Annotated in this window: 28 protein-coding genes (1 of these 28 cut by a window edge); 18 read left to right on the top strand and 10 right to left on the bottom strand. The window is 70.8% G+C overall.

The features are described 5' to 3' along the window. Nucleotides 1-29 precede the first annotated feature (29 nt). On the top strand, nucleotides 30-557 hold the full coding sequence (locus WMF33_RS18970; RefSeq protein ID WP_437338446.1) for a hypothetical protein: 528 nt from the start codon (nucleotides 30-32) through the stop codon (nucleotides 555-557). 440 nt (nucleotides 558-997) lie between these two features. Then, the gene (locus WMF33_RS18965; protein ID WP_437338445.1) at nucleotides 998-2,800 is read left to right on the top strand and encodes a tyrosine-type recombinase/integrase; all 1,803 of its coding nucleotides are present in this window, start codon (nucleotides 998-1,000) and stop codon (nucleotides 2,798-2,800) included. On the opposite strand, the gene WMF33_RS18960 is transcribed toward WMF33_RS18965, so the two are convergent. From WMF33_RS18960 to WMF33_RS18940, 5 genes are all read right to left on the bottom strand, one after another. Beyond that, nucleotides 2,765-4,048, bottom strand: coding sequence for a hypothetical protein (locus WMF33_RS18960; RefSeq protein ID WP_437338444.1), 1,284 nt, complete (start codon nucleotides 4,046-4,048; stop codon nucleotides 2,765-2,767). The genes WMF33_RS18965 and WMF33_RS18960 overlap by 36 nt on opposite strands. A 2-nt stretch (nucleotides 4,049-4,050) precedes the next feature. Then, entirely contained in the window at nucleotides 4,051-5,451 is a 1,401-nt protein-coding gene (locus WMF33_RS18955) for a hypothetical protein (protein ID WP_437338443.1), read from the bottom strand. Nucleotides 5,452-5,978: 527 nt separating this feature from the next. Further along, on the bottom strand, nucleotides 5,979-6,695 hold the full coding sequence (locus WMF33_RS18950) for a WG repeat-containing protein (RefSeq protein WP_437338442.1): 717 nt from the start codon (nucleotides 6,693-6,695) through the stop codon (nucleotides 5,979-5,981). Beyond that, complete coding sequence (locus tag WMF33_RS18945) at nucleotides 6,692-9,040, bottom strand: glycosyltransferase (RefSeq protein ID WP_437338441.1); 2,349 nt, start codon at nucleotides 9,038-9,040, stop codon at nucleotides 6,692-6,694. The genes WMF33_RS18950 and WMF33_RS18945 overlap by 4 nt, the downstream gene beginning before the upstream one ends. Further along, on the bottom strand, nucleotides 9,037-11,835 hold the full coding sequence (locus tag WMF33_RS18940; RefSeq protein WP_437338440.1) for an AAA family ATPase: 2,799 nt from the start codon (nucleotides 11,833-11,835) through the stop codon (nucleotides 9,037-9,039). The genes WMF33_RS18945 and WMF33_RS18940 overlap by 4 nt, the downstream gene beginning before the upstream one ends. 222 nt (nucleotides 11,836-12,057) lie before the next feature. Here WMF33_RS18940 and WMF33_RS18935 point away from each other — a divergent pair, with 222 nt between their 5' ends. From WMF33_RS18935 to WMF33_RS18870, 14 genes are all read left to right on the top strand, one after another. Beyond that, nucleotides 12,058-12,807, top strand: a complete 750-nt coding sequence (locus tag WMF33_RS18935; protein ID WP_437338439.1) for a hypothetical protein — start codon at nucleotides 12,058-12,060, stop codon at nucleotides 12,805-12,807. Beyond that, nucleotides 12,807-17,135 (top strand): BREX system serine/threonine kinase PglW, encoded by a 4,329-nt coding sequence (gene pglW, locus WMF33_RS18930; protein ID WP_437338438.1) that lies wholly within the window; start codon nucleotides 12,807-12,809, stop codon nucleotides 17,133-17,135. Before WMF33_RS18935 ends, pglW begins: the two co-directional genes overlap by 1 nt. A 3-nt stretch (nucleotides 17,136-17,138) precedes the next feature. Further along, nucleotides 17,139-20,729, top strand: coding sequence for a BREX-2 system adenine-specific DNA-methyltransferase PglX (pglX, locus tag WMF33_RS18925; protein WP_437338437.1), 3,591 nt, complete (start codon nucleotides 17,139-17,141; stop codon nucleotides 20,727-20,729). 18 nt (nucleotides 20,730-20,747) lie between these two features. Beyond that, on the top strand, nucleotides 20,748-21,947 hold the full coding sequence (locus WMF33_RS18920; RefSeq protein WP_437338436.1) for an AAA family ATPase: 1,200 nt from the start codon (nucleotides 20,748-20,750) through the stop codon (nucleotides 21,945-21,947). Beyond that, nucleotides 21,944-22,702, top strand: a complete 759-nt coding sequence (locus tag WMF33_RS18915; RefSeq protein WP_437338435.1) for a hypothetical protein — start codon at nucleotides 21,944-21,946, stop codon at nucleotides 22,700-22,702. Before WMF33_RS18920 ends, WMF33_RS18915 begins: the two co-directional genes overlap by 4 nt. Before the next feature lie 2 nt (nucleotides 22,703-22,704). Continuing rightward, nucleotides 22,705-25,485 (top strand): type VI secretion system tip protein TssI/VgrG, encoded by a 2,781-nt coding sequence (gene tssI / locus WMF33_RS18910; RefSeq protein WP_437338434.1) that lies wholly within the window; start codon nucleotides 22,705-22,707, stop codon nucleotides 25,483-25,485. Then, nucleotides 25,469-27,409, top strand: coding sequence for a hypothetical protein (locus WMF33_RS18905; protein WP_437338433.1), 1,941 nt, complete (start codon nucleotides 25,469-25,471; stop codon nucleotides 27,407-27,409). The genes tssI and WMF33_RS18905 overlap by 17 nt, the downstream gene beginning before the upstream one ends. A gap of 10 nt (nucleotides 27,410-27,419) precedes the next feature. Continuing rightward, complete coding sequence (locus tag WMF33_RS18900; RefSeq protein ID WP_437338432.1) at nucleotides 27,420-28,400, top strand: hypothetical protein; 981 nt, start codon at nucleotides 27,420-27,422, stop codon at nucleotides 28,398-28,400. Nucleotides 28,401-28,533: 133 nt separating this feature from the next. Beyond that, on the top strand, nucleotides 28,534-30,684 hold the full coding sequence (locus WMF33_RS18895; protein ID WP_437338431.1) for an AAA family ATPase: 2,151 nt from the start codon (nucleotides 28,534-28,536) through the stop codon (nucleotides 30,682-30,684). Next, on the top strand, nucleotides 30,677-31,750 hold the full coding sequence (locus tag WMF33_RS18890) for a ComEC/Rec2 family competence protein (protein WP_437338430.1): 1,074 nt from the start codon (nucleotides 30,677-30,679) through the stop codon (nucleotides 31,748-31,750). Before WMF33_RS18895 ends, WMF33_RS18890 begins: the two co-directional genes overlap by 8 nt. A 26-nt stretch (nucleotides 31,751-31,776) precedes the next feature. Next, on the top strand, nucleotides 31,777-35,412 hold the full coding sequence (locus tag WMF33_RS18885) for a hypothetical protein (RefSeq protein WP_437338429.1): 3,636 nt from the start codon (nucleotides 31,777-31,779) through the stop codon (nucleotides 35,410-35,412). After that, nucleotides 35,409-38,219, top strand: coding sequence for a BREX-2 system phosphatase PglZ (gene pglZ / locus WMF33_RS18880; RefSeq protein WP_437338428.1), 2,811 nt, complete (start codon nucleotides 35,409-35,411; stop codon nucleotides 38,217-38,219). Before WMF33_RS18885 ends, pglZ begins: the two co-directional genes overlap by 4 nt. Next, entirely contained in the window at nucleotides 38,219-39,562 is a 1,344-nt protein-coding gene (gene brxD, locus WMF33_RS18875) for a BREX system ATP-binding protein BrxD (RefSeq protein WP_437338427.1), read from the top strand. The genes pglZ and brxD overlap by 1 nt, the downstream gene beginning before the upstream one ends. Next, nucleotides 39,559-41,664 (top strand): DEAD/DEAH box helicase, encoded by a 2,106-nt coding sequence (locus WMF33_RS18870; RefSeq protein ID WP_437338426.1) that lies wholly within the window; start codon nucleotides 39,559-39,561, stop codon nucleotides 41,662-41,664. Before brxD ends, WMF33_RS18870 begins: the two co-directional genes overlap by 4 nt. 385 nt (nucleotides 41,665-42,049) lie before the next feature. Here the strand turns inward: WMF33_RS18870 and WMF33_RS18865 are convergent, their stop codons facing one another. Further along, nucleotides 42,050-42,919 (bottom strand): hypothetical protein, encoded by an 870-nt coding sequence (locus WMF33_RS18865; RefSeq protein ID WP_437338425.1) that lies wholly within the window; start codon nucleotides 42,917-42,919, stop codon nucleotides 42,050-42,052. A gap of 505 nt (nucleotides 42,920-43,424) precedes the next feature. Here WMF33_RS18865 and WMF33_RS18860 point away from each other — a divergent pair. Then, nucleotides 43,425-44,066 (top strand): helix-turn-helix domain-containing protein, encoded by a 642-nt coding sequence (locus WMF33_RS18860; protein WP_437338424.1) that lies wholly within the window; start codon nucleotides 43,425-43,427, stop codon nucleotides 44,064-44,066. 228 nt (nucleotides 44,067-44,294) lie between these two features. Here WMF33_RS18860 and WMF33_RS18855 read toward each other — a convergent pair whose 3' ends face one another. The 3 genes from WMF33_RS18855 to WMF33_RS18845 form a co-directional block, all read right to left on the bottom strand. After that, nucleotides 44,295-46,847, bottom strand: a complete 2,553-nt coding sequence (locus WMF33_RS18855; RefSeq protein WP_437338423.1) for a HEAT repeat domain-containing protein — start codon at nucleotides 46,845-46,847, stop codon at nucleotides 44,295-44,297. 12 nt (nucleotides 46,848-46,859) lie between these two features. Beyond that, a complete protein-coding gene (locus tag WMF33_RS18850) occupies nucleotides 46,860-50,738 on the bottom strand; it encodes an RHS repeat-associated core domain-containing protein (RefSeq protein ID WP_437338422.1) in 3,879 nt (1,292 codons plus the stop codon). Nucleotides 50,739-51,119: 381 nt separating this feature from the next. Further along, on the bottom strand, nucleotides 51,120-54,158 hold the full coding sequence (locus WMF33_RS18845; protein WP_437338421.1) for a hypothetical protein: 3,039 nt from the start codon (nucleotides 54,156-54,158) through the stop codon (nucleotides 51,120-51,122). A gap of 1,295 nt (nucleotides 54,159-55,453) precedes the next feature. Between WMF33_RS18845 and WMF33_RS18840 the strand changes: the two genes are divergently transcribed. Continuing rightward, entirely contained in the window at nucleotides 55,454-56,245 is a 792-nt protein-coding gene (locus WMF33_RS18840; protein ID WP_437338420.1) for a hypothetical protein, read from the top strand. 322 nt (nucleotides 56,246-56,567) lie between these two features. Here WMF33_RS18840 and WMF33_RS18835 read toward each other — a convergent pair whose 3' ends face one another. Beyond that, on the bottom strand, nucleotides 56,568-57,671 hold the 3' portion of the coding sequence (locus tag WMF33_RS18835; protein ID WP_437338419.1) for a hypothetical protein. Its footprint extends 438 nt past the window's final position; 1,104 of the gene's 1,542 nt are visible here — the last part of the coding sequence; its start codon lies off the right edge, out of view; its stop codon occupies nucleotides 56,568-56,570.

Genomic DNA, 57,671 nt, shown 5'->3' with positions numbered 1-57,671 from the left:
CGCAAACCCAACATCGATGGAGGTATGGCATGGCACGAGCGGATCTCGCCCGTGTATCGGCGCCCCTTGCTCTTCGTCAGGCAGACAACATCACGCGAGCGGTCGAGAGGAAGTGGCCGGAGGCGCCCGCCGGTGGATCGTTCAGCCCCAGGGGGCTCGACCAGTCCGCGACTACGACAGCAACGGCGACGCTCGCGATCCCGCTGGACGGGCTCACAATCACAGCGCCGCCTCCGGAGATGCTCTCGCAGAAGAACGTCGAGGCGGTCACCGGCATCCCGGCGCGCGTCTTTCTCGACACCATCCGCGCGCCGGGCTTCCCCCTGCCGGTCACGAAGCTCGGCAAGCTGCGCCTGGTCCAGCGCGAGGCGTTCGTTGCGTACCTGCGAGCGCTGGCCAGCGAGCCAGCGTCGCGCCGCGACGCAGACGCGGATGAGCGCGCGCGGGTTGCCGCTGTACTGGCCGCTGCCGGCCTCGAATCTGTCCCGCGCGCACGCGTGGACCGAGCGAGCGCTCCTCCCACCGGCGCTGGCCGTGGTAGGCTGCCGCCGAAGTAGAGCGGGCCCGCTCGACGCTACCAACGCCGGACGGGCCCTTGATCGACCCCCGCGCGAACGGAGACCGATCCATGACCGACGTACCCCAGCGGCGGGCGCGTGCCAAGCGCTCCCCTGCCCTCCCTTCATCGTCCCTTCCCGCATCCACGTCGACCGACCGACGTACGCGCGCGAGCCGCTCCGGCGGGCTCTCCTCGCCGGCGGCGGATGTAGCTGCGCCCGACGCGAGCCCGCCGGCCTCGGTCAGCACGATGGCGCGCCCGAAGCCGACCGTCCGTAGCGCCGGCAGGTCCGCAGGAGAGAAGCGAGCCAACGGCTCCGGCTCCGTCCGGCTGCGCGGGAAGACGTGGACCGCACGCCTCAGCCTCGGCGAGGCCGGTCGCCGCACGTTCAACCTTCCGACGTGCCGCACGGAGCAAGAAGCACACGCGCGGCTAGAGGTGCTGTCCGAGCTGGCAGGGCGACTGCTCGCCGCCGGTCAGATCGTGCTCGGCCTGCCGCTGCTGGAGCAGGCTGCCGCGCGCGAGGGAACCGCGCTCCGTGACGTCCGGCTCGCGATCGACCACCTGTGCAGGGGCGAAGCGCGCGCCCGCGCCTCCGGGGAAACCACCTTCGCCGAATTCGCCGAGCGGGTTGTTTCGGGAAAGCTGGCCGAGCAGTATCCGGATCATGTGAAGGCGATTCGTCGCCCGGATCTTTATCGAGGAAAGCTAAAATATCTGCTCGACGTACTCGGCCCTGTTCCTCTCGCGCGCCTCACGCTCGACCATGCGGACCGTGCGATGTCCCTGCTGCCAAGGCATCTGGGGACTGGATCGCGTCGAAATATTGCAGGTTTCATTCACCGCATCCTGGCGCTGGCAGCATACCCGGCGCGCGTCATTGGCAGTAACCCCTTGCCACGCGGCTGGGCCCCTAAGGCAGACGCCGACAAAGCAAAAGGATACTTGTACCCTGACGAGGATCAGCTCCTCATGGAGAGTACGTCGGTCCCGTTATGCTTCCGGATCTATTACGGCTTCCTCATCCGCGAGGGAATGCGAGCCGAAGAGGCCGGACAGCTGGAATGGTCGGACGTAGATCTCGAGCGCGGCGCAGTGGTTCTCGACGAGAACAAGACCGACGATCCCCGGGCTTGGGCGCTCTCACCAGACGTCGTGCGCGCGCTCCGGAAGTGGCGCGAGGTCTGCCCTGACAAGGTACGCGTCTTCGTAGGAAAGTGGGGCAGCAACTCTTTGCCGGGGCAGAACGGAGCGGCGCGCTTCAGAGACCACCTTCGACGCGCGGGAATTACTCGGCCTGAGCTGTTCGAGACCACGGATTCAAGGCTGAACATCCGCCTGCACGATACGCGTGCCACCTTCATCACGATCAAGCTCGCGAACGGCCGCACGGAGACGTGGATCTCCGACCGAACCGGGCATAGGTCGAGCGGCCAGATCCACCACTACAAGCGCGCCGCTCGCAAGGTCGCGGAGCTCGGCTTGGGCGACTTTGCCCCCTTGGATGAGGCGATCCCGGAATTGAGAGGCGACGAAGGCTCGGTAGGGGCAGGCGGCCCCGTGGGCGCAGCACCGGAAGCACGAGCGGCGAACGAAGCTGCCTCTGCGCTGCCCAGCCAGGCGCCGGCCGCGCGCGACGTTGCCGGGCCCCTCGAGGCGGACCTTGAAGCGCCCGAAAGCGGCCGGTTGGGCCCGCGTTGGGCCATACCGGAAGCCAGCGCAGTCGAGCATCGACCCGAAACGATTGAAATCATTGACCTTCATGCCGATCGCTCCGCGGCACCAGGGAAGTCTTGGAGGCACGTCCACCGGGAGATGGGTGCCACCCATCTTTCGCTGGAGGCACGTCCACCGGGAGACGGGTGCCACCCATCTCCCGGGTGGACGAGCCAGCTCACCGGGACGGGTTCACGGCGTGTCGCCCGCCCCGAACGGGGGCGCCGAGACGGCTTCCGGCTTCCTGGCGGGGGCTTTCCGGCGGGATCTCCCGAGGTCGTCGACCATCTCGACGCAGGGCGCCAGCAGGAACGCGGCGAGCGCCCCGCTCCCCGGGATCTCCGGGTCGGCGTGGCTCTCGATCTTCTGGATCATGCTTCGCGACGTCCTCGTGGGAGAAGGTGCGGCGAAAAGGTCTTCGGTCCGAAACCGAGCCGTCGCGACGACCAACCCGGTCACGTCGCCACCGCTGTGCCCCTGGCACCTCCCTTACTCCTCACACCCGCAGACGCCGCCGTGACGTGAGCAGCAGCCACGGTAAGACGAGCGGGCGCACAGGCAGCTCGGCGAGAGCGTGCCATCGCAGCATTGCACCCGGAGGCTCGCCTGTCGCCTCTCCTCGGCAGCCTCCCTCATCTGCTGCAGTCTCTCCTCGGCAGCCTCTCTCATCTGCCGCTGCTTCTCCTCCGCAGCCTCTCTGAGCTCCCGTCGCCGCCGTTCCTCTTCTTCCCGTCGTTGCCGGATCTGCTCCACCCGCGCGTCGACATCCGGCCGCAGTCGCGCGACCTGCGCGACGAGCGCAGCGCAGCGCTCCGACTGCCACACGTCGGTTCCCCGGAGCTCGTCCAGCGCGAGCTCCGCTTGGCTCAACGCGATCTCGGCGTCTTCCCACCGCCGCTGCGTTGCCCTGGCGGAGGCGACCTGCAGGTGACGCGCGATCGCCGGGGCGACGTCCTTGAACCGCGCGACGGCTCTCTGCTCCCTCTCCGCCCGCTCCCGCTCCTGCTCGGCGCGCTCCCGCTCTCTGCGGGCGGCTTCCTCCTCGGCCCGCCGCTGGACGGTCTCGCGCTCCTTCGTGTCGACGTCCGCCTCCGCGCGCGCGACGTCCTGCAGCGCCGCCCCCTCGACACAGGTGCGCCGTGCCTCCTGGAGATGCGACCGGGCTCGGTCGAAGCTCGACGCGTCCAGCGCCTCGTTCGCGCTGCGGCGCGCCTCCTCACAGGCGGCGAGCGCCGCCACACGGGCGCGCTCGTCGGCGCTATGCTTCGTGACGAAGCCCGCGAGGCCCACGCCGAGCAGGCCGGCTACAGCCGGGTAGGTCACCCACGGCGCCCGGCGCGACACCCGTGCAGCAGTCCCAAAGGGCTGCGGAGCCCCCGTGGCGCTGGCGCCGATCGCGATCGCCAGGCTGGCGATGACGCCTGCCCCGAGCACAACGAGCGCCACGGGCTCGCAGATCGAGCCGAGCACATAGAGCAACAACAGCGTGTAGACCTGCGTCCCGGCCCACCCGAGACCGACGCCGAGCCTGCCTCTGGCCTCACCGGTGTACCGGCCCTCCGATCGAGAGATCTCGCGGAGCACGAGCCGCCCAAGCAGGATCGCAGGCACGCCGGAGAGAGGTCCGAGCACCATGGCCGCAGCGCCCAGCCAGAAGAGCGTCTCGCTCGACGGATGGGGCCGAGGGAAGATTCCCTCCAGGCTGGGCACCGGGCTGGCGCTGAGGGGCGCGGCGGGCGCGGGCGGCGTGCTGGGCAGATCCTGGTCTACCATCGTCACTCCTCCAGCGCCGCGAGCGCCTCGTCGAGCCATCGGATCTGCTGCGCCTGCAGCTCGTCCGGGATCTCGTCGGCTCGGAGGGCCTCGAGCGCGGCGAGCAGGTGGCGACGTTTCGCTGCTGCGGTCTTGAGCCCATCCACCTTCTCCAGGACGGCATCGACCTCGATCCGGGAGGCTTCCAGAAGGAGTTGATCGCGCAGCTCCGGGAGTGTGATCCGATCCAGGCCGGCCCGCACGGCGCTCCTCCGTCCGGCCGGACCCTTCGCGGCGTCAAGCTTCGTGAGCGCCTGCTCGAGCATCTCCTGTTCCCGGGCCCGCAGCGCCCGCTCGCGGCGCGCCTGCTCCTCGACGCGGATCGCCTGCTGGCGCGCCTCCTCCTCGATCCTCTGCGCCTCCTCCTGCCTCCTCCGCGCTTCTTCCTCGCGTCGACGCTCCTGCTTGATCTCTGCCCGCAGCGCCTCGAGGCGCTCGGCCGCGTCCTCATGGCCGCCCTGAGCGACCAGCGTCTTGTACTCCCGCAGCGCGGCGGAGCGGGACTCGTGTTCTTCCAGCAACCGTGCCAGCTTGTAGCGCAGTCTGTGCGACAGCTCGGGGGCACAGCTCGGCGCATCCGTCGCTTGCCTGAGCGCCGTCGTTGCCTGCTCGATCTCGCCCAACGCGATGTGCGCATCGGCCAGCACGCACATGCCTAGGGGATAGGCGGGCTCCGAGGTGGAGAGCTCGAGTACATCGAGCGCCTTGCGCGGATCCCCGGCGAGCACCCGCATCTGGGCGAGTGCAACCGCGACGCTACCGGCTCCCCCGCCCTCCGGGCGGAACGACAGCGGCGCCGGCAGCCCGGGGAAGGCCAGTGCCATGCCCGACGAAAGCCGACCGATGCTCGAGGCGCGAGCATCGGCACGTTCCAGGGCCGCGAGTGCGTCCTGGTGTCGTGCCCGGCTTGCGGCGTCGGCGGCGACGAGCAGCCACGCGTCGGCCTCGTGCCTTCCACGGTGCTCGAGTGCCCGGAGCAGCGCCGCGGCTTGACCGTTCGAGGCGTGGAGGGCCGCGACGGTGTCGAAGAACAGCACTTTCAGGCGCTCGCGCCAGATCAGCCGGACGACTCGGTAGATCGCATAGACGACGCCCCCGACCCCGAGGAAGAGCCAGACGGACGGGATCATGAGAATCGTCACGATCGCGAACAGGACCAGCGCAATAACGCCGGCCAGCGCGACGATTACCGCGAGCACCACGAGGGGGTGCCCGCGCTTGCCCCTCGATTCCCCCTGCGTGGACGGCGCGAGACGCAGGCGGTAAACGGCATAGCCTACCCCGACGAGCCCCAGCGCGATCCACGGGTACGGCGTCGCGAGCGCCGCGCCGATCGCGGACAGGATCGCCGCGAGCACGTACAAGCCCAACCCGATCGCTGCCAGAATCGCCAGCGCTCCGGCCGCTCCGCCACGCCGCCGGCCTGTCCGTGGAACGCGCACGCGAGGGAAGAGCCGAGGGCTACGACGTCCCATTCGCCACGGTCAGCTTCGGCGGTGACGCCCCTGCTTGTCAACACGCCCTTGCAAGACGGTGAGACAGCATCGCTCCTGATCCGACGGGGCGGTACATGCCCACCATGTCGCGCCGCCGGCTCGGAGGCAGCGATCTCTGTGCGCTCCGCGCCGGTCTTCAGGCCAGCCGACCTGAAGGTCAGCGATGAGGCGGGCCGTCTCACTCTGGAGACGCGACGAGCAGATGCGGCAGCACCGGTGTCGTATTCACACGCTCCAGCCACAGACCCGCGCTAGTGAGCAGCCGTACAAACTCCTGTCGTATCCGCTCCCGGCCGCCTGTCACCGTCAAGAGGGGCACCGAGCTCCACCGCTGCTGCCAGGGTCTCGGTCTTCCAGACACCCACCAGGTCTGCTGAAAGTACCGCGAACTCGCTTCATGATGCGGCCCGCAGCACGGTCACCGTGCATCCACCCTCATCGATGACCTCCAGCGACCGATCAAAGCGCTCCACGCGCGCCTGGCCGTTGTAGAACGGCTCCACCATCGCGAACCGCTGCGCATACGCGGGCTGCCCGCGGCCATCCACGTGCATCCACCCCCGCTCATCGCGCGCGCGTGCGAAGCCCTTGTGGAATACATCCAGGTCGAGGTAACGGTGACCGTGGACGAGCTCGCCGCGTGCATCGATGTGTGTGGAACGGCCATCCTCGCCCTGTGCGACCGCTACGCCGTCGCGGTAATCGCCCGCGTAGCGCCACCGCGCTGAGGACACGGGGCGTCCGGCCTGATCGATGTGACCGTACAGTCCCTCGCTGTCGCGGACCACGCACCGGCCGTCCTGGTAGTTGCCGCACCAGGAGTACCGCTCTGGATAGAGCTCGGCGCCATCCGGCAGGATGTGATGCCAGCCCTCGGAACTCGAGACGGCAGCGCGACCTTCGTAGAACCCGAAGGTCCTCTGGAACCTCCGCGGGTAGGCGGGGTCACCGCGACCATCGATGTGCCAGGCCGCGCTGCCACGCCGCACGGGCGCCAGGCCCGGGGCGTGGAACGCGAGCACCTCATCGAAGCGTGCCGCGTACAGCGGCTCGCCGTCCAGAAGGTGGTGCGTCCGCTCCGGGGCGACCCGGGCACGTCGCCAGTCATTCATGGCTCACCCGCCGGCCGCCGCATGTTGCACCCCAGGCAGAGCGCACGGGTCCGGTAGGTCTTGAGCATCCGCTGGTACGATTCGCCGTTCCAGATCTCCATCAGCTCCGCGTCGTGGAGATTGCCGAAATCGCCGAGCGTCCTGCGCTGCGCGTCCGGGGCGCAGCACGGGTCGAAGCGCCCCTCGGCGCTAATCCACACCTCCTGGCCAAGAAACGGGCAGCGGCCTCCCGAGGCCAGGTCCTCGGGCGCGGACTCGTCGAGCAGAAAGATGTTCTCGAGCAGCACGTGCTTGCCGTTCGGCAGCACCCGCTCCAACGCCGCCTCTCGCGCGGCCAGCACGGCGTCATTCCAGCGCCGGATCGCCCCGGCATCGCGGCGCATGGAGAGCGGCTTAATCTCCTCGAAGTGAGCCCACAGGTGGTGCCCCTTGACGCGGTCCACGCCTAGGCGGACGGCGAGCCGCACGATGTCGGCGAGCTCGGCGACATTCGCCTCCATGAACGTGAGCTGGAACGTAACCCGGCAACGGTTCCCGCCGGCGGCGGCATGCGCGTCACGGACGGCGATGAACGCCTGCACGTTCTCGATCACGGCCTCCCAGCGGGACCCGAGCATGATCAGCTCGTGCGTCTGCCGGGTAGCCCCGTTCCAGGAGATCTTCACGTCGGAGGTAATCGGCACGAGCCGTTCGGCCCACTCCCGGGCACCCCGTCGCGGGAAGGTGCCGTTCGTGGTCAGGTTGAGCTTGACCCCGTGCTCCCGGCACAGGTCGACGATATCATCGAAATGGTCATACAGGAGCGGCTCGCCCATGGTCGAAGGGATCACCTCGCGGAGACCGTGGCCGGCCGCCTGCGCGAGGACGCGACGCACAAGCTCGATCGGCATCAGGCGGCGCGGCTTTCCAGCGGCCTTCCGTGCCTCCTGGAGAGGGCTGTGCGGCGAGTGCTCCTCGCACATGATGCAGCGGAGGTTGCAGGTGTCCGGGTTCGTGTCGAACGTGATGCGCCATGGCCCCCGGCCGGGCTCGATCCGAGCGGCGTCGCGGCGGGCGATGACCTCGGCGTAGATGTGCTCCATCGCGTCGACGTGGCCCGCGAGGTCGGGCACGTGCCCCGACGCGCACTGCGCGTATCCGCGCTGGCCGAGGCGGCGGGCGAGCGCGGGATCGTCGGCGAGGCGCTGCATCTGGCGCGCCATCGAGGCAGGATCGCGGTGCTCGAAGAGGAGGCCGTTGGCCTCGTGGTGCACGTACTCGGCCATGCCGCCGGCGTTCGCGGTGATCACCGGCACGCGCGCCTCCAGCGCCTCGTGAATGACGAGCGGCGAGTTCTCGACCCAGATCGAGGGCACGACGATGCAATCGACCCTGTCGAAGACGTCGCGCACGATGTCCTCGTTGCGGTACTCGGGCAGCCACTCGACGCGTGCGGCCGCGTCCCCCGGCAGCCGCTGCGCGATCGCGCGGAGCGCCTCGGTGTCCTGCCCGCGCGGTCGGCCCCAGATGCGGAGCCGAGCGTCTCCCCTCACCTGGCCGAAGGCCTCGAGGAGCTGATGGATCCCTTTCGCGGGGATGTGCGTCCCGATGTACCCGAACGTGAACGGTTCCCCGGGGGTTCGCGCACGCCCGCCGAGGCGGGAGAGATCGAAGCCATAGTCCAGGTAGACCAGCTTGCGCTCCGGCAGACCGAACGCCTGCCGGTATCGGCGCTCCAGGTAGCGCGCTGGTGCGATGAACAGGTCTACGAGATCGGTCATCTCGCGCACGTGGCGCATCCGGCGCGCGACCCAGCCGGTCCAGTAGGCGACGTCTTCCTCGCGCTCGTCCGGCGCGCCCGAGAAGAAGCGCGCGTAGCAACGCTCGGCGCACTTCCGGTCCTCCTGGCCGTCGCACGCCGCCCACAGATCGTCGGGGTCCGCCGGGTGCGTCTGCATGAACTGCCCGCGCGGGCACATCACCCAGTAATCGTGCAGCGTGTACACGACGGGGATCCCTCGCCCCGCGGCCTCGGCGACGAGCGACGTCGAGAGGTGGTTGAGGTGTCCGATGTGGACCACGTCGGGCCGGAGCCGATCGCAGAGCTCTGCGAAGCGCTGGTCGACGCCCGCGTGCCGGTAGCCGTCCCGGACGCGCGGCGTGTTGACGAGGTGGAGCGAGATGCGCGGATCGCCGCTGTCCTTCTCGTGGCGGACCGCATAATCCGGCGCGAACGGGTCCTCCTCGCGCGTGAAGACGTGGACCTCGTGGCGCGCGGCGAGGCCGCGACAGAGCGTCTGCGTGTAGACCTCCGAGCCCGCGTTGTAGCGCATCGGGTAGCCGTGGATGACCTGTAGGATCTTCATGTGTTCTCCTCGACACGGTCACAGGCTTCCAGCTCGCGCCAGAAATCGCACCTCTTGAGCCCCATCGCAATAGCTTCCTGACGGGCCAGCTCCGCCAGTCGGCAGGCGCCGGCGTGATCGCCCTGCGCCCCGCGGAGCCGCGCACGGAGGAGGAAGAGCCAGGGGACACGGACGTGGTAACAGGTCTTGCGGAGGAGCACCTCGGCGGCGTCGAGCTGTTCGGCCGCCTCGTCCAGGACGTCCTGGACGAGCGCCACACGGGCCGTGGTAAGCGCCGCATGTGCCTCCACGAGACGGAAACCACGCCCTTCATAGATCCGCCGGGCCTCGTCGAGGTGTCTCCGAGCCCGGAGGACGTCCCGGTGTGCCCAGAACGAAGCGCAATCGATGTGACAAGGCGCGAGGTGGTCAATCCGCCCGGATTGCTGGACGAGCGCCACGGCCTCATCGAACTGCAGGATCGCGTCGTCCGGCCGACTCAGCGCGTCGAGCGTCCGGGCGAGCGCGCGCGCGGCCATGCCGCGGCTGAGCAGCGACCTGGCGTCGGGATCGTCGCCGCGACTCAGCTCGACGCCCCGCGCCGCGCGGTCATGGGCGAGCTCCACCTCACCGAGATCGAGCAGCAGTACGGCGTGGCTCGCGAAGGAGTGATGCGCCACCCCCAGGTGTCCCTCGCTCTCCCGTTCGCCGATCTGCTCGACCTCCTCGAAGGCGGCGCGAGCCTCGCGCAACCGGCCCAGCCGGTGCATGAGGTGGGCACGAAAATCGCGCGCGACGAGGCGAGGACGCAGCTCCCCGGAAGCGTCAGCGTGACGCACGGCGCTCTCCGCGTGCTCGAGCGCCTTCATGATGTCGCCCTCCAGCGAAAACACCGACGCCAGGTTGCGCGCGGACTCCGCTGCTTCTCCGGTCAGCCCTGCGTTGATCGCTGTCGTCACGGCGCTCTCCAGGAGACGCACGGCGCCGCGAACGTCCCCATGCGCGCGCAGGAGCACCCCCGCGCTGTTCTCGAGCCAGTGCCGCTGCCACGGAGCGAGCTCCCCCGGGAGATGAAAGCTGCTCCGGTCGAAGAAGGCGAGAAAGGCGCACTGGTCCTCGGCCACGGCGCCGTGCCGCTTGAGGCTGGTGTGGCGCTCTCCCTGGCGGATACGGTCATATAAGACCTCGAACGACTCGGCCCACCGCTCGGCCCGAACGCCGTGCGCGACCGCTGCGTAGAGCGGATCGAGGTCCTCGCGGCGGCCCGCTCCCGCGCCGGCGGTGAGAGGCTGGTCGCGGAACCGCTCGAACAGAACCTCGTGTGCGGCGCGGACCCCCGCGGGATCGACCGCCTCGAGGCGGCGTCGCCAGTAGCCGCGCACGAGGGGGTGCTGATCCCAGGCGCCCGTGTCCGTCGTCAGGAGCAGCGCGGTCTTCGCCAGGCGCGCGCAGGTCCGCCGGAGCTCCTCGCGCGAAGCGTCGCCGATGGACGCCGCGAAGCCGGTGGCGCGTGGATGGGCGCCGACCGCGGCGAGCGTGGCGAGATCCACGGGCCGCTCGCAGAGCGCGACGACGCCGAGCACCGCGTGGGCCTCGGGTTTCAAGCGCGCTTCGTAGAAGGAGAGGATACGCTGGATCCGGCCGCCCTCGTCGAGTTTCTCGGCACCAAAATCAAGATGATCGGCCGCGAGGACGTCGCCCCCGTGCGCCTCGCTCAAGTAGTCGGCCACGAGGGCGAGGGAGAGGGCGTGGCGGCGTAGGCGGCCGGCCAGGCGCCCGAGCTGCTCCTCGGACCCACACACTTTTCGGCTCCGCAGCACCTGGATGGCGGACGCCACGTCGACGGGGCCGAGCTCGATCCTGCGAACGCCGGTCCCCTCGAGATCGAAGGGTGGCCGCGTGGTGATCACGCATAGCCCGCTGTACATCTGAGATGCCAGATTGCGAACCAGCATCCGGATGGGTCTGTCGATGAGCTCTCCTCGATCGTCCTGCAGCGGCTCCAACCCGTCGAGGACCACGAGCGTGCGGCGCTCACGTATGCGCCGGACCAGACGGCTCACGCTCTCCAGCGGATCTTGAGACGGACTCTCGCCGAGCGCGTCGAGCAACACGGACACGGCGGCGGAGCCGTAAGGGCCTCCGCCGCGGTCCTGATCCTCGATGGAACAGGAGATCACGGCGTCGACTCCGCCGTAGGCCGGTTGCAGGCCGTCGAGCCACGTCCGGACGAGCTGCGTCTTGCCGGCGCCGCCTTCCCCGATCACCACGACGACATGGACAGCGTCATTGTCGAGCGCGTCGTCCAGCAACTTCTTCTCCTGCTCACGGCCCACGATCCCTCGCCCAGGCGATGGAAGGCCGCCAAGCGCAACACCACACCTCGGCCCGAGCCGGGCCGCCCGCAGCGCATTGCCGACGCGGCGCGCGGCCGCGTCGAGGGCTGCGGCGCGATCGGCGGCGCTCGCCACCGGCACGGAATCCTGCACCGACCTGAATCGACGCAGCACCTCGTCGGCGTCGTCGATGCACGCTTCCCATCGCACGAGCGAGACTTCGGCCCGCCTCCGGGACATCAGGGCAGGACGGGCGACACGGGTCCACTCGGTCCAGTCGAGCAGCCGGGCGGAGACGAGGATGACCACGTGTGTGGCGGCACGGAGGCGCTTCTCGAGCTCGCGCTCCACGTGCTCGCCGGCCGCGATCCAGCCGTCCAAGAGCTCGACCCCGTCCTTGCGGCACACCTGCTCGAGGTAAGGGCGAAGCGCCTTTGCGCTGTCGTCGTCGGCCGGACAGTGGAGCAGGAGGAGCTGCATCCCGAGGAGAGGATCGCACGAAAGCACACGGCAGGGCAGCGGCGTGGCCCTTGATGGTCGCGGGGGCAGGAGCGCCGCTCCATGGAGCAGCCCGCTTGGCCGCAGGTCCACGACGATGCATGACGGTCGCCGCGCCGGCAGCTGTGGGAGGGGGTGCGCGGGCACAGGAGCCCCCCCGTGAGCTTGACCCTCGCGCCCCTCGGCGACGATTATCCCTGATCCATGCGCACCCCGTCGGACGCAGCCATCGACAGCTACTACCGCGCCGCTGCGCTCGGTCTCCGCCTGCTCGAAGCCCGCGAGGCGCGGGGCCGCCGCTTCGGCGAGGCGGCCGCCGCGACGTGGCGCGCCCTCGGCGGTGAGCTCGAAGACCGCGATCGCCTCGACTTGCTCCTGCGCGACGCCGCCGTCAGCAATCCCCTGGCCTTCTCGGCCCGCGGCGTCTTCGACCTCGCCTGGCTCACGGACGACGAGCCCTTCGGCCCCTCCTTCCCGCAGGCCCCCGCGGGCCTCGCGGCCGCCCTGCTGCGCGAGGCGGCTTCCCCGCTCGCCGCCACCGACACGCCGGCCGTTCTCGACGCTGCCGCCGCTGCCTGGAAGCTCGCTCCCCTCGCCCCGGAGCCCCCGCTCGCGGATCGCCTCCAGCGCGTCGCCCCTGCCACGCGGGTCATCGCCTCGGGTGCCCGAGCGGTCGCCATGCTCGCCGCGCACGCGAACGCGCGCGGCGACCTCGACCTCGGCGAGCAGGTGCTGCTCGTCACCGACGCCCCCGCCGAGCGCCAGATGTTCGGCTTCGCGCTCCTGCTCACGGGCAGCCGCGGCCGCCCGCGCGTCATCCCGACCGCGCAGGCATCTGCCGCCCGGGCCGGCGCGCTCGGCTTCACGCGGTGCGACGTGTCGCTCCTCTCGCAAGACGCCGCCGCGCCGGCGCGTGAGGCGGCCGCGGCGCTCGCCAAGGAGCTCGCCAGCTGATGCTCTCGCCGGAACGCGTCGCGCTCCAGGGCCTCACGCCGCACCCGCACGAGCAGGACGCGATCGAGTTCGTCAAGAAGGAGCTGCCCGACAACCACCCGTACCGCGTCTGGGCCCTCTTCGACCTCGTCGACCTCTCCGGCCGCCGCTACGAGATCGACCTGCTCCTCCTCGGGTACGACGCGCTCTACCACGTCGAGATGAAGGGCCACCCGGGGCGGGTCTCCGGCGACGTTGTCGACTGGAAGTTCAACTTTCCCGACGGCGGCGTCTCGGTCCGGGAGAACCCGCTCCGCCTCGCGTCGCAGAAATCGCGCGTCCTCGCGAGCCTGCTCGAACGGCAGATGGGCGCAGCGCGCCCGTACGTCGAGACGCTCGTCTTCCTGACCCACCCCGAGGTGAAGGTCGACCTCCAGGGCGCCGCCCGGTCGAACGTGGTCACGCGGCGCGACCTCCTTCGCGCCGTGCAGTACGGCGACTTTCCCGGCGCCACCCCGAACCGGAAGCGCGCGGCGATCGACAAGCCCACCGCGCGCGCGATCGCCGACGCGCTCAAGGCCATCGGCGTCCGCCCCAGCGCGGGCTCGCTCAAGCTCGGGTCCCTGGTGCTCGGCGGCCTGACCGAGGAGGGCCCCGGCTACCAGGATCGCGTCGCCAGGGACGAGCGCATCCCCGAGATCCGCCGCCGGGTGCGCAGCTACCTCGTCCCGCAGTCGCCCACCGCGGAGCGGCGCGAGCAGCTCCGGCGCGCGGCCGAGCGCGAGGCCAAGCTGCTCACGGTGCTCGGCGATCATCCGGGCATCCTCAAGCTCACGCAGTACGAGGCCGAGGGGCCCACGGGCGGCCCGTGCCTCGTCTTCGAGCACTTCGACGATGCGCGCCCGCTCGACGCCTTCCTGCGCCAGCGCCCGGAGCTCGCCTTCGAGCAGAAGCTCCAGATCCTCGAGCAGGTGAGCGACGCGCTCGCGTACTGCCATCGCAAGAAGGTGCTCCACCGCGGCCTCTGCCCCGGCGCGGTGCTCGTGCGCGAGCGGCCCGACGGCAAGGGGCTCGAGACGAAGCTCTACAACTTCCAGCTCGCCACCCGGAGCGACGGCAGCCAGGGCACCGTCCACCTCTCGCAGCTCGGTCCGGAGCGCGCGCTCGTCTACCGCGCCCCGGAGGTCGTCGACGATCCCGTCCGCGCGCGCGAGGAGAGCGACATCTTCTCCCTCGGCGCGCTCGCGTACTTCGTCCTCACGGGCCGGCCGCCGGGCGCCACGCTCCAGGAGCGCCAGGCCCTCTTCGACGCCGGCGGGGGCCGCCTCTCCATCGCCGCGGCCTCCGACGCGCTCGCGCCCGGCGCGGTGCCCGCCGACGGCATCGCGGCCGGACAGCGCCGCAGCCTGGACGAGGCGGTGGGCTTCGCCACCTACCAGAACTACCTCAACCGCCCGGACAGCGCCGTCGACTGGATGGCGCTCGTCCTCAATGCCGCCACCGCGCCCGAGGCGCCGCCCCCCGCCGCCGAGCCGCAGGTCGACCCGCTGGAGGTGCGGCCGCAGCAGATCCTCCCGGGCGGCATCGAGGTCGTGAAGCACCTCGGCACGGGCTCCACGGCGCGCGTGCTCCGCGTGCGGCGCGACGGCTCGGAGTACGCGCTCAAGGTGAGCCGCGCGCCCGAGCTCGACGAGCGCCTCCGCGCCGAGGCGCGGGCGCTCGAGGCGCTCCGCGGCGATCGCATCGTCGGCTTCAAGGGCACGCTCGCCATCGGCGATCGCCTCTGCCTGCTGCTCGAGGACGCGGGCGAGACGCTCGCCGACATCCTCGCCAAGGAGGGGCCGCAGAGCCTCGACTACGCGCGCCGCTGGGGCGAGGACCTGCTCCTCGCCCTGCGCGAGCTCGAGAGCCGCCACGTCCTGCACCGCGACATCAAGCCGGCGAACCTCGGCGTGCCGTCGAGCGCGGCCAAGCGCACGCGCAACCTCTTCCTCTTCGACTTCTCGCTCGCCGGTCTGGATCCGCGCGAGATCGCCGTGGGCACGCCCGCGTACCGCGACCCCTTCCTCGTCACCCGCAAGCAGTGGGACGAGGCGGCGGACCGCTACTCGGCCGCGGTGACGCTCTACGAGATGCTCACGGGCTCGCGCCCGGCCTGGAGCAGCGGCGACGTGCCGGCGACCGCGGGCGACGCCGAGATGATCATCGAGGCCGAGCGCTTCGACGCCTCGGTGCGCGACCGGCTGCTCGCGTTCTTCCGGAGGTGCTTCGCGCGCGACGCGGCCCAGCGGCACGACAGCGCCGAGGCCATGCGCGCCGAGTGGCTCGCCTGCTTCCTCGCGCCCGCGGAGGCGAGGGCCGCCGCGCAGCCCGCCGCCGCCGCCGCGGTCGACTACGCCGCGCTCGCGGACAGCACGCCCATCCAGGCCCTGCCGCTCTCGGCCCGGGCCCTCAACGCGCTCGATCGCTCCGGCGTGATCACGGTCCGCGACGTCCTCGGCCTGCCCACCAACCAGCTCTCCGCCATCCGCGGCGTCGGCCGGGACACGGCGCGGGAGATCCTCGCGCTCCTCCAGGCCCTGCACGAGAGCCGCAAGGCGCCGCCCCCCCGCGAGCCGGAGTTCTATCCCGAGTACCGCGGCGAGGACGTCCCCGTGGCGCGCCTCGACGGCGTGCCTGCGGCCGTCACCGCGCTGCTCGAGGGCGCGGGTTTCGCCACCGCCGCCGAGGTCGCGCAGGCCTCCGAGGGGCGCATCGCGCGCGTCCTCACCCGCGCCACCGAGGGCGTCGCGCTGGTCCGGGCCGCGCTCGCGAAGCAGCGGCCCCCGCCCGGCGAAGCCCCGCCCACCTCGCTGGAGGACTTCCTCGACCGGTTCCTGCCGAGCAGCAACAAGCGCGGGCACGCGCCGTTCAAGACCGCGCGCGAGCTGTTCGGGCTCGATCCGTTGCCCGGCGGCGGCTTCGCCTCGTCCGCCGGCGAGCTCGCGCGGAAGCGAGGCAGCCGCCAGGCCATCTCGCTCGCCCTCGGCCGCGCGCGCGAGCACTGGCGCGCCGAGCCGGGCTGGCCCGCGCTCGCGGCGCTCGTGGACGGCGCGCTCGCGACGTCCGGCGGCGCCGCCTCGACCGAGCGCCTCGGCGCCGCCCTGCTCGACGCCCTGCCCCACCAGGCGCAGCTCGGGGACGTCGCCCGGCGCGCCGCGGTGGCCCTCGTGCGGGTCGTCGCCGAGGCGCGCCCGGAGCTCGCCTCGGCGCGCTTCGGGCGCGGGCTCTGGCTCGGCGTCACGCCGGAGCACCTCGGGCTCGCCCGCGCGCTCGGCCAGCGCGCCGACGCGCTCGCCGGCCAGGAGCCGCTGCCGTCCTTCGAGCAGGTGCGCGAGGCGCTCGGCGAGATCGTCAAGGACTCGCCGCTCGCCGCGCTCGGCGCCGACCGGCTCGTGCCCATGGCCGCCGAGGCCAGCAAGGACGCCGCCGCCAGCGCCCGGCTGGAGCTCTACCCGCGCGGCCTCGACGCCGAGCGCGCCCTGCGCCTCTCCGCCGGCGCGCTCCCGGCCGCGCGGATCTCTCCCGAGCAGGTCCGCCGGACCGTCGCGGTCCGCTATCCCGAGGCCGCGGCGCTGCCGGACGACGGCGCGCTCGCCGACCTCCTCGCGCCGCTCGGCCTGGAGCTGCGCGACGGGTTCTTCGAGCGCCCCTCGGCCTTCGCGGCGTCCACGGCGCACACGGAGCGCCTGTCCACGCGCGACCCCACGCTGCAGCGCCCGCTGCGGCCCACCACCGACCCGAAGCAGCAGGAGAAGCGCGAGTTCCACGAGCGCATCCGCTCGGCCGCCCGGCGTCGCGCCTTCCGCGTGCTCGAGGTGGCCGCGGCCCACGCCGGCAAGGCCGCCGAGGAGCTCTCGCGCGTGCTCGGCAGCGAGCCGATCTCGCTGGAGCGGGAGATCCTCCGCACCTTCTTCGACGAGGTGGTGCGCGAGCACGAGATCGAGGACCCGAGCGTCATCGTCGACACCGACCGCAAGGGCCCGGACGGCTCCGCCGACTGGGCGATGCTCACCGATCTGGTCGAGGAGAGCGCGAGCCGCGTCGTCGGCCGGCTCGTGACGCGCAAGGACACGCTGCTGCTCACGCAGCCCGGCCTGCTCGCGCGGTACAGGCTCGACCGCCCGCTGCACGCCTTGCTCCAGGCCACGCAGCGCGACGACGGGCCGGGCATCTTTCTCCTGGTGCCGTCGTACTCGGAGCCCAGCGCCGCGCCCGTCATCGACGCGCCCACCGGGCCGCTCCCGATTCCGCTCTCGTCGCCCGCGCAACGCCTCCGCATTCCCGACGCCTGGATCCCGAACGACTAGCGCATGGCCGCCCGCAAAACAAAAGCACCCCGAAAAACGAAGACTGTCGAACGCAACCTGACCCGAGAGCTCTCGGCGCTCCTCGCGAAGACGCTGCTGCCCGACCTGAAGGAGCGCGCCCGGCCGGAGAACGTGCGGGAGGCGCTGCGGGAGCGGTGGGCGCAGGAGAGGAAGGAGCACCGCACGGCGGACGACTTCGACGACTGGATCCCGCGGACGCTGGAGCAGATCGGGGTCGCGTGGATCCTGTCCTGCGTGTTCGTGCGGACGCTGGAGGACCGGGGGTATCTGACGCACGCGCGGATCGCTGGCGAGGGCGCGGCGGACGCGGAGGAGCTCTTCTTCCGGCTCTTTCCCTCGCTGTCCGTGCGGGACTACCTGCTGGCGGTGTTCCGCGAGCTGTCGCACGCGCCCGGCGGGGACGACGTGCTCGGGCCGCGGCACAACCCGGCATGGCAGCTCGCGCCGGGGGTGGACGCGACGCGGCAGCTGCTGGAGTTCTTTCGGGAGACGGACGCGAGCGGCGAGCTCGTGTGGAAGTTCGGGGGGACGGATACGCGGTTCCTCGGGGATCTGTACCAGGACGTGTCGGAGGGGGTGCGGGAGCGGTTCGCGCTGCTCCAGACGCCGGAGTTCGTGGAGGAGTTCATCCTCGATCTGACGCTCGAGCCGGCGATCAAGGAATACGGGCTGACCGAGGTGCGGCTCATCGATCCCACGTGCGGGTCGGGGCACTTCCTGCTGGGGGCGTTTAAGAGGATCTTCGAGGCGCGGCAGCGGAAGGCGCCGGGGCTCCCGCCGAAGGAGCACGCGGGGGCGGCGCTGGCGCAGGTGTACGGGGTGGATCTGAACCCGTATGCCGTGGCGATCGCGCGGTTCCGGCTGGTGCTGGCGTACCTGGAAGCGGCGGGGATCGGGAAGCTCAAGGATGCGCCGCGGGTGCCGGTGAACCTCGTGGTGGCGGACTCGCTGCTGCACGGGGCGAAGGACGCGAACCGCGGGCTGTGGGAGGTGAAGGGAGACGCGGCGGCCTGGGGGGAGGATGCGTTCCAGCTCGAGGATCCGGAGGGGGCGGAGAGGATCCTGGGGCAGAGGTATCATGCGGTGGTGGGGAATCCGCCGTACATTACGTGCAAGGATTCGGAGCTGCGTGATCTCTACAGGTCGCGATATCGATCCTGTTATCGCGAATATGCGCTGGCGGCCCCCTTCACGGAGCGATTCTTCCAGCTCGCAACAGATGGCGGTTATACCGGACTAATCAACGCCAACAGCTTCATGAAGCGAGAGTTCGGCAAGAAACTCATCGAAGATGTCTTGCCGGAGGTCGAGCTGAGCCGAGTAGTCGATACTTCGGGCGCGTACATTCCCGGACATGGAACGCCGACAGTGTTGCTCTTCGGCCGCAACAGGAAGGCGATAGCCGCCACCGTGCGTGCGGTACTTGGCAAGCGCGGCGAGCCATCGACACCTACCGAACCGAAAAAGGGGCTTGTTTGGAGCAGCATCGAATCGGATTTCGATAACATTACGTTCGAAAACGAATTCGTCTCCGTGGCTGATGTACCCCGAGAGACGTTCGACAAACACCCGTGGAGCCTGGGTGGGGGAGGAGCAGCCGGTCTCAAAGGCGTCATTGAGACCCGCGCAACGACGCGTCTCGAAGATCTAGGCGCGGAAATCGGATTTGGAGCGGTCACGCGGGAAGACGAGGTCTACCTGGTGGGAGAAGGCGCGCTCGATCGAGCGCGAATCCCCGTTGGCCAGCGAAGGCGCCTCGTGGCCGGCGAGGATGTTCGCGACTGGTCCATGGGCAACCCAACCCTCGCACTGTGGCCCTACGATCCGACGACGCTGCGCGCTGTTGGAGATGACACAACGACCGTTATTCGGCTGCTCTGGCCATATCGACGGCAACTCAGCGAACGTGTCGCATATGGGCAATCTCAAATAAAGCGAGGTCTCGCCTGGTTTGAGTATTCGATGTTCTTCGCAGATCGCTTCAAAACACCATACCGTATCACCTTCGCTTTCGTGGCCACCCACAATCATTTTGTCCTCGACCGCGGCAGCAATGCCTTCAAACAGTCGGCCCCAATCATTAAGCTACCAGAGAACGCGACGGAGGAGGACCACCTCGCGCTGCTAGCCTACCTAAACAGCTCCACGGCATGCTTCTGGATGAAGCAGGTATCTCACAATAAGGGTTCCGGAGCAGACGCAGGCAATCGCCAGCCGGAACGAGCGAAGTTCCGGTTCGAGTTTTCCGCCACTCAGATCGCGGGGATGCCACTGCCCGATCTGTCGACAGCAAAGAGTACTCTTGCACAACTGGCGCAAGAGGCCGAGACGATTGCTGCCCGACGAGCCGAGTGCGCTTGGGCTGACGATATCCTTGAGCGGCATCGGAGCACGGACACGACTCATATCTTAGAACGCATCGGTCATGCCGAAACAGAGCACGAAACGCGTTTACAGAAACTAATCTTCCTCCAGGAATATATGGACTGGACCGCGTACGCATCGTTTGGACTTGCTCCCATAGGCATAGTGGATCAGTTCCGCAACGTGCAGGCGGACGGACTCCCGCGTGTTCCTCTAGGGGCGCGACCGTTCGAGTGCTTGCTCGCGAGGCGGGGAAGCAAGGTCGGCATCGACGGACAAACACTCGTCGCAGAGCTCCCCACCTCCTGGCCCTCGCCGATGAAGCGCTTATGGGAAGAGTGCATCAAGCACATAATTTCGAGCCCTCATCTGGCTCTCATCGAAGGGCCAGAGCACAAGCGAAGGTGGGTTGTAACACCCAAGGACGGAGGGGGCGATGTACTCACGTTCGCGGACCAGAGCAAGGCGTCGTTCCGAAAACTCGCCCTTGATAGGTTGGAGCGGTTCGCACGCTTAAACGCTGCACCGAAGGTGGAGAGCGGCAGAAAGATTGGTGCAATGGTCGCAGCGGATCCGAGCGCCAATTCCGCGATAGAGGTCCATAGCAAGCTCTTGGGGGGCGAGGCGCAACTCGTCATCGGGTCTCTTATCGAGTCTGAAGCCGTCCCCTACCTCGCCGCCCTCCGCTACACCGAAGCCGGCCTTGAAAAGCGCGTCGCCTGGGAGCACACCTGGGCCCTCCAGCGCCGTGAGGACGCCGGCGAGAAGGACCTCCAGATCCCCGTCCCCCCGAAGTACGACAGCAAAGACTTCCGCGACCCCACCTTCTGGCGCCTCCGCGGCAAGCTCGACGTCCCCAAGGAGCGCTTCATCTCCTATCCCGGCGCCGAGAAAGACGACGACCCCAGCCCCCTCTTCGGCTGGGCCGGCTGGGACCACCTCGAGCAGGCGACCGCGCTCGCCGCGCTCTACCTCGAGCGCAAGCAGGAGGACGGCTGGCCGGCGGACCGGCTCGTGCCGCTGCTCGCCGGCCTGCTCGAGCTCGTGCCCTGGCTGAAGCAGTGGCACAACGAGCCCCGCGAGGACTTCGGCGGCGAGCGGCTCGGCGACTACTACGAGCGGTACGTGGAGGCCGAGGCCCGGGCCCTGGGGAAAACGCTGGACGACCTGCGGGCGTGGCGGCCGGCCGGGAGGCGGGGGCGCAAATAAAGTCGAGGGGAACCAACGATGATCCGCACCCTCTGGATCGAGTCCTTCAAGGCGTTCTCGGACGACCCAGGCCGCACCGCGCCCGGGATCCGGCTTCAGCCAATGACGGTCCTGGTCGGTCCGAACGGGTCGGGCAAGTCGACCATCCTCCAGGCGATCGACGCGCTCGGCTGGCTGTCGGCAGGCACCATCAAAGAGATGCTCGACGCCCACCACTGGGAGTACGCCGACCTCGCGCACCTGCGCGCCGAGCGCGCGCAGACCGCCCTGCAGGCCGAGATCGATCTGCCGGACGCCGCCCGCGCGCGGTGGCGGCTGACCTTGGGCTCACGGCGCTCACCCGGCGTCGCGTCGGAGTCGATCGAGAAAGCCGTAGGGGATGCCTGGCGAACCATCATCCACCGGACCGGGCGGGACGTCGCTCGGTATCCCGAACGCGCGGGCATCGGTAAGGAGAAGACGACACTGTCCCTCCCCTCCTCCTGGCTCTCCACAATCGATCTTAAGGCCGACCGCGATCGCTTCCCAACCCTGGTCGCGCTGGCACAGTGGGCGCGGCGCATTCGGGCATATTACTTCCTCGATCCCGTCGCGCTCCGGGCGTCGTCCCGCGGAACGGGCGAGAGATACGACGAGCTCGGCCTCCACGGCGAGAACTTCGCCTCGTTCCTGGGACGCATCAAGTCCCGACCGAAGGACTTCGCGCGGCTCATCGAGCGCGTCCGCGCCCACTACCCGCGGCTGGTCGACATTCACGTGCGCCGCAAGAGCTACGGCTGGACCCACCTCGAGGTCACCGAGAAGTGGAACGGCGAACAGGCGACCTTCAACGCCCGCCAGGTGAGCGACGGCCTCCTCCGCATCATCGCCGTCGCCGCCATGCACGAGATGCGCGAGGCGCCAAGCGTGCTCCTCATCGACGAGATCGAAAACGGCCTGCACCCGCGCCTCCTCGGCGGCCTGGTGGCCATGCTGGAAGAGCTGACCAAGACGGGCTCGACCCAGGTGATCGCCACCACCCACAGCCCCATCACGCTCAACTACGTCTCGTCTCCCGAGTCCGTGCTCCTCGTCACCCGCGGCAAGGGCGGCGGCGTGCGGGTGACCCCGATGAACGAGACCAGAAGCTTTCAGGAGCTGCGGGAGCACTTCGAGCTCGGGGAGCTCTGGTACAACGCGGGCGAGGAGCGGCTCGTGCCAGGGAAGAAGGGGCGATGAGCGGGCGCAAGAAGCCTGCTTACACGGTGTTCATTGCCGCCGAGGGCCCTTCGGAGCTGGGTGAGCTTGCGACGGAGCTCCAGTGGCGCTCGCGCAAGGCGCCACGCGAGGGCTACTTCCAGCCCATGCTTCGCAAGTTGCTGGGCGACGACGTGGCGTTCGAAGGGCAGAAGATCACGCTGCTCGGCCGGTTCGACGCGAAGCACAAGCTCAAGGGACACGCCGACCGCGCGGCCAAGGCCCTCCGCCTCGCGACCACGCTCATCGACGGCTGCCGCGTCCTGGTGTTTGCGCACGACGTGGACAAAGGCTCCGGCGAGAAGCGAAACGCCACCGAGCGCGCCCGTCGGGTGAAGGCGCTGCACGAGGAGATCGAGGCAGGCTTCGCGGCCGTGGAGGGCGCCGACCATGTGCTGCGGGTGAAGGCGACGCCGCTCCGGATGATCGAGGCGTGGGCCCTCGGCGATGCGGCGGCGGTGCAAGCGGTCGCAGGGAAAGACGGCGACCCAGCGGCGATCCCCAGGCATCCTGAGGAGACGTGGGGCGACGAGCGCGACCGAGCTTCGGGGCACCCGAAGTGTGTGCTCCGGCGCGCGCTCGGCCGCGATCCGACACCGGAAGATTTCGCCCAGGTGGCCCGAGAGGCCGATGTCGATGCGCTGCGGGCGTCGTGCCCGGCGAGCTTCGCGCCGTTCGCGGAGGAGGCCGAGAGGGCTGGTAACGAGGCCCGTGTGGCCGAGGAGCTGGAGTCATAGGGATGAGCATCACGGCCGACGGCAACCCCTTCTCCCTCCTCCTCGGCACCTTCTCCCGCGCCGACTTCGAGGTCCTGCGCCTCTCCGGCACCGAGGCCCTCTCGCGCCTCTTCTCCTTCGACCTCCGCGTCGCGACCTCGCTCGACCCCGTCCAGCTCGAGGCCTCCGCCGTCGGCCAGCCGGCCACCCTCACCATCGACGTCCCCGGCGGCTCGCCGCGCGTCGTCCACGGCATCGTGGTCTCCGCCTCGTTCGAGGGCGCCTGGAACGCGGACCACCGCGTCCAGCTCGACCTCCGGATCGCGCCCAGGTTCTGGCTCTCGAAGCGCCGGCGCAACAGCCGCATCTTCCAGAACCTGACCGTTGTCGACATCGTGAACGCGGTCCTCGACGAGGCGGGCGTGCCCCGGCGATGGGCCGCGCTGAAGCGATATCCAGCCCGCCAGTACTGCGTCCAGTACGAGGAGACCGATGTCGACTTCGTGACGCGCCTCCTCGCCGAGGAGGGGATCTTCTTCTACTTCGAGCCGCCGGCCAGCCTCGCGCAGGCCCTCCCCGCCGGCGCCGTCGCGGGCGGCGCGCCGCTCGCCGAGGTCCTGGTCCTCTGCGACGATCCCATGAACTGCCCGCCGATCCCGGACGCGCACGCCGACGGCCTCGCCATGGCCGCGGCGGCGGCCGCCGCCGGGGTCGTCCGCGCGCCTGGACCAAGGCTCGTGGTGCGCGACGCGGGCGGGATGAGCATCTACGAGGATACGGTCACGCGCTTCGCCATGCGCCGGAGGGTACGCGCGAAGACCGTGACCCTGCGCGACTACGACCCTCACCGGCCCCTCCTCGATCTGACGTCGAGCAGCAGCGTGGCCTCCCCCGTGGCCACGGCCGAGGCGCCGCCCCCTCTCCCCCTCGATCCCCGGAAGCTCGAGATTTACGAGCACCACGGCGAGTACGAGGAGACGGACGTCGACGGCGATCAGGCCCGCGTCCTGCTCGAGCAGCACCGCAGGCGGGCCTGGCTCGGCGAGGGCGCGAGCTACTGCCGTCGCCTCGGGGCCGGAGGGCGGTTCACCCTCCGCCACGAGGCCAGCGAGCACATGAGCCGCGAGTACACGGTCACGCGCGTGACCCACACGGGCGTCGCGCCGCGCCTCGCGCAAGGCGCGGCCAGCGGCGGCGCCCTCCCGGCCACCTACGAGAACCGGTTCGAGTGCGTACCGGCGTCGATCCCCTACCGCCCTCGCCGCCCGAAGCGCGCTGTGCGGCAGGTCCTGGAGACGGCCACGGTGGTCGGGCCCGAAGGGCAGGACATCCACACCGACCAGCTCGGACGGGTCAAGGTCCAGTTCCACTGGGATCGGCACGGCCGGCGCGACCAGCACAGCTCGTGCTGGCTCCGCGTGGCGCAGGCCTGGGCGGGGGCCGGCTGGGGACAGCAGTTCGTCCCCAGGGTGGGCACGGAGGTGCTCGTCACGTTCCTCGGCGGCGACCTCGATCGGCCGATGGTCACCGGGTGCGTCTACAACGCCACGCACCCTCCGCCGTTCCTCCTGCCGAACAACGCCACGCGCAGCGGGCTGCGGACGCGGAGCTCCCCTGGAGGCGGGGGATTCAACGAGATCTCCTTCGAGGACAGGGCTGCCCACGAGCAGATCTTCGTGCACGCGCAGCGGGACCTGGACGAGATCGTGCGCCGCAACCACGCGCGCACGGTCGGCGACAGCGAGACGCTCGAGGTGCGAGGCTCGCAGGTCGAGCGCGTCGGCGCGCACCGGACGGGCCACGTGGGCGGCGATGACCGGCACACCGTCGGCCAGAACCGCGAGCTCGCGGTCGGCGGAAACTCCACCGTGCGCGTCCAGGGGAGCGAGACGCGCCGCGTGGAAGGCGCGCTCACGACCGCCGTGGGCGGCCACGCGATGACCTCGGTCGAGCAGGATTACACGCTCAAGGTCGACGGCTTCTCGTCGACGACCCTGGGCGCGGACGACGGCCGCGGCGGCGGCGTGCTCACGGCGCGCGGCGCCTACACCATCGCCGCCTCGGGCACGCTCACGCTCTCCTCGGACAGGTCCCTCGTCCTCAGGTGCGGCGACACGACGCTGGAGCTGTCCGCCGAGGGCGCCAAGATAGGCGGCAAGGCCATCGCCATGGCGGGCAGCGAGTCCGTCACGCTCTCGGGCAACGGGCCGTCGATCCACCTCGCAGAAGAGGGGCAGATCCTGGCCGACAAGCTCACGCTCCTCGCCAGGGAGTCCTCCATCGTGCTGGACGACCACGCCGCGGTGAAAGGCAAGACCGTGAGGCTCAACTGCGACGAGCGCATCGAGCCTCCCGAGGACCCCGACGATCCGGCGAACCCGAAGACGAAGAAGCTCGAGCTCAAGCTCACCGACTACGATCTCGCGCCGTACGCCGGCAAGAAGTTCCGCCTCATCGTGGCGGACAGGACGATCGAAGGGACGACCGACGGGGACGGCGCCGTGCGCGAGGACGTGCCCGAGGGCGCGGAGACGGCCGATCTGACGCTCTGGACCGGCGATTACCCGACGGGGCCGCGTCGCCGGTACGCGATCTCGCTGACGAAGCTCGCCGACCCCCACACGGTCGAGGGCGTCCAGGCCCGCCTGCGGAACCTCGGCTATTACGACGGCCCGACGAACGGCGAGCTCACCCCGGGCGTCGTCATCGCGCTGCGGGAGTTCCAGGGCGACCACGCGCTCGAGCCGACCGGCATCCTCGACGCCGCGACGAGGTCGAAGCTCATGGATGTCCACGGTCACTGAGGAGCACGCCATGCCCGACCCGCAGAACTTCCCCTGCACGCCCGACGATCCTGCCTACAAGGCCGTCTGCGCCGCGTCCCCCGCACCGGCGGGAGCGCCGGCAGGGGCCGCGGGGGCGCCGGCAGGGCCGAAGCTCAGCCCCATCGGCGAGATCCTGAAAAAGTACCCCAACGCCGGGGAGCAAACCGTCCTGACCAGCTACGCCAACGTCGTCAGCACGAAGGTCGACGCGGCCGACGGGCAGAAGACGCACGCGTCCGCCGCCGGGGTCGAGATGGGCCCGTGGGAGCGCTTCGCCCCGAAGAGGCTGCTCGACGATCCTGGCCTGATGGCCATCGACGAGACCAACCCCCACGCGGTGGACTACCTGAAGCAGGTCGCGCCGATCGCGGGCGACCCGGACAAGCTCTGGGAGGTGGGGCACGCCCCGATCGGGAGCCTGCCGGATCCGCTGGTGCGCATGATCGACGACGCCCGCTCGATGATCCCGCAGGTCCCCCTGCAGTCCGTGTCCTGGAGGGGAAAGCCTGGCGCCGGGGTGATGTTCAACGAGCCCGCGGGGAGCCCGCACGACAGGTGGCAGGAGAGCGAGGCCCAGCGGATCTACGACCAGGCCAGGGCGCGCCTGGACACGCTCACGAAGGAGCACGAGGAGAAGAGGAAGGCGTGGGACGCCGCCGTCGCGGCGGCGACCGCGGCGAACCCCGCGGCCCCGCCGCCCGGGCCCCCGCCGAGCGACGCGGGCATCGCGCCCGCGCGGCTCGCCGCCTTCCGGGCCAACGCGGCGATGATGTTCCGCACGCAGGAGGGCCAGACCAGCACGCTGAACACCTACGATGGGCGCGTCCTCACCTGGGGCATGGGCTACGCCGCGCCCGGCGGCCTGCCCCAGATCTTCAATTACATGTTCCAGGCCGTGCCGGACGAGGCGCGCAAGGTCGTCGCGGCGCCGCCGGGCGCGTACCCGGACGACGCGGTGAAGCGGGCGAACCGCTTGCTCGCGCAAGCCGCCGCCGCGCGCAAGTTCTTCTATGTCTCCGGCTTCATTGCGAACGGCTACAACATGCCGGATGGGTGGCACGGCGATTACCTCATCGCCGACACGCGCCCGGACAAGAAGCGCGTCGTCCGCGGGACGGATTTCCCGGACGGCACCTACCATATCAACGCGGCCGTCAACTCGCTCCAGACGCTGGTGGACCAGCGAGAGATGCTGTTCATGATGGTCCAGGCCGCGCGCGACGAGCTGACGCGGGAGCTCGTGTTCGAAGCGCAGATGAAGAAGGTCCACGGCTACACGAACATCGCGGCAGCGAACGCCATCGCGACCCAGGAGTGCTTCAATTTCGCGGTCTTCGTGGCCCACGCCATCTACTTCGGCGCCAACCGGGATCTGCTGCCCTGGGCCATCAAGGGGCTGACGGGCGGTCCGTCGCCGGCGAACGACGTCATCATCGTCCGGCGCATCATCCACTACCTCGTCCGGCGCTTCGAGCTGTCGAAGATCCAGAACGCGCTGCTCGAGCTCCGCGCGAAGAAGTCGAAGGGTCCCATCAAGCTGAACGCCGTCAAGACCCCCTATGAGAACGACTTCGGCGACGCCTGGTTCTTCCAGTCGTGCGCGCGTCACTTCGACCGCTTCCTGAAGCCGATCGCGGCGGTTCCGAGCTGGGATCCCTCGAAGATCATGCAGGACGACCCGAGCGCGGACCCAGACGCGTACTTCGTGAAGGACACGAAGACGAAGAAGCGGCACCGCATCGGCACGATCGCCGAGCTCGACCTGCTGTGGCCGCCGTTCGATCCGGACGTCTCGCTCGAGGTGAAGGATCCGTGGTACGCCGTGACGTTCCAGCGGGGGTCCGACACCATCGTGAACCACATCGACAAGAGCTACACGCTCGCGAACTCGACGAGGAAGTGAGCGGGGATCGATGGAACGGCTGAACGTCCCTTCCGCGCTGCTCGTGCTCGCGTTCGCCGGCGGAGCGATGCCGGGCTGCGCGACGCAGGCGGCCTCCTCGACGCCGCCGGGCTCCGGACCTCCTGCGCCCGCCGCGCTTGCCTCGACCCCGGCCGCGGCCGCCACCCATACCCCGACCGCGAATCCGACCGCGAGCGCGGGCGCCCCCGCCGCGTCGACCGCGACGTCCCCGCCCTCGCCGCCCCAGACGCCGCGGACGTGGAATCTCGGCACGCCCGATGCGGTCGACATGGCGCGCCTGAGCGAGCTCGTGGGCGCTTTCCAGGACGGGCAGCTGAGCGGCCAGCTCGTCGACCTCTCCGCGCCCGCGCGCGCCCTCGGCGCCGAGCCCCGCCAGGCAGACGGGCTCGATCAGGTCGCCCCCTGGCGCGCCGAGCAGCTCGAGGCCAACCTGGACGAGGACGACGATCTCGAGCGCATCGTGAACATCGTGGCGTGCGGAACCGCGGACGGCGCTCCCCCGGACACGACGCCGGATCCGAGCTTCCCTTCCGCGAAGCAGTGCCCCGGGTACCTCATCCACCTGATTGCATGGCTCGATCCGGGGCCCACCGGGGCGCGCGCGGTCGGGTACCAGCAGCTAAGCCTCCCCTATGATGTGAACGGCGACACCGGCGTGACCGTCCGCGCCGAGCCGGTGCACACGGGCAAGCACCAGGACACGATCGTGCGCACGCACCTGCGGATCGAGGCCGGGACGACGGAGGTGACCGACGAGATCCACGTGTATGCGTTCCGCAAAGGGCGCATCGAGAAGATCCTCGACCACCAGAATTACTGGACCCGCAGCCATGTCGGCGGCAACGACGTGGGCCACCCGGCGTCCATGGACCTCGTCGGGAAGCCGCCGCGCGTGCTCGAGGTGACGGACGATGTCACCGGCAAGAAGACGCGCCTCCGCTTCGATCCGACCTCGTTTCGCTATCGTTGAGAACCCCGACTGGACCTGGTCACCCCATGAGCACGCTCCGCGACATCCTCGACCTCCCCGAAGAGGTCACCCGCAGCGCCTTCGGACGGCACCAGCGAGGCACTTGGTGTACGTTCGGTTCGAGGACCGCCCCGTGACCTGGAGAGCCACCCGAGAAGACCTCTGGACGGAGCAGACGCGCCGCGCGGCGGACCAGATCCGTGCCGGGAAGCAGGTCTTCGTCCACGGCGGCCCCGGCTACGGCAAGAGCTCCGTCGCCCTCCAGGTGGCGCGGGCGCTTGGCCCCGACGCCGTGTTCGTCCAGGTGCCGCCAGGAGCCGACCAGGTGGAGCACGTCGTCCTCACGATCGCCCACCACGCGGGACCGGAGTGCCTCGTCGAAGTAGACCAGCAGCTCAGCAGATCCGCAGGTCAGCCCGCCCCAGCGCTCGATGTGCTCGGCCGAGCGCTCGCCCGCAGCGGCGCGCTGCTCGTCATCGACGACGTCGACGCGCTCGGCAACGGGATGTCCAAGGAGATCCGGGAGGTCGTCGCACCACGGCTCCACGATCTGCGCGCATGGCTTTCCCGACACGCCGTCCTCTCCACCGGCGAGGTGGCCCCCCTGTCACGCGCCGCCAACGTTGAGCCCGTCACCCTCGACCGGCCGACCCGCCCCCCCTGCTCAATCGAAAACGCTACCGCGCATGACGTCGGTCCGCTCTGGTCGGCCGCTTACGGCGACCCGGGCCGATTCGGTCTCGCCGTAGCGCGGACGGTGCTCTCGGAGGATGTCGACACGCTCGTGCCCGGCCGCCTGAACGAGAAGGAGCTGCTCGACGAGGTCTGGTCGCTGCTCACCGCCGACATGGCGGACGTGCTGCTCCGCCTCGCGCTCCACGGGCGCCCGGTGTCTCGCGACCCCCTCGCCCGCGCGCTCCCCGGCATGACCAAAGCCGCGCTGGACGCCGCCCTCGATGCGGCCGAACGAGCGCTCCTCGTGACGCGAGACGGACAGCGGGTCGCTATTTCCACGCCTTCCTGGGAGGACTTCTGCGTCACCACGCTGCCGCCGGAGCGCATCGCCGAAGTCCACCGCGACCTCGCGCTGGCGTTCTCCGCGGGTATCAAGCTCGACGACCCCCGCGTCGGTCTCCGCGCCGTCGATATCGTCGAGTCGGTGAAGCATTTCGTCAATTACAGTCCCGCCGAGGCCAAGCGCTACGCGCGCTACGGCGTCACGATGCTGATCGAGCACGCGCGGGCTCTCTCGCTGCGCCGCGAGTTCGAGCGGGCGGAGCGGATGTACGCCGACGTCCTCGACGTCGACGCGCAGCTCCGCCGCGCCGGCGGCGACGGTATCGGCCCGCACGCGTCGGCCTACGCACGGCATTATTTCCACTACAATCGACACCACGCCCAGCGGGAGTTGCCTGAGGAGACCGAGCGCGGTTACGAGAGCTCCCTCACCGAATGGAAGCAGAACGCGACGTTCTGGTCCAATCTCGCGCTGCTCCGCTTCCGGCGCGGCCTCCCGGATCGCGCGCTCGACGCGCTCGACGCGGCGAGGAAGCGAGATAACGTCCCCGATCACAAGGGGAAGGAGCGCGAGCTGCGCGTGCGCACCGTCGATCACCTCCTCCACTGGGGCGATGTGGCGAACGCCGTCGCGGTCTGGGGCGACTACACGCCGGAATCCGCCAGCGACAGCGCCGTGGAGCGACGCCTCCAGGCCATGCTGACGCGGGGCTTCCGGGCGCGCGTGCTCCGCGTGCGCGGGCAGGCCCCGGTGTTCTTCCACCGAGATATCGAGATCACCATCCCGCGCGCGGGCAGGGAGTACGCATGTCAGGCGCGGGATCTCGCCCTCTCGGCGCGTGGCCCTTCACCGAAGACCGCGCTCGCCGCCATGCTCAAGAAGCTCCGTACCGAGGTCGCGGATCTGCTCGCCCGGCCCACCCACACGCTGTCGCGTGAGAAGATCACCCGGAAAGGTCTCCTCCTGAGCCTCGTCGACCTCGTCGCCTCCGGGCTGCTCGTGGGAACAAGCGACGAAGTCTGGGTGGTCGGGTGGTTGGAGCGCCTCGGCGACGAGCTGCTCTTCGTGGACGATGCGGGCAGGGCCTACGCGCTCGCCGAGGAGTTCGGCTCCCTGGCGGCGGACAATCGCCTCCGCTTCGCGCGCGTGGGGGCGGGCGCCGGCGGCCAGCCGGTGGGACCGGTGAGGGCGCTGGAGGAGCCGTTCTCCGGCGATCCTGACGAGCTGCTCCGCGAGTTCCAGCAGCGGGTGGGCGCCCATGGCTGATGCGGCGCCGCGCGTGGGCGTCTACATGCTCGACGTCGGTCAAGGAGACTGCACGTTCGTCTTGGGCCCCGAGTCGGACGCGACGTTCAAGCCCATTCTCTTCGATTGCCGGGATGCCTATGTGGCGACGCGGTTCGTCAAGGACCACCGCATCGCGCACCTCTCTGCCGTGGTGACATCGCACCTCGATTTCGACCACATCGCCGGGATGCTGCCCTTCCTGCGGGCTTTCGTGCACGACGGCGGCAAGGTCGGTGCGCTCCACGCCCACATCGACAAGAACCCGAGCCACGTCACCCGTCGCGCGGCCTACCTCTTCATGGCTCAGGCCGTCCGCTGGCACGACGAGAAGCGGATCCCGCTCGCGCCGTCGTTCCGGGACCTCGCGCCGCGGCGCCTCCACGACGGCGGCTCGTGGGCTGTGGACCTCGTCCTCCCGGAGTACGCGGCGCTGGTCGACATGCGGCTCGAAGGTGGTGAGGCGCCGAATCGCACCTCCACCGTGCTGCGCGTCTCCATGGGGGACCACGCGATCCTCGTCGGGGGCGACGCGACGCTCGACGCGTGGGCCCGGCTCGAGTCGGGCCTCTTGCCGGCCAACGTATTCCGCATCCCTCACCACGGCGGCAGCATCGACGAGAGGCCCGGCTCCTGGAAGGTGGCCGACCTCTACCGTCGGGTCCACCCGAGCGTCGCGGTAATCTCCGTGGGTACGAACAACGGATACGAGCACCCGCGACGGGCAATGCTCCCCTTCGCGCCAGCGGAGGGCGGCGATTGCCGGCTGCTGTGCACCCAGCTCACGCCGCGCTGCCACGACGACCCGCTCCTCGCGCGCGACCGCGCGCTCGGCAACCCCGCCCAGGTGACCTACCCCTATCGTCATCGCGTCGCCCGCGGCGATGGCCGCCGCAGCCGCCCGCGGGACGAAGTGCCCTGCGCCGGATCTATCGTGGCCTGGCTGAGCCCGGAGGGCGTCGAGATCGTTCCCGGCCCCGACGACTGGCACGACGGGTTCGTGGACTTGCTCGATCACCCGCTCTGCCGCCCGAACCTCGCCGTGTGATCGCTCCCCACTTCGAGAGACCCCCCATGAGCACGCTCCGCGACATCCTCGATCTCCCCGAAGAGGTCACCCGCAGCGCCTTCGTCGTCCGCCTCGCCGAGGCCGTCCACCACGCCGACGCGCTGATGGACCTCTACGCCATCACGCCGGACATCCACCACGCCCTCGACCGGGGCCTCGGGCTGATCGCCACCGCCATCGCGGAGAAGCGCAACGTGGCCGCCTTCATCCACGGCAGCTTCGGCTCCGGCAAGAGCCATTACATGGCCGTCCTGAGCCTCCTCGCCGCGAACCACCCGCGGCCCTGGGGCGAGCCCAAGCTCCACGACCTCTACGTCAAGCACGAGTGGGTGAAGCAGCGGAAGCTCCTCCGCCTGCACCTCAACATGATCGACGCCCCCTCGCTCGGGGACAAGGTCTTCGCCGCCTACCTCGACGAGACGCGCAGGCTGCACCCGGACGCGCCCATCGCGCCGCTCTTCGCCGACGGCCCGCTCTTCGAGAACGCGGCCCGGCTGCGCGCCCAGCTCGGCGACGAGGCGTTCTTCGCCCAGCTCAACGCCGGCGCCCAGGTTGATTCGCGCTGGGGCAAGAAGGCGGGCGACGCGTGGACGGGCGCCCGCTTCGACCAGGCGCGGGAGAGCGCCGAGCCCAAGGTCCGCGCCGCGCTCTTCAGCGCCCTCATCAAGACGGTCTTCCCCGCGTTCGCCCAGCAGGCCTCGGCCTTCCTCGGCTTCGAGCAGGGCATGGTCGCCATGAGCCGGCACGCCGCCTCGCTCGGCTACGACGCCATCGTCTTCTTCCTCGACGAGCTCGTGCTCTGGCTCGCCACCAAGGCCAGCAGCCCCGAGACGCTCAACAACGAGATCGGCAAGCTCGCCAAGCTGGTCGAGGGGCAGGCCGCCGAGCAGGCCGTGCCCATCGTCACGTTCGCGGCGCGCCAGCGCGACATCGGCGAGATGGTCGGCGAGCAGTACGCCGGCGCCGACGCCACCGCCGTGCGCAACAGCCTGCGGTTCTGGGAGGGGCGCTTCGACACCGTGAAGCTCCCGGACAAGGACCTGCCCGCCATCATCGCCAAGCGCGTCGTCCACCCGAAGGACGACGCCGCGGCGAAGAAGCTCTCGGCCGCGTTCGACACCATGCGCCGCACCCTCGGCCAGGCCGCGTGGGGGACCTTGCTCGGCGATCTCGGCGACGAGGCCGCGTTCCGGCAGATCTACCCGTTCAGCCCCGCCCTGGTCGAGGCGCTCGTGGCCATGAGCCACTACCTCCAGCGCGAGCGCACCTCGCTCAAGATCCTGGTGGAGATGCTGGTCGGGCAGCTCGACGACTTCGAGATCGGCAAGCTGGTGAGCGCCGGCGATCTCTACGACGCGCTCGCCGAGGGCGAGGAGCCGATGGACGGCACCATGCGAGAGCGCTTCGCGGCCGCGAAGCGGCTCTACGACAGCGAGCTGCTCCCGGTCATCTGGGAGCAGAACCAGACGGGCACGCCGGAGCGCTGCCAGCGCCTGCGGAACGACGGGCGGGCGGTCGGCTGCGCCAACTGCCGGGAGACGCGCTGCCGCAACGACAACCGCATCGCCAAGACGCTGCTGCTCGCCTCGCTGGCGCCGAACTGCCACGTCTTCCGCAACCTCACCGCGAGCCGCCTGGTGCAGCTCAACCACGGCACGCTGCGGTCCCCGGTGCCCGGCGGCGAGGCCACGCTGGCGGCGACCCGCGTGCGCGCCTGGGCCAAGGAGGTCGGCAAGGTCCGGGTCCAGGGCGAGGAAGATCCGCTGGTGACCGTGGTGCTCGAGGGCGTGGACGTGCGGCCCATCGTGCAGGCGGCCGGCCACTACGATCGCCCGGGCCCCCGCAAGGCCAAGCTGCGCGAGCTGCTCTTCGAAGCGCTCGGGCTGGAGCCGAAGGAAGGCGCCGTCCAGGGCTACAAGGTGCTCTGGCGCGGCACGGACCGGGAGGGCACCGTCGTCTTCGGGAACGTGCGCGAGATGGACGACGGCGTCCTTCGCGCCGGCGACGACGACGCGTTCCGGGTGGTCATCGACTATCCCTTCGACGACCCGGGGCGCAGCCCGCAGGAGGACGAGCAGCGCGTCGCGACGTTCGTGCAGGGCGCTTCGGACACGCCCACCATCGTCTGGCTGCCGAGCTTCCTCGCCGAATCGGCGCAGCGCGATCTCGGAGACCTGGTGGTGCTCGACCAGATCCTGGACGGGGACAACTGGAAGTCGCACCTCGCCAACCTGCGCCCCGACGACCAGACGCGCGCCCGCGAGGAGCTGACGAGCCGCGCGACGCAGAAGCGCGAGCGTCTCCGCCGCGCCCTCGACGCCGCCTACGGCCTCGTCCAGGCGCAGGCCGGGGTGCTGGATCCGACGCGCTCGGTGGCCCAGCACTTCCACGTGCTGCGGAGCGGGACCAAGATCCGGGGCCTCAGCGCGGCCGATCTGCGGCGCGGGCTGGTCTCCGCCATCGAGCAGCTGCTCGACGACCTCCACCCGCACCACCCGCGCTTCTCGGACAAGGTGACGCGGGGCAAGCTGGAGAAGGAGCTGCTCATGCTGGCCCAGCTCTGCGAGAGCGACGGGCAGCGGCTCCCGCTGGCGAAGAACGAGCAGAACGCCCTCCGCTTCTCCGACGAGCTGCGGCTCGTGAACGCGCGCGAGGGGCAGGCCACGCTGGTGGCGCAGGCCTACGACGAGATCGATCGGCAGCTCCGCGCCGCCAACGTGGACACGCCCGACGTGGCGGCCATGCGCCGGCTCTTGGACCCGGCGCGGACGCGCGGCTACACGCCCGAGGTGGCCGACTTCCTCGTGCTTGCCTACGCCACCGTGCGCGGCCGCGAGCTGGTGCGCGGCGGTCAGACCGTGAAGAGCCCGACGCTCGGGCGGCTGGACGGCGACGCCGAGCTGCTCCAGCCGCGCCTGCCCGACGAGGCCGCCTGGCACCGGGCGCTCGGGCGGGCGGGCACGCTCTTCGGGATCACCGTGGGCAAGGCGCACACGGCCAAGAACGTCCGCGCCTTCGCCGAGAAGCTCAATGCTGCGGTGGAGCGCGCGTTCCAGGACCGCGCCGATACCGTCGCGGAGCTGCTCGCCCGGCGCGCCGAGTTCTTCAGCGCGGCCCCGGCGCGGCTGCGCACGGCCCGTCGTGTCGCGGAGCTGCTTCACCAGCTCAAGGGGCGCGACGCGGTGGCGCAGGTCCACGCGCTCGCGGACATCGAGCCGGAGACCTCGGACTCGGCGATGCACCGTCACCTCACGAGCGCGCGCGCCAACGCCGAGGTGCTCGGCAACGACGTGAACTTCGCGAGCTTCCCGGCGCTCGTGGGGCGCACCGACGGCGCGGCAGCAGAGATCCTGGCCGCGCTCCGGGACGTGCTGGACAAGGACGAGATCATGGCCACGCTGGCCCCGAAGCTCGGCGAGCTCAGCATTCGTGCCCAGAAGCTCCTGCAGCCGCCGCCTCCGCCGCCTCCGCCGCCGATCGGCCCGACGACGGAGCCGCCGATCGGCGCGACGACGGAGGAGCTGCGCGCCGTGGTATCCTCGCCGGCGGATCTCCCGGCCGTGGTCGAACGGCTCAAGGAAGCGCTCGCGCACGCACCTCGCGGCGCGCGGATCGAGCTCGCGTGGAAGGTCGTGAAATGATCGAAGCTCCCCATCTCTCGATGGCGGATCTCCACGACGAGCTGGCGCTTATCCATCGCCGCAAGCACCGCACGTACACGACCGCGCTGTACGCGACCGGCGAGCCGGGGGAGCTCACGCTCAAGCTGGACGCGGGGGACATCCGCTTCAAGGCTCGACCGGTCCGCTGCGAGCTCGACTTCCGGCGCGCCCTCGCCGACGCCGCCGGCACCGAGCACCTCGTGCTCCTCGTCGACTATCCCGCCGACCGGCTGCCCGCCGATCTCCAGGGCCGGATCGCCGCCGGCAAGGTGTACCCCGTCGACCGCTCGCGGCGCGTGGCGCGCCTCTTCGGCGCGAGCGCGGTGAGCCCCGAGGTCCTCTCCTGCCGTCCGCTGTGCGATGCGCTGCTCGCCGATCCGAAGCCTCTCTCGTACGGGATCGCGGGCTCCACCGTCGACCTGCACACGGCCTGGCGCGCGCTGCTCTCCCGTGCCGCGGGCTTCCCGCACGACGGCGAGCTCTCGGAGGCGCGCCTCGTGCAGCACTGCGCGACAGGCGCGCCGCCGCCGGGCTTCGCGGCGAGGCTCGGGGCCGCCACCGCGGTCGGGAAAGAGCTGCTCGGCTACCTCGGGCAATCCGTGGGGCCGCTCGCCGCGCTCGCGTGGCGGGCATGGGAGACGGGGAAGGCTCGGACCGTCGCCGCCCTGGCGTTCGTGCTCGACGGTGGCGGCGAGCGGGTGCGCAGCGACGCAGGGCTGCGCGGCAGCCTCGCGCTCGTGCTCAAGGGCATCGACCCCGCCCTCGCGGACGCTCCCAAGCAGAACCCGGCGCTCATCGAGCGCTGGGCCGCGCTGGCAGGCGATCTCTACCTGCGCCTCTCGGACGAGACCGCGCGCGCCGTGCTGGCCGAGGCGAACGAGGTCGTCGCCGATCGCGAGGTCGCCGAGGCCCTCGCGGGCAGCCGGTTCTTGCGGGTCGCGTTCGAGTCGACGTCGCACCGGCTGGCCCGGGTCCTTCGCGCCGCGGCGGCCGGTCCGAGCGACGCCGGGCAGCTCGACGAGGCGCGCGCAGCGCTCGAGCGGCTCGGCCGTCACGTGCTGCACAAGACCCAGGAGGGCGGGGAGCTGGTCGTCCGGGCGCGGATGGCCGTGCGCCTCATCGCTTACCTGCTCTCGCGCCCGGACCTGGAGAAGAGCGCTGCTCTCCTGGGATCCTATGGCCACGTCTTCGCCCTCGCGGAGCACTACGTGACCGACGGCGCGTATGTCGACTTCGCGCGCGCGCGGGCCCGCGGGCCCGTCGGCTCGGAGCTGGAGAAGAGCATCGAAGCGGTGCTGGCCCGCGCGGACGCGCTGCGCGAGCGCGACGACGAGGCGTTCGCGCGCGCTTACGTGGCATGGCTGAACAGCGGCAGCCCGAAGAGCCCGACGGTGATCCCGATCTCCGAGGGGCTCGACGCGTTCGCCGCCGCCTTCATGAAGGATCAGCCGCACCGGCGCCTGCTCGTGGCCTTGCTCGACGGCATGTCGTGGGCCAACGCCATCGAGCTGCTGCAGGACTGCGAGCTGAAGGAGGTCGCGCCCCTGCGGTGGTGCCTCGGCCGGAACGGCGGCCGCGCCATGCCCATGCTCGCCGCGCTCCCATCGCTCACGGGCGTGAGCCGCGCTGCGTTGTTCGCGGGCAAGCGCGTGAAGGCGGGCGAGCCGCTCGACACGAGCAAGGACCCCGAGCGGTTCGCGACCCACGCCGGGCTGCGACGTGCGGGGATCGACGGTGCCGTCCTCTACCTGAAGGATTCCGTCGAGACGTCCTCCGGCGATCTGCACCCGAAGGCCATCGAGCTCGTCCGCTCGGCGGACCGCGTCGTCGGCCTGGTCATCAACGCGCTGGACGATCAGCTCGGAGGCGCGCGCCAGGTCCGCGTGCCGGCCGATCTCGGACACATCAAGCCGCTCGGTCGGCTGCTCGTGGAGGCCCGGGAGGCGAACCGCGCGGTGCTGCTCATCGCCGATCACGGGCACGTCCGCACCGACCGCATGACGAGCGTCGGGCGGGCCGGCGACGGCAAGCGCTATCGCTACCTCGGGGAGAATGAGAAAAGCGAGGACGGCGAGGTGGTCGCCACCAGCGAGGTGGCATGGGTGCCGCGCGGCAAGGCGAAGGTGGCGATGCTCTACCGTGACTGCGACGCGTACGGCTCGACGGCGACAACCGGCGAGCATGGCGGCGCGTCGCTCGCCGAGATCGTCACGCCGGCCGTCCTCGTCGGCTCCGACCAGCTCCGGCGGCGCGTGGAGGTGGCCGAGGGCAGAGACGATCCCGAGCTGGAGGTCGCGCCGTTTCCGCGCCCGGAGTGGTGGGATCTGGAGGCGCCGGCCCCGGCGCGGCCCCAGCCGGCCTCACAGCCGAAGCCCCCCCCGCCTCCCCCGCCCCCGAAGAAGCACCAGCCGCTTCTGCCCATCTTCGAGGCGGCGCCGCCCCCACCGCCCCCGCCGCCGCCCGCGGAGCCCGCCGTCGAGAGCCCGTGGCATACCCGGCTCTGCGCATCCGAGGCCTTCGAGGGGCGCACCGCCGCGGAACGGAAGCGCCTGCGGGAGGTGATCGCGCCGCGGGTCGCGCTCCTGGCCGACGCCGGCGGCGCCATGCCGGCGGACGTGTTCGCGCACCGGGTCGGCGTCCTGCCTCACGCGGTCAGCGGTGTCGTCTCCGAGCTGCAGGAGTGGATCAACTTCGACGCTTACCTCATCGTCGAGCACGATCCGCGCTCCAAGCGGGTCACGCTGAACGTACCCCTCCTTGACGAGTACCTGAAGGAGGCCGGCTGATGGATCTCGGCACGCTGCGCCGGAAGGAGATCATCGCGCCGCTGCGCAACGGCACGGTGCCCCGGCGCGGGCTCGAGCACCTCGCCGTCGGGCTCAACCGCTTCGAGGCCGCCATCGACGAGGAGCTGGAGCACGTCGCGCACGGATACGGCGCCTTCAAGGCGGTGCGCGGCGAGTACGGGAGCGGCAAGACGTTCTTCTCCCGCTGGGTGCAGCACCGGGCGCAGCAGCGCGGCTTCGCCACGGCGGAGGTGCAGATCTCCGCGAGCGAGACGCCGCTCCACAAGCTGGAGACCATCTACCGGCGCGCCCTGGAGAGCCTGCGCACCAAGGAGTGGGACAGCGGCGCCTTCCGCGCCCTCGTGGACCGCTGGTTCTATGGCCTCGAGGAGGAGGTCCACGCCCGCGGCGGCCCCCGAGAGCCGGCGGCCCTCGCGGAGGAGGTCGGCGATCTGCTCGAGACCCGTCTCACGGCCGTGCGCGACACGCAGCCGCTCTTCGCGACGGCGCTCCGGGCCTGCTATCGAGCGCGGGTCGAGGAGGACAACGCCACGGCGGACGGCCTGCTCGCCTGGCTGATGGGGCAGCCGAACGTGGGCGCGAGCGTCAAGCGCCCGGCCGGGTTGCAGGGCGACATCGACGGCACGGCCGCGGCCGGCTTCCTCCGCGGGCTGCTCGTCCTGCTGCGCGAGACCGGCCGCAAAGGGCTGCTCTTGGTGCTCGACGAGGTTGAGACGATCCAGCGCATGCGCGCCGACGTGCGCGAGCAGAGCCTCGACGCGCTCCGCAAGCTCATCGACGACATCGACGGCGAGCGCTACCCCGGCCTGTACGTGATGATCACCGGCACTCCCGCCTTCTTCGAGGGCCCGCAGGGCATCAAGCGGCTCGCCCCGCTCGAACAGCGCCTCTACCAGGACTTCTCGGGCGACCCGCGCTTCGACAGCGCGCGGGCGACCCAGATCCGGCTCCTGCCGTTCGACGTCGAGAAGCTCATCGAGGTGGGCGGCAAGGTGCGCGCGCTTTACCCGACCAAGCACCCGCAGCGCATCGCCGAGCGCGTCGGCGACGCCGTGGTGCGCGATCTCGCGACCGCGCTCACCGGCAAGCTGGGCGGCAAGGTCGGCGTGGCGCCGCGGCTGTTCCTGCGCAAGATGGTAAGCGAGCTGCTCGACAAGGTCGACGAGCACGAGGAGTATGACCCGCGGCGCGATTTCAAGCTGGTGGTCGACACCCGCGAGATGACGTCCGCCGAGCGCGAGGCGGCCGGCCTGGAGACGACCGTGGACGACATCGCGCTCGATCTCCCGTCGCAGAGCGACGGGGAGCGCCGTTCGGAATGACGTCCTTCGACCGGCTGACCCCCGCTGTCCAGTACCAGATCCTCAACACCCTGGGCTTTCGCGAGCTCCGGCCGGTGCAGGAGATGACCATCGACGCGGTGCTCGACGGCAGGAACTGCGTCGTCCTCGCGCCGACGGCCGGTGGCAAGACGGAGGCAGCCTTCTTTCCGCTCCTCTCGGCGATGGAGGCCGGGGATTGGAGGCCCGTCTCGGTGCTGTACCTCTCGCCGATCCGGGCACTCCTGAACAACCAGGAGGCGCGGGTCGCGCGCTACGCGGAGACCATCGGACGCCGCGTGTTCAAGTGGCACGGGGACACGGGCGCGCCGGCGCGCCGGCGGTTCATCCAGGAGCCGGCCGACATCCTGCTGACGACGCCCGAAGCGCTGGAAGCCATGTTGATGAGCCCCAAGGTGCCCGCTGCCCGGCTATTCGCGGGGTTGCGCGCCGTCGTCATCGACGAGATCCACGCGTTCGCGGCGGGGGATCGAGGCTCCCATCTCGCCGCCTTGCTGGAACGGATCTCCAGGTTCTGCAGGTTCGACGTGCAGCGCATCGGGCTCTCGGCCACCGTCGGCAACCCGGAGGAGATTTTGCGCTGGATCCGCGGCCACTCCGAGCGCGAGGGGGTTGTCGTGTCGCCGCCTCGGCTCGGCACGACTCCAAAGCTGGCCCTCGACTACGTGGCGAGCGTCCCCAACGCCGCGAAGGTGATCGCAGCGCTCCACCCGGGGAAGAAGCGCCTTGTGTTCGTCGACTCACGCCGCGGCGCCGAGGAGCTGGGCCGCGAGCTGCTCGCCGGCGGCGTCGATACGCACATCGTCCACGGCTCCCTCGCGCCCGCGGAGCGGAGGGATGCCGAGCGCGCGTTTCAAGAGAAGCAGGACTGCGTGATCGTCTCGACGAGCGCGATGGAGCTGGGGATCGACGTCGGCGATCTCGACCACGTCTTGCAGATCGACTGCCCGGCGACGGTCGCGAGCTTCCAGCAGCGCATGGGTCGCACCGGCCGGAGGCCGGGGACGACTCCGAACTGCACTTTCCTCGCCACGAAACCTGAGGCCGTGCTCCAGGCGGCTGCACTCCTGCGCCTTCACCGCCGGGGATACGTCGAGCCTGTGCGGCCGTCCAGACGGGCGTTCCACATCATGGCCCACCAGCTACTGGCCCTGTCGATCCAGCTCGAAGGCGTGGGTGTGCGGGACTGGTTCGCATGGCTGGACGGGGCGACCCCGTTTGCAGAGGTGACGGCCGAGCAGCGTGCCGCGCTTGTCGCCTTCATGCTGGAGCAAGGGATCCTGGTTGGGGATGGCGGGAGGCTGAGCTTGGGGCCCGAGGGCGAACGGCGTTACGGCCGTCGGAACTTCGCCGAGCTGTACGCGGTCTTCTCCACGCCGCGGCTGATTACCGTGCATTGGGGCACGCGCGAGCTCGGGACGATCGACGCGGAGTTCCTCGAGTCTCTGGACAGCGACCAGAAGCGTGCGGCGTTCTCGCTCGGAGGGCGGCCGTGGCAGGTGATTCGGGTGGACTGGGGGCGCGGCCTCTGCGCTGTGGAGCCTGCGGACCACGCCCGCGCCGCACGGTGGACAGGCGCACCTGGTTTCCTCGGCTTCGAGTTGGTGCAGGCCATGCGGGAGGTGCTCGTGTCCGACGATGCCGACCCATGGTGGTCGAGACGCGCGGCCGAGGCGATCGCCGGGCTGCGCGCCGAGGCGACGTTCCTGCGGGACGCGCCGGCACCGGTCGTCGAGGGGCCGAATGAGGTCACGTGGTGGACCTACATCGGGGGGCGCGGGAACATGCTCCTGGCCAGGATGATCGAGGCCGAGCTCGGCGGTCGGTGCGTGGTCCGGAACACCTCGATCACGTGCAAGGAGGCAGCGGGGATGAGCGCGGCTGGCGTACGAGAACTGGTGCGCCGCCTAGGAGAGGAAGGGCGTCCCGGGCTCGCCGATGCGCGCCGGTTTGCTCGCACGTGCGCAGGAAGGATGCGGCTTTCGAAGTTCCAACCATGCTTGCCTGACGAGCTGCTGGACGAGTTCCTCATCGAAGCGCTTGATATCGCCGCGGCCAGGGGGGCCGTCGAGGCCGCGAGTTGATGTGATCTCACGCCACCGCCGCCGCGAACGACGCGAACAGGTCCCCCGGCAGCGGCATCGCGCAGCCGGCACGTGATCGCCATCGGCAACTCGCGCGGGTGCCGCAGGATTTCGCCGGCCCCACGAACCACCAAAGCGCCGGCGAGACGGGCAGACGGCTGGCCAAGGGGGATCGCGGGTCGGAGGAGGCCTCTCCACCGCGGAGATGGGTGCCACCCATCTTTTCTTGGAGCCACGTCCACCCGGAGACGGGTGCCACCCATCTTTTCTTGAAGGCACGTCCACCGCGGAGATGGGTGCCACCCATCTTTTCTTGAAGGCACGTCCACCGGGAGACGGGTGCCACCCATCTCCCGCGTGGACGCGCCACCTCACCCGGATGGGTTCACGGCATCCCGCCCGCGTCCGGCAGGGGCGCCGGGACGGCTTCGGGCTTCTTGGCGGGGGCTTTCCGGCGGGATCTCCCGAGGTCGTCGACCATCTCGACGTAGGGCGCCAGCAGGAACGCGGCGAGCGCCTCGCTCCCCGGGATCTCCGGGTCGGCGTGGCTCTCGATCTTCTGGATCAGGCTCCGCAGCGCATCCCGGGCGGCGCTCCACTGCGGCCTGCCGTCGGTCGGCCCGCCCTCCTTGGCGAGGACCACGGTCGTGAAGCCGTAGGCCTCGCCGAAGCGCGCGTGGGCGGCGACGAGCTGCCGGTAGTGCCGGGTCCCGCCGAACCCCTCGATCACCGCCTGCGCGCGCTCCTCCTCCAGCGTCTTCATCCGCTGGACCATCGCGGCCCACTGGATCCGGGGCCGGCGCGTGATGAAGCGAAGCCCCTCGGGCGCCGGGAAGAGCTGCGCATACAGCCAGCGCGCCTCGAACGGCGACGGCGCCTCCCGATCCTCCGAGAGCCCGGCCGCTCCCGCGTTCCACTGCTCGAACGCGCGCCATCGGTCGTCGCTGTCGGTGTTCGCCGCGCTCCGCTCGGCCTCGCTCGGCGCCGCATGGCGCTGGTCGGCCTGCGCGCTCGCTCGCTGGCCGCGGAACCCCTGAAGCTCCGTCGCGGCCGCGTCGAAGCGCTTCCACGGCCTGTCGATGTGCGGCGGCAGCGCCGCGAGGGGCTCGAGCCCCCTGGGCAGCGGCGCGTCGGCCTCCTTGCGCTTACCGCCCCTGGGCCGAAGCACCGCCGCGATCCGCGCGCTCATCTGATCTCGGAGACCGATCACGTCGTCCGCGACGAGATCCGGGGGCAGGACGATGGTCGAAAACATCGGTGATTCACTCACGGGGTAAACCTCCTGTGCTATCTGATGGAATCCGGCCTGTTGCCGTGGCGACACGCCGTCGTTTCGTTGCGGCGTGGCGGCACGGCAACCGACGTGCCGGCGCGAGGTGCGTCCCTATCTCGGCGCAGCGTTTGAGGACGACGACGGGGTGAGCGCAGCGACCTGTTATGTGCCGCAACAGATTGCGCTGTTGCGCAACGCTCCCGTCGGCGGCTCACGATGGCCCCGGCGATCGCGATCAGAAACCACCGCGGGGGTCAATCGCGCGGCGGCCTCCGAGAGCCGCGGCAGCTCGTCGCTCCTCGCGTCCGCCAGGCCCTCGGCGAACGCGACCGCGCCCGACCCCACGCGGGCGCCGGGCACGCGTGCGAGGATCGCCTTCGGGAGCCAGATCCTCGGATACGTAGTCAACGCCACCGGCGACCCACACCCGCCAGCTTGCGGGCAGGTTCTCGACGGTCGGAGCGCGCGTGCTACTACGGCGCCGGCCATGAACGCATCGAAGGCGATCGAGGAGCGGGTGGACCGCTTCGTGAAGGATATCCTGCGCCTGGTCCGACGGGTCCAGGAAGAGCACCGCGCCACGGCGCGCCGGGCTGTAACGGCGATGCTGACCGATCCGGGACGGCCGGCGGCGAACGCCTCCTCGGAGCGCCGTCCGAGGCGCCGGAAGGCGCCCGCGCCCACCCAAAAGAGCGTGGCTGGGCCTGTGAGGAGCAGGAAACACGCCACGCGCTCGGGAGCGCCGAGCGCCTCGACGACGGCGGCACCGGCCACGAAGAGGATCGTGGCACCAGCATCCGGCCCGGACCGTACCACGGCTGGCGTGACGGCCACGGCCGGAGCCTCCACGAGCGAGCGGGAGGCTGTGGTGCTCGAAACCGTTCGATCCCTCGTGCGCGGGACGGCAACGGAGATCGCCACACGCAGCGGGCTGCCGAACGGGAGCGTCTACGTCGCGCTTCGCGCGCTCATGGCTCGCGGCCGCGTGGCGAGAGCCGAGACAGCGAGGGGCTTCGAGTACAGCCTCGTTTCGCCAGGCGAGATCCGTCCCTTCAAGCGCGTGAGGGCTGCGAGGCCCGCAAGCCCTGCCGAGACGGAACGGACCGCCGACGCCGCGCTCGCGGACTAGAAGATCCCGCTGCGGAGAGCTCTGGCGCCGGTGATCCTTGAGGGCCGTCACGCCCGTCTTCCGGATGAGCTCGAGACGCACGTGCGTGCTTCACCAGCGCACGTGGAGCGTCGCGCTCCAGATCGCCGCGCCTTCGCCCGATGGCCCCCGCGATCTCGTCGGCCGCGATCGGTGGCAACGCGACCATCTCCGTCTCCTCCCGGAGACCCGGGGCGACGCGGCACTAGCCTAGCGCGAGCGCCCAATCCGCACGCCGAAATACGTAGGCCCCCACGCAGCCGCGCCCGGGTCGAGCTCCGGCGGCGCCAGGTCCGAGAACGCAACGTCCGCACACACGAGCCAGATCGACGGCGACCTCTCGGCCGTGAACTGGTGCGCCATCGCAGAGATCTCGATCAGGTTGTGCATCGGAACCACGCCGGCCGCGGCTGGGGCCTCCTCCTGATCGAACGGCAGCCGCACCAGGTACACGTCCTTGTCCCCCCACGGCACCTCCGAGCGCGCCACCTCCGCGCTGGCTGCGATGATCCCGCCGCGCTCGTCGCTCGCAAGCCGCGCGCAGAGCCACGCGAGCACATCGTCCTTCCGTGGGCCGCCATCCAGACATAGCTCCGATCGCGATCTCGCTGGAATCGGAGCGTCGCGAAGCCTGCCCCCCGTCGCGAGCCCCATCTCCTCCACGAGCTCGACGAGCGCGACACCCCGATCCGTGGGCGCGCGGCGGCGCAGCGCGGCAGCAGCGGCGGCGCGCACGCGCGCGTCGCTGTCGCGCAGCCGCGCCCGGGCGAGGTCGACGGCGCTCGCGTCGTCGCCGAGGAGCTCCAGCACCGCGGCGCGGAGCGCGGGGCTGGGATCGTCCATCCGCGCGATGACCGCGCCGCGGTGCTGCCCCTGGGCCCAGAGGAGCCTCGCGGCCGGGATCCTCAGCGCATCGAGCTCCTGCACATCGTCCAGCATCCCGAGGAGGGGCTCCGCGGGAGCGTCGGCGGGCGCCAGCGACTCCAGCGCGACCCGGGTCACCTCGGCGGCGTAGTCGCCTCGCTCCACGATGGCGCGCAGCCGGCCCGCGTGCTCCGGCCGGCCCGCGATCGCCCGCGCCGCCGCGAGCTGCGCCGGATCGCCGTCCATGTCCGATGGCTCGTCCAGCATCGCGGCGATCCGCTCCACGGAGCCCGCGTCCCGCGCCAGCGCCGTGATCGCCGCGGCGCGAACCGCGGCGGAGGGCTCGTCGAGGAGCTCCCGGACGCGCGGCACCGCCGCCTCGTCCCCGGCCAGCGCCTCCGCCGCCGCGGCGCGCACGGCGCCGTCGCCGTCCCCGAGCCGTCGCAGGAGCGCTTCCCGCGCTTCTGCCGCCCCGGCAACGGCCCTCGTCGCGACCGCACGCCACCACGGGTCTGGATCGTCGAGCCGCCCCACGATGGCCTCATCCCCGGCGTCGCCGAGCGCGCTGGCCGCATCGGCACGGACGAGCACATCGGGGTCGTCGAGCAGCGCGCGCACCCCCGCGACCGAGGAGGGATCCCGGGCCAGGTCGCGCAGCCTGCGCCGCCGCTCCACGCGCCGGGCCGGACGGAGGCGCGCACGCAGCAGCGGGAGCGACCCCGGATCGTCGCGCAGCGCCTGCATCGCGGCGGGTCCGACCGGGGATGGCGCGTCGATGTACCGCCGGAGCAGCGAAATCGCCGGCGGATATCGGCCGAGGACCTCGATGGCGGCCCGGCTGACGTGGGGATCCGGATCTTCCAGGCAAGGCGTCATGCTGTCGAACAGCGCATCCTGGCGCGCGAGGCTGCTCACGGCGCGCGCCCGCACGAACGGCTCGGCGTCCTCGACCAGGGCCCGACGCGCCGCGACGGACGCCGCGTCGTCCCGCAGAGCCGACGCGGCGACCCCGCGGAGCGTCGGGCTCCGATCGGACAGCAGCGCTCGGATCATCTCCTCCTCGCCGGCGCGCATGGTCTCTACGATCGCCACGCGCACGGACGCGTGCTCGCTCGTATCCGCGAGCCGCCCTGCCCTCACCTGCCGCGCCACCGCATCGAAGCCGAGCACCGACACCGCTGCCGCCCGGACAAGCGGCGAGGGATCCCCGGCCGCCAGGCCAAGCAGCGCGCTCGCCGCTTCCGGATCGCGACGCAGCGCCCGCGCTGCCGACGCGCGAACCAGGGGTACCTCGTGCGCGAGCAGGGCCCGCACATAGGGGCGCTGCTCCGGATATGCCCAGAGGTCCTCGAGCACGAAATCGCGGACATCACTCGCCAGCGCAGCGAGCCGGCCCTTCACGTGCTCAATCACCGTCGGCTCTCTGACCAGGGCACGCACCAGCGCGCCCTCGAGCCGAAGCGCCTCCGGATCCGCCCCAGGGCTCGGCAGCGGCGCCTCGAGCGCCCGGCGCAGGACGGGCGTGTACCTGGGATCGCCGGCGAGCAACGTCGCCGCCGCCGCGCGCACGCCGCACGACGGATCGCTCGCCAGGAGGTGCGCCGCCATCGGTCGAGCCAGAGGATCGGCGCGCAGGCCGGCGACCGAGGCGGCGCGCACCTCGCGTTGCGCCGCGGTCACCCCCTGGCGCAACACCGGCAGGCTGCTCGGCGCGAACGCCACGGCGAGAAGGGCCGCCTCGCGGATCGCGACAGGTTCCCCGGCGAGCGCGAGCTCCCGCAGCCGCTCCTGAGACGCCCAGTCGTCCCTGAGCACGTGGATGGCCGCCACGCCGACCCCCGCGTCGGACCAGCCCGAGGTCTCCCAGACGGCAATCATTTCATCGGATATGGCGGTCACCATCGCCTCCGGTCAGCGAAAGCCGAGGTGGACGACCGGCCCCTGGTGCTGGCTCGCCCAGCCCCGGTCCGGCTGGCTGAAGTTCTGGCCGTTCACGGGCGGCACCTGATGGCTTTGCACGCCCAGGTTGGCCAGCATCTGGCTACAGTTGGGGCAAGGGATCCTGCCCGTCTGCCCCTGCTGAGCGGTGATGGACTGGATGGAACCGATGCAGTCGTTCCAGTTCGGATGCTGGGGATTCATCGTATTCGGAGGGATGCCGTTGGCGTGCTCGTAGTTTCGGATGTAGTTGGTCATCGCCCACGGCTCCGCGCAATAGTGCGGCAGCGCGTCGGCTTGGCCTCTGGCCGAGACACCGTTGTACACGGGCACCAGCGCGTCCTGGACTGCGGGGTGCAGCTGACCGGGCAGGCGGTCTCCGCCGCCGAAATGCCGCTGCCCGGACCGCACGTCCGTGGACGAGCCAAAGGGCCCATTCGAGTACGGCCCCTGGACGCTCGCGCGCACCGGCGCGAGCCCGTCGGGATCGATCATCGCGAGGGGCCGGTTGCTCGCATACCCGAACGGGCGAAGCCCGCCTGCGAGCCCGAGCGGATCGGGGCTGATGTACCGGCCTATCTCGGGGTCATAATACCGGTAGCGGTTGTAGACGACGCCGGTCTCGTCGTCCGCGTACTGTCCCGGGAAGCGGAGGGGCGTCGTCGCCTGGTCGGGCTCTCCCGCATCGACCTGCCCCCAGACGCTGCGATGAATGCGGCCCAGGACCTCGCCTTGCCCCGACACCAGCGCTCGAGGATGCCCGACCGGGTCGTTGATGTAGTGAATCCAGCCGCCCTCCGCGCGCTTGCCCGACGCCTGCACCAGCGCGTCGCGGTGCGCGAGCGGCGCGCGGCTGCGCGGCAGGAAGCTGTACGTACGCTCGTGGACGACCGTGTTGCCTTGCGGGTCGGCGGCCTCCCGTACCTCGTGCACCACGGTGTCGCCATCCCATACGAACCGGGTGGCGCGCGCCACCTCGCCGCGGCGTCTGATGCGCTTCTCCACGCGACGTGCGAACGCGTCATACGCGAACTCGATCACGGCGCCATCGTCGAGCTCGATCGCTTCGAGGAGGCCCCGGGCGTTCCAGCGGTAGCGGCACACGGCGCGCCGGGGCTCTGCGTTGCGCCTCTTCTCGATGAGCCGTGCGTCGGCGTCGTAGAGATAATCCACGTCTCCGCGGCGGATCAGCTTGCCGCCCGGCTCGTAGCGCCGCAGCTGCGCCGCCGGACCTGCCTCGTGGACGTTCTCCGCCGCGTCGTAGCCGAAGAGCTCGGCACGCGCATGTTGAGGTACCCGGGAGATCACCTGCGAGACCGGATCGTACGTGTACGCCGTGCGCCCCTCGACGAGCCCCCACTCCTCCAGAAGGTCGCCCGCAAGCGTGTACGCGTGATAATGCTCTTCCGTGAGCCCAGGTGGCCTGGGACCGGCCCAGGCAGGCTCAGCTGCGCGCGGCTGGCCCGATGGGCGAAATACCCGCTGGTGCGTGATGCGCCCGATCGAATCGCAGGCGCTCTGGATGAGGCCACCGCCAGGCAGCGCGCGCCGCGCCTCGAAGCCGCGGCTGTCCCAGCCGATCTCCACGGTTTCCGAGTCGTCCAGCAGGATGCGCGTCGGCTGGCCCATCGGATCGTAAACCATGCTCTCGACGTAGCCCAAGGAGGTGCTCCTCCGCGTGCGATTTCCGGCCGCATCGTAGGAGCTCTCGACCACGTAGCTGCGGCCGTTCACCCGGTGCAGCTCTGCGACCAGCCGTCCGCGGCCATCGTACCTGAATGCCGTCTCGGACGCGGAGGATTCTGCACGTAGCAGGCGACCTGCCGGGTCGTACTCGAACCGATCTACCGTGCCGTCTGCGTAGATCCGCTCGACGAGCCGCCCGACGAGGTCGTATTTGAACTCGGTGACCTCGCCGGAGCCGCTCTCGCTCTGAACGATGCGGCCGAGCAGATCGTGTTTGTATCGGATCGTTCGACCTTCGAAGGTCCGCTCCTCGATGATCCGCCCCGCGGGGCTGCGCACGAGGACGTGATCTTCGCCTGAGCCATGGATGACCCGAAGCAGGTCGCCCTCGCGGTCGTAACGGAAGCGCACTCGAGCTCCGTCGGGACGGCGGACTTCGTGGACGACCATCCCCGACCAGATGAGCTCACAACGGCGGCCCATCGGATCGGTCACGGCGGCGAGCCGACCATCCTCGTCGTAATCGTAGCCGATCGCTCCTCCGTCGGGGAGCCGGATGACGCGCAGCTCCCTGCATGGTCCGTACACGTAACGGGTGGTGCCGCCGCGCTCGTCCGTGAACCCCAGCACTTGCCCGAGGTAGTCGTACTCGATGAACCTCCTTCCGCCATCCGACTCCGTGACGACGACGCGATTACCGAGTGCGTCGTACTCCATCCTGGTGATGGCGCCGTCCGGCATCGTGGCTTCGATGGGCAAACCACGTCGATCCCGCTTGTACGCGATCGCGTTCCCGCCAGGGCCGTCTACCGCCAAGAGTTTCCCGCCATCATTGTACTCGAAATGAAACTCGGCGCCGACAGGATCGATCATCGACGTGAGCAGTCCGCGTTCGTTGTAGGCGTACTCCTGTACGGCGCCGAGCGGGTCGATCTCGCGGACGACCCGCCCGAATGCGTCGCGATCCCAGCGCCAGCATGCCCCTGTGGGATCCGTGTACGAGGTGACGTTGCCGATGGAATCGAACGTGTTGGTGTGCACCCCGGCGCCCCACACGGCCTTCTCCAGCTTCCCGTGCTCGTTGCCGGAGTACCGCTTCACGTCACGCGATGTGACGAGCTCGACGTAGCCGTCTCCGCCGTGCTCCACCTTGCAGTGGAGCATGCCTTTCGCGCGCGTCATACCGTCGGCGAGGAAGGCCGGCGCCCTCTCGTCGAGCGCGTCCGTGGTCCCAGGGGCCTCTGTCCATGTCTCGACGCAGCGCCGCCGCGCGTCGTATCGGAAGCAGACGAGAAGGCCGCTCGGGTAAACGAGCGACGTGAGCAGCCCATCGTCGTACGAGTAACGGACAGAGCGCCCGGCGGCGTCCTCCGCGGCCACGAGGTGACCGGCCGAGTCGTATCGATAACGGCGAAACGCCACCCACTGGCCCTGGTGTGGGCTGTTCTTCACCTCGAACGCGGCGATGCGACCATCGGCGTGCCTGCGCACGCGGACCGTGCGCTTTACGCTGTCGATGATGGACGAGAGGCGGCCGTCGGCGTAGGCGAGGTCGATGCTGTTGCCGCTGGGGTCGACGATGCGCGACAGGGCGTACCGCGCGCCGTTCGCCTGGGTACCCGAGAAGACGAGCACGTCGCCCGTCTCGATGACGAGCGTGTAGCCCCAGTCGTGGCGCGTGAGCACACCGCGGCTCAGCACGACGCTCTCGCCGATGGCAGGGAGGAGCGCCCGGGTGTGCGTCCCCTCGGGGTTGTAGAGCAGGAGCGTGCGGCGCCGCGGCTCGAGTTCCCAGGCGAGCGAGTGTGCCCAGCCCCGGCCGAGGCCGACGTCGCGCTCGCGCGCGGTGCTGCTGTACGTTCGTTTGATCACGAGCGGCAGCGGCCCTGGGAGCGCGAGATCGACCGCAGGGACCGTGTAGACCCGACCCGTCACCGGGTCGATAGGGTCGCCGGCGTGGGTGCCGCCCCCGCCGCCGTGGGACGGGTTGGGACACCCGGCCCCGCTGCCAGGACCGCACGATCCAGCCCCCTTGCCGCCCCCTTGCGCGTCGTTCCCTCCATTGCCGCCACCAGCGCCTTGCCCGTTGCCGCTGCCGTTCCCGCCGCGGCCATTGCCCCCACCGCCTCCGCCGCCGCCGCCCATGATCCACACACCGGGGTTCATGCCAGGGATTGCGGGGATGTTCGGGACCGGAGCGGTGCGCGCCATAGGCGCATTGTCGACTACCGCCAGGCCGCGTCAACTGTCCGACATCGGCGTTGGAGGCGGAGGTGCTCGGCGAAACGCCGGAACCCTCGCGCGCCGAGCACGGCCCCAGCGCGCATCGAGGGCGACGTTCCGGAAGATTATCGATGAGCATCTTCGGAGCCGCCGGCCGCCTTGGCGTGCCGGTGGACCTTCGGGATCAGCCCCCTGTTGGCTCCATCCTGGAGGACGCGCTGGACGCGGCCCAGCGCGACGAGAAGACGCCGATGTTCTGCTCGCGCGTCAAGATCCGCACCGAGCTCGCCAGCAGGCGTCGCCCCGGCCGTCGCTCCGCGACACTCAGGGGAGCCACCGCGCGACGTCGACGATCTCCCGGGCCACCTCGGCGACGCCCTGCGGTCCAGCGACGCGGACGAACAAGGGCGCCAGGTGCCCGAGGTCGTCCTTCGTCCAGTCGTCGAGGAGATCGGGCCGCCGCTTCCAGTCGAGGTACTGAAGGAGGCGCTGGCAGAGCCGACGCGCGTGCGGCTCGGTCATCGAGGCGGCCAGCGGGACCAGCGCGAAGAGCCCCTCGTCCTCGTCGCTCGGCAGCTCCAGGCCGCGTTCTACCAGATCGCGCGCGATCGCCGGCGCGTGGGCCGGCGAGGCCTCGGCGATCGCGAGCAGGGCTGGCCACGTGGCGCCGAGCTCGCGTGACAGATTGAGGACCGCATCCGCCCCGAGAGCCCGGGTCCACGCCGCGGCGTTCCGCTCGAAGAGCGTGCGCGCGCCGTCGCTCGCCCGCAGATCGCTCGACAGCTGGGCCCAGGCGGCCTGGCGGACTGCGGCGGGGAGATGCGCGAGCAGCGCGCACTGTGTCTCGATCCGGTCCGACGCGTCGGGCAGCGTCGCCACGAGCGCGAGCGCCTCGTCCGCGCGGCCCAGATCGCAGAGGCGCGCGGCGACGGCCGTCACCACCGGGCGCCGGAAGCTGGCCGCAGCCGCGCACGCCTGGACCAGCGCGGACGCGGCGCCGGCAGGTGCGTGCGGCGCGAGCGCGCAGACGCTCCAGCACGCGTCCGGCGGCAGCGTGTCGTCCGCCAGCAACGACAGCGCGAGCCCCAGCGCCTCCGACGCGCCCGCCTCTCGCTCCGCCGCGGGCAGGCCCGAAGCGAGGCGCGCAAGGACCAGGTGCCGCTCCGAGGGGGGCAACGCCTCGGACCATGCCCAGAGCGCGCGCACCACCGAAAGAGGCAATCGCGCAGCGACCTCCGACAGCCGCGGCAGCTCGTCGCCCCTCGCGTCGACCTGGACGTCGGCGAACGCGTCGCGACCGAGGTCGAGCGCCTCAGCGTCGGGCAGCAGCGCCGCCAGGGACACGCGCGCCATCCGGCTCTCCTTGGTCCGCTCGCGACCGAGCCGCGCCGCCGCCTCGCGCGCGGTCGTCACGCGCGCCTGCCCGTCGAGCGCGTGAGCCGCGGCGGCAAGCGCGGCCCCGCCAGCGTTCTCCTCGCGGGCGGCCTCGAGCGCCCAGCCGAGCACGACGGCGCGCTCGGCGTCAGGCAGCTCCCGCGCCAGCCGGATCAGGGCGCCGGCGCGTTCGCCGGCATCGGCGATCGGCCGGCCGGCGTCGAGGACGTCCTCGCCGACGCGCGGCATCTCGATGCGCGGTCCGGCGGAGCCCTCGCCGCCATCGGCCCCTTCCCCTTGCTCCTCCTCGTCCTGCGCGGCGAGCGCGCGCCGCGCTTCCTCGAAGCCGAGAATCGTCCGCACGGAGCTCGTGACGAGCAGGCAGCGGACCCGCGCGGCCAGCGCCGCCACGACATCGCCTCCGGCCGCGGCATCGATCAGGAGGCTCGCCGCGCAGGCCGCCGTCGCGTCCACGTCGGCGATGAACCCCGACGATCCATCGGGGCGCGTCCTCCACACGTCGAGCCACGCACTCGAGACCAGATCGAGCCGCTCTGTGAGGCTCGCATCGACCCGCTCCAGGTGAGCGCGCCAGTTCCGGCATACGTACTCGGAGACCGTGCCCGAGGCGAATGCGTGCTTCCCGTGGTCGGCGAACCGGCGATCGACCGCCGCGCGCTGGTGCGGCGCAATCCGCGCCAGGGCGACCTCCGCCCAGGCCGAGTGACGGAGCGCGAGGCCGGTCTCTCCGGCGGCGACGAGCGGTCCGATCAGCTCGTTCCAGGCTCCGACGCTCACCGTCGAGATCGCGAAGAGCTCTTCGCCCTCGATCGGGCCGAGCGCGCCAGCAAGCCATGGCAGCACGGAGAGGATCGAGCCGCCGGCGCAGAGCTCGAGGACCCCCGAAGCTCCGACGGGAGCGCTCGCGAGCGCCGTTCCCACAGCCGCGAGATCCCGCGAGAGGGCCTCGAGGAGTGCCTCCACGAGCAGCGGTTCCCCGCCACTCACCCGTGCGACATCGTCCTTCACGCTGGCCGGCAGATCGCCGAGCCTTCGCCCGATGGCCTCCGCGATCTCGTCGGCCGCGATCGGTGGCAGCGCGACCATCTCCGTATCCTCCCGAAGGCCTCCCAGCGCCTCGAGCGAGCGCGCCGACAGCACGGCGCGCACGCCGGGGCCGAGGTCTCGCAGGAAGCGCTGCGCTGCATCGGGGGTCCAGGCGACGGCCTCGTCGAACCCGTCGAGGATCAAGACGAGCGGCCTGCTTCCGGGCGGGCGGCCCTCCTCGAGCATGCTCGCAAGATCGCGCCGCGTCTCCTCGACCCCGTGCGGCCGTTCACCGGCGCGCCGCGGAGACCTGAGGAACGGAGCCACGCGCGCGTAAAGGAGGTTCAGCGCCGTCGGCTCCAGCGCCGTACCGAGCCGGCGGCTCACGGGAACGAACGCGACCTCGTGCCGGCCCGCGCGGGCCAGCTCCAGTGCCCACGCGCCCAGCAGCACCGACTTGCCGCGCCCGCCCGGCCCGAGCAGCGCCACGCGCGCGCCGCCCTGCTCCAGCCACCGATCGAGGCGCGCCACGGCGCCAGCCCGCGCCTTCCTGCCGAGCGGGGCGCTGCGGCAGCGCTCGACCTCGCGCCAGAAGGCAAGGACGCCGCGCTCCGCCGCCGCCGGGCCCATGGCCGGCGCATCCGGTGCTCGCGGAGGAGGCGTCATGGCTCTGCGAAGGACGGCGTGATCGAGGGAGCGGTCCTGAACGGCACCGAGGATCCCTTCTACCAGAGTAGCCCCGGCCCGGCCCCCGCAGACGTGTGGCCGAGCACAACCAGCTTGGCGATCGCCGCGCCGGTCACGCCTCGGCGCGCCGGAAGTGGACCCTGCGGAACCCGTCGCGGGAGATCCGCTCGACGACGACCTCGTCGCTCGTGGTGATCCATTGCACAATCCCTCCGTCGTTCGACAGCGCGACGGTTCCTGTCGGCTCGGCGTCATCCCATCGCTCGTACCGCACTCCGGCGGGTGTCTCGGGTGGCGGCTCGTTGCTGCGCTCCTCGACCTTCTCGCCCGCGACACTCACGCTTACGCCAACGTCGGGGAAGCCCTCTCTCACCGCTGCGAGGAGCTCCCGGACGCTCGCGATCTCGCTCGCCACTGCGGTGCACGGCGCCACGCTCATCTCCGCGAACGTCGGCGGAGACCAGAGCGCGAGATCGTCTTTCTGGAACACCGCCTGGCAGGTATCGCTGAGCTCGTCAATATGCTCGGCCCCCATCGCAGCGGCGAGCTCGGCTGCGATGTCGACCGTCATCTCGACCGCCATGCGACCGGGCCAGGTGAAGGCGGCCACCGGGTACTCCTGCCCGATCGCGAATCGTTCGAAGAGGCGCCGCGCGTCCTCGGCGACGACGAAAGGCTCGACCACCCCGTCGTCGACCACGACCCGACCGCGCGAGTCCATCCAGTAAGTCCCGTGCGGGAAGGCGCCCATCGCCACCCGACCCTGCCCTGGGCGCACGCCTCGCTCGAGCTGCAGCCCGATCCCGAACCAGAACGCCTCTCGCTCCGCCGATGGCACGCAGGTGCCGCCGAAGACCTCCTCGAACCGCAGCATCGGGCCCACCTCGGTCAATCCCCAGCGATCGAGCTGCTCGCGGAGGGCTTCCGGCGCCATCACGCGATCGGGATCGCGCACAGCTCCGCGCTTCCTGAGCCACGCAATCGCCCGGGGCGAGAGGGTGCTCGCGAGGAACTCCGTCATGTCACGGTCGCCCGGTCGTTCGAGCCCGCCGTCCGTCATCGTCGCGTCCCCCGGGGTCGCCAGCTCGGCGGCGGCCGGACGGCCATGTTACCGGGCGCGTTCGGGTTCTGCATCGCCTCCACGGCGGTGCGCTGAGGGTTCCCGGCCGCCACGGCATCCTGGCGTCGCTGGCTGCGCGCGCGCAAGCTCAAGCCGAACCGGTTCGAGCTCTGCGCCGCGCCCGAGTACCTCCGCTGCGGCGCGCCGCGCTCGGCGGAGGATCTCGCCGCGCAGAGCGCGTCCGGGTCCACTTCCCGAGCACGGGCCGGCTGCGACCGCGCCGCGACGGATTTACGCCGTCGTAAATAGGTCGTGCACTCGACCCGCCCGCGTCCGTCAGTAGGGTGCTTCGGATGGACGCCCCTCCCCCGAAGCCCCCTCACCCCCGGCGGCTGGTCGAGGTCCTCGGCGCTGCCGCCCCGGCGCTCGCCGCTGCTGCGCCGGCCGTCGTCGAGTTGTTCGCCCAGGACCGCAGCACCCGCCACGCGCAATGCAGATCGCCCGCGAGCGCTACCAGCTTGAGCAGGCGCGCGCGGAGCTCGTACGACGGGAGCGGGCGCTCCAGCGCAGAGAGGCGGAGCTAGAGCGTGAGCGCGAGCGCCTGCAAGCCGAAGCCGAGCGCCTCGCGCAGCACACGCCCGCCGGCATCGGGGGGCGCTTCCAGCGCCGCAGGCGGCCCCTGCCGCCCCGCTTCACGGCGGCCTACGGCTACGACGAGAGCGATCGCTTGCGGCTGCTGTTGCCGGAATGCATCACGTACGCTTGGTGCGTTGCCTTCCACGGTGCGCCGCGTGAGGTACGCGCGCAGGTGTCGCACGCGCGCCGGAGCCAGTACGCACGGATCGACCGGCTAGCGCCCCTTCTGGGCGAAAAGCTGGATAAGGCCAGCGTCCCGTTCGATGCGCTGCGTTTCGTGGCGTACGCCGCCACGTTCGTGGAGCAGGAGGAGCGGGCCCGGAAGATGCTCGCGGGCGAGCGTCCGCCGCGCCGGATGCCGCCATCGGAGGAGCCGAAGGCCTCCGAGCCGAACCAGCGCCGGAGGGGACGACCCGCGTACCCCCGCGTGCGACCCAACGAGACGCAGCAGCCCCGGGCCGATGACCAGCAGAATAGCCCCACCGCGCGGACCCAGGGGGACGACGCCGCCGAGCAGCAGGCCACCAAGCTCCGCGAGTTCGCGTCGCTGTTCGCGTACCACCTTCTCAGCAAGTGCGACCCCGACAGCGAAGGCGAAGACGAACGCGCCGACGACGTAGTCGAGGACGCGGAGGACCCGAGCTAGCGCGCGCTGCGGATCATCGCGCTGGAGCGCGCGGTTCCACACGCCTCGTGCAACGGATCATGCCGGTCGCCCTCGCGCGAGGAGCAGGGGGATCGGTCGCTGTCGAGCCTCGCCCTCGCGGCCGTCGCGGCCGAGCCAGCAGGAGATCTCCAGCTTGTTCCCCAGCGGGATCTCCACCGACCTGCAGCCCCTGCCCGCGCCGCGCACGTGGTCGAGGTAGGGCCGCAGGTCATCGGGCGCGATGTCGAGGTCATCGCCGGCGATGAGCGCGCGCCCTCAGCGCCGCAGATTCGGCGCGCTTCGTCGCGCCCGCTCGCTGATCCTACTCAGGGAAGCGCAGCGTCTCCAACTTGCTGCCGTCCTGCCCCGTTACCATCTCGCCAGACCAATCCCAGCTGGTGCCGCCCATGCCCGGCGGTCCCAGCTCGTACGTGACGCCCTCCAAGGTGAGCTGGTCCTCGTCGAGGTACGCGATGCCGATCGAGTCACCGCCACGCCCGGGGCCGCCGTAGCCGCCCGGCCCCCCATCGCCCCCGCTGCCGCCGCCACAGGACCACGTGCCGTCGCCCAGGGCGCCCCCTGGAGCGCCTCGGCCACCTCGGCCGCCTTCCTCGGGGGGCCCGCCGTCGCCGCCCGGACCGGCCTCGAGGGTGATGATGACGCTATCGCGCACTGTCACCTTGGCGTGGAGCGCGACGATGCCGATCGCCGGGTGTCCGTTCTCGCCCGCCCGGCCGCCTCGACCACCGCAGCCGCCGGCACCGCCGGAGCCACCGCCGGCGCCTCCCTTGGTGGCCGCACCGCACAGAGGCAGCCCGCCCCGACGGCCGCCACCCCCGCCACCCCCCTGCCCCGGCATGCCCCTGCCGCCATCGCCCGCCTTGCTGCCTTCCCATCCTGCCTCGGTGATGCGCCCGATGCCCTCGCCGGAGGAACCGACCACACCTGGCTCGCCGTGGAGCGCAACGGCACCTTCCTGGCATTGAGTGCCTGCCACGTCCCCGTCTCCCCCCCGTCCGTAACTCGGGTTTGACGCCACGAACGGTTGCCCGTCCTCGCCGTCGCCAGCGCCGTCGGGAAGCCCGTCGCCTCCTTTCCCCCCTATGCTCGGGATCCCTCCGTCGCACGGGTTCACGGCCGCAGCCCCGCCATGAACGGTGGCTGCCGAGCATGCGTCTCCCCCATACAGCCCGTCAGGTCCCGTCGCTGCCTGATTCGGCCAAGGCCATTCCTCGCCATCGTGGCCCGCCCATCCGTGGGCCGCGTGCAACGTGCTTCGGATGACTTCCACCATGGTGTCGGACTGAACGAGCATCGAGATCGGACCGGTCGCCCACACGGCGAAATCGACGACCTTGGATACGCCATCCTTGGCTCCCTTGTCCTCGGGGCCCGCTGGCTCGACGGTCAAGAGAATTCCATGATT

It is taken from the genome of Sorangium sp. So ce394 (assembly GCF_051474665.1).
GTDB classification, from domain to species: domain Bacteria; phylum Myxococcota_A; class Polyangia; order Polyangiales; family Polyangiaceae; genus Sorangium; species Sorangium cellulosum_D.
This window is presented reverse-complemented; position numbering and strand designations above follow the sequence as displayed.

Bases quoted from the DNA above. Each gene is read 5' to 3' on its own strand.
- WMF33_RS18865 (WP_437338425.1), bottom strand. From the start codon at position 42,919: ATGTTTTCGACCATCGTCCTGCCCCCGGATCTCGTCGCGGACGACGTG.
- WMF33_RS18840 (WP_437338420.1), top strand. From the start codon at position 55,454: ATGCAGATCGCCCGCGAGCGCTACCAGCTTGAGCAGGCGCGCGCGGAG.
- WMF33_RS18850 (WP_437338422.1), bottom strand. From the start codon at position 50,738: ATGAACCCCGGTGTGTGGATCATGGGCGGCGGCGGCGGAGGCGGTGGG.
- tssI (WP_437338434.1), top strand. From the start codon at position 22,705: ATGAGCATCACGGCCGACGGCAACCCCTTCTCCCTCCTCCTCGGCACC.
- WMF33_RS18950 (WP_437338442.1), bottom strand. From the start codon at position 6,695: ATGAATGACTGGCGACGTGCCCGGGTCGCCCCGGAGCGGACGCACCAC.
- pglX (WP_437338437.1), top strand. From the start codon at position 17,139: ATGGCCGCCCGCAAAACAAAAGCACCCCGAAAAACGAAGACTGTCGAA.
- WMF33_RS18935 (WP_437338439.1), top strand. From the start codon at position 12,058: ATGCGCACCCCGTCGGACGCAGCCATCGACAGCTACTACCGCGCCGCT.
- WMF33_RS18890 (WP_437338430.1), top strand. From the start codon at position 30,677: ATGGCTGATGCGGCGCCGCGCGTGGGCGTCTACATGCTCGACGTCGGT.
- WMF33_RS18870 (WP_437338426.1), top strand. From the start codon at position 39,559: ATGACGTCCTTCGACCGGCTGACCCCCGCTGTCCAGTACCAGATCCTC.
- WMF33_RS18920 (WP_437338436.1), top strand. From the start codon at position 20,748: ATGATCCGCACCCTCTGGATCGAGTCCTTCAAGGCGTTCTCGGACGAC.
- WMF33_RS18860 (WP_437338424.1), top strand. From the start codon at position 43,425: ATGAACGCATCGAAGGCGATCGAGGAGCGGGTGGACCGCTTCGTGAAG.
- WMF33_RS18960 (WP_437338444.1), bottom strand. From the start codon at position 4,048: ATGGTAGACCAGGATCTGCCCAGCACGCCGCCCGCGCCCGCCGCGCCC.
- WMF33_RS18845 (WP_437338421.1), bottom strand. From the start codon at position 54,158: ATGACGCCGAGCCGACAGGAACCGTCGCGCTGTCGAACGACGGAGGGA.
- pglZ (WP_437338428.1), top strand. From the start codon at position 35,409: ATGATCGAAGCTCCCCATCTCTCGATGGCGGATCTCCACGACGAGCTG.
- WMF33_RS18915 (WP_437338435.1), top strand. From the start codon at position 21,944: ATGAGCGGGCGCAAGAAGCCTGCTTACACGGTGTTCATTGCCGCCGAG.
- brxD (WP_437338427.1), top strand. From the start codon at position 38,219: ATGGATCTCGGCACGCTGCGCCGGAAGGAGATCATCGCGCCGCTGCGC.
- WMF33_RS18970 (WP_437338446.1), top strand. From the start codon at position 30: ATGGCACGAGCGGATCTCGCCCGTGTATCGGCGCCCCTTGCTCTTCGT.
- WMF33_RS18900 (WP_437338432.1), top strand. From the start codon at position 27,420: ATGGAACGGCTGAACGTCCCTTCCGCGCTGCTCGTGCTCGCGTTCGCC.
- WMF33_RS18945 (WP_437338441.1), bottom strand. From the start codon at position 9,040: ATGAAGATCCTACAGGTCATCCACGGCTACCCGATGCGCTACAACGCG.
- pglW (WP_437338438.1), top strand. From the start codon at position 12,807: ATGCTCTCGCCGGAACGCGTCGCGCTCCAGGGCCTCACGCCGCACCCG.
- WMF33_RS18885 (WP_437338429.1), top strand. From the start codon at position 31,777: ATGAGCACGCTCCGCGACATCCTCGATCTCCCCGAAGAGGTCACCCGC.
- WMF33_RS18940 (WP_437338440.1), bottom strand. From the start codon at position 11,835: ATGCAGCTCCTCCTGCTCCACTGTCCGGCCGACGACGACAGCGCAAAG.
- WMF33_RS18905 (WP_437338433.1), top strand. From the start codon at position 25,469: ATGTCCACGGTCACTGAGGAGCACGCCATGCCCGACCCGCAGAACTTC.